At 58.7% G+C, this 57,413-nt stretch carries 54 protein-coding genes (2 of these 54 cut by a window edge); 33 read left to right on the top strand and 21 right to left on the bottom strand.

Annotation, left to right across the window (positions count from 1 at the left end):
* Together ACX3YF_RS23590 and ACX3YF_RS23585 are read right to left on the bottom strand one after the other, a co-directional pair.
* A protein-coding gene (locus ACX3YF_RS23590) for a hypothetical protein (RefSeq protein ID WP_458974403.1) crosses the window boundary here: on the bottom strand, positions 1–22 show its 5' end (the start). It extends 2,381 nt beyond the left edge of the window; the window shows 22 of its 2,403 coding nt (coding positions 1–22); the start codon lies at positions 20–22; the stop codon falls past the left edge of the window.
* Positions 23–56: 34 nt separating this feature from the next.
* The gene (locus ACX3YF_RS23585; protein WP_458974402.1) at positions 57–1,829 is read right to left on the bottom strand and encodes a hypothetical protein; all 1,773 of its coding nucleotides are present in this window, start codon (positions 1,827–1,829) and stop codon (positions 57–59) included.
* 208 nt (positions 1,830–2,037) lie between these two features.
* Here ACX3YF_RS23585 and ACX3YF_RS23580 point away from each other — a divergent pair, with 208 nt between their 5' ends.
* The 6 genes from ACX3YF_RS23580 to ACX3YF_RS23555 all read left to right on the top strand — a co-directional run bounded on the left by ACX3YF_RS23580 (position 2,038) and on the right by ACX3YF_RS23555 (position 12,960).
* Positions 2,038–2,598, top strand: coding sequence for a hypothetical protein (locus ACX3YF_RS23580; protein WP_458974401.1), 561 nt, complete (start codon positions 2,038–2,040; stop codon positions 2,596–2,598).
* 58 nt (positions 2,599–2,656) lie between these two features.
* Positions 2,657–7,636, top strand: coding sequence for an RHS repeat-associated core domain-containing protein (locus tag ACX3YF_RS23575; RefSeq protein WP_458974400.1), 4,980 nt, complete (start codon positions 2,657–2,659; stop codon positions 7,634–7,636).
* Positions 7,637–7,878: 242 nt separating this feature from the next.
* Complete coding sequence (locus ACX3YF_RS23570; RefSeq protein ID WP_458974399.1) at positions 7,879–8,430, top strand: fimbrial protein; 552 nt, start codon at positions 7,879–7,881, stop codon at positions 8,428–8,430.
* 75 nt (positions 8,431–8,505) lie between these two features.
* Positions 8,506–9,261 carry a fimbrial biogenesis chaperone gene (locus ACX3YF_RS23565; RefSeq protein ID WP_458974398.1) on the top strand — a complete coding sequence of 252 codons (756 nt, stop codon included), beginning with the start codon at positions 8,506–8,508 and terminating at the stop codon, positions 9,259–9,261.
* A gap of 18 nt (positions 9,262–9,279) precedes the next feature.
* Entirely contained in the window at positions 9,280–11,796 is a 2,517-nt protein-coding gene (locus ACX3YF_RS23560) for a fimbria/pilus outer membrane usher protein (RefSeq protein ID WP_458974397.1), read from the top strand.
* 69 nt (positions 11,797–11,865) lie between these two features.
* Positions 11,866–12,960 carry a fimbrial protein gene (locus tag ACX3YF_RS23555; protein ID WP_458974396.1) on the top strand — a complete coding sequence of 365 codons (1,095 nt, stop codon included), beginning with the start codon at positions 11,866–11,868 and terminating at the stop codon, positions 12,958–12,960.
* A gap of 46 nt (positions 12,961–13,006) precedes the next feature.
* On the opposite strand, the gene ACX3YF_RS23550 is transcribed toward ACX3YF_RS23555, so the two are convergent.
* From ACX3YF_RS23550 to ACX3YF_RS23540, 3 genes are all read right to left on the bottom strand, one after another.
* On the bottom strand, positions 13,007–14,386 hold the full coding sequence (locus tag ACX3YF_RS23550; protein ID WP_458974395.1) for a hypothetical protein: 1,380 nt from the start codon (positions 14,384–14,386) through the stop codon (positions 13,007–13,009).
* A 276-nt stretch (positions 14,387–14,662) separates the two neighbouring features.
* Positions 14,663–16,813, bottom strand: a complete 2,151-nt coding sequence (locus tag ACX3YF_RS23545; protein WP_458974864.1) for an autotransporter outer membrane beta-barrel domain-containing protein — start codon at positions 16,811–16,813, stop codon at positions 14,663–14,665.
* A gap of 236 nt (positions 16,814–17,049) precedes the next feature.
* Entirely contained in the window at positions 17,050–19,050 is a 2,001-nt protein-coding gene (locus ACX3YF_RS23540) for a hypothetical protein (protein ID WP_458974394.1), read from the bottom strand.
* Positions 19,051–19,284: 234 nt separating this feature from the next.
* Between ACX3YF_RS23540 and ACX3YF_RS23535 the strand changes: the two genes are divergently transcribed.
* A complete protein-coding gene (locus tag ACX3YF_RS23535) occupies positions 19,285–19,431 on the top strand; it encodes a hypothetical protein (RefSeq protein ID WP_189340462.1) in 147 nt (48 codons plus the stop codon).
* A 29-nt stretch (positions 19,432–19,460) separates the two neighbouring features.
* On the opposite strand, the gene ACX3YF_RS23530 is transcribed toward ACX3YF_RS23535, so the two are convergent.
* Positions 19,461–20,615 carry a glycerate kinase gene (locus ACX3YF_RS23530; RefSeq protein ID WP_448646632.1) on the bottom strand — a complete coding sequence of 385 codons (1,155 nt, stop codon included), beginning with the start codon at positions 20,613–20,615 and terminating at the stop codon, positions 19,461–19,463.
* Between the two features lie 214 nt (positions 20,616–20,829).
* Here ACX3YF_RS23530 and ACX3YF_RS23525 point away from each other — a divergent pair, with 214 nt between their 5' ends.
* Positions 20,830–21,843 carry an aldo/keto reductase gene (locus tag ACX3YF_RS23525; RefSeq protein WP_130210276.1) on the top strand — a complete coding sequence of 338 codons (1,014 nt, stop codon included), beginning with the start codon at positions 20,830–20,832 and terminating at the stop codon, positions 21,841–21,843.
* 185 nt (positions 21,844–22,028) lie between these two features.
* A complete protein-coding gene (gene rarD / locus ACX3YF_RS23520; protein WP_130210274.1) occupies positions 22,029–22,910 on the top strand; it encodes an EamA family transporter RarD in 882 nt (293 codons plus the stop codon).
* Positions 22,911–22,970: 60 nt separating this feature from the next.
* Here the strand turns inward: rarD and hppD are convergent, their stop codons facing one another.
* Positions 22,971–24,047, bottom strand: coding sequence for a 4-hydroxyphenylpyruvate dioxygenase (gene hppD / locus ACX3YF_RS23515; RefSeq protein ID WP_198131782.1), 1,077 nt, complete (start codon positions 24,045–24,047; stop codon positions 22,971–22,973).
* Positions 24,048–24,296: 249 nt separating this feature from the next.
* Positions 24,297–25,241 (bottom strand): DMT family transporter, encoded by a 945-nt coding sequence (locus ACX3YF_RS23510; protein ID WP_130210270.1) that lies wholly within the window; start codon positions 25,239–25,241, stop codon positions 24,297–24,299.
* A 78-nt stretch (positions 25,242–25,319) separates the two neighbouring features.
* Here ACX3YF_RS23510 and ACX3YF_RS23505 point away from each other — a divergent pair, with 78 nt between their 5' ends.
* The 3 genes from ACX3YF_RS23505 (at position 25,320) to ACX3YF_RS23495 (ending at position 28,434) form a co-directional block, all read left to right on the top strand.
* Positions 25,320–26,192 (top strand): LysR family transcriptional regulator, encoded by an 873-nt coding sequence (locus ACX3YF_RS23505; RefSeq protein WP_130210268.1) that lies wholly within the window; start codon positions 25,320–25,322, stop codon positions 26,190–26,192.
* Positions 26,193–26,302: 110 nt separating this feature from the next.
* A complete protein-coding gene (locus ACX3YF_RS23500) occupies positions 26,303–27,835 on the top strand; it encodes an EAL domain-containing protein (protein WP_458945116.1) in 1,533 nt (510 codons plus the stop codon).
* A gap of 233 nt (positions 27,836–28,068) precedes the next feature.
* Positions 28,069–28,434, top strand: coding sequence for a histone-like nucleoid-structuring protein, MvaT/MvaU family (locus tag ACX3YF_RS23495; RefSeq protein ID WP_047529417.1), 366 nt, complete (start codon positions 28,069–28,071; stop codon positions 28,432–28,434).
* A gap of 175 nt (positions 28,435–28,609) precedes the next feature.
* Here ACX3YF_RS23495 and ACX3YF_RS23490 read toward each other — a convergent pair whose 3' ends face one another.
* Complete coding sequence (locus tag ACX3YF_RS23490) at positions 28,610–29,134, bottom strand: DUF4946 domain-containing protein (RefSeq protein WP_458974863.1); 525 nt, start codon at positions 29,132–29,134, stop codon at positions 28,610–28,612.
* A gap of 145 nt (positions 29,135–29,279) precedes the next feature.
* On the opposite strand from ACX3YF_RS23490, the gene gloA reads away from it, so the two are divergent.
* Positions 29,280–29,801, top strand: a complete 522-nt coding sequence (gloA, locus tag ACX3YF_RS23485) for a lactoylglutathione lyase (RefSeq protein WP_448646637.1) — start codon at positions 29,280–29,282, stop codon at positions 29,799–29,801.
* A 175-nt stretch (positions 29,802–29,976) separates the two neighbouring features.
* Here the strand turns inward: gloA and ahpF are convergent, their stop codons facing one another.
* The 3 genes from ahpF to ACX3YF_RS23470 form a co-directional block, all read right to left on the bottom strand.
* Positions 29,977–31,539, bottom strand: coding sequence for an alkyl hydroperoxide reductase subunit F (gene ahpF, locus ACX3YF_RS23480; RefSeq protein WP_458974393.1), 1,563 nt, complete (start codon positions 31,537–31,539; stop codon positions 29,977–29,979).
* Positions 31,540–31,668: 129 nt separating this feature from the next.
* A complete protein-coding gene (ahpC, locus tag ACX3YF_RS23475) occupies positions 31,669–32,232 on the bottom strand; it encodes an alkyl hydroperoxide reductase subunit C (protein WP_130210260.1) in 564 nt (187 codons plus the stop codon).
* Positions 32,233–32,369: 137 nt separating this feature from the next.
* A complete protein-coding gene (locus tag ACX3YF_RS23470) occupies positions 32,370–33,308 on the bottom strand; it encodes a site-specific integrase (RefSeq protein ID WP_448646639.1) in 939 nt (312 codons plus the stop codon).
* A 178-nt stretch (positions 33,309–33,486) separates the two neighbouring features.
* Here ACX3YF_RS23470 and ACX3YF_RS23465 point away from each other — a divergent pair, with 178 nt between their 5' ends.
* Positions 33,487–34,500: a DNA-binding protein gene (locus ACX3YF_RS23465; RefSeq protein WP_130210256.1), complete on the top strand. Its 1,014-nt coding sequence runs from the start codon at positions 33,487–33,489 to the stop codon at positions 34,498–34,500.
* Here the strand turns inward: ACX3YF_RS23465 and gorA are convergent.
* Together gorA and galU are read right to left on the bottom strand one after the other, a co-directional pair.
* Positions 34,497–35,855, bottom strand: coding sequence for a glutathione-disulfide reductase (gene gorA, locus ACX3YF_RS23460; RefSeq protein WP_198131776.1), 1,359 nt, complete (start codon positions 35,853–35,855; stop codon positions 34,497–34,499). The genes ACX3YF_RS23465 and gorA overlap by 4 nt on opposite strands.
* A 131-nt stretch (positions 35,856–35,986) precedes the next feature.
* Positions 35,987–36,826 carry a UTP--glucose-1-phosphate uridylyltransferase GalU gene (galU, locus tag ACX3YF_RS23455; protein WP_047529432.1) on the bottom strand — a complete coding sequence of 280 codons (840 nt, stop codon included), beginning with the start codon at positions 36,824–36,826 and terminating at the stop codon, positions 35,987–35,989.
* A gap of 293 nt (positions 36,827–37,119) precedes the next feature.
* Here galU and ACX3YF_RS23450 point away from each other — a divergent pair, with 293 nt between their 5' ends.
* Both ACX3YF_RS23450 and ACX3YF_RS23445 read left to right on the top strand, forming a co-directional pair.
* A complete protein-coding gene (locus ACX3YF_RS23450; RefSeq protein ID WP_130210252.1) occupies positions 37,120–37,308 on the top strand; it encodes a hypothetical protein in 189 nt (62 codons plus the stop codon).
* 128 nt (positions 37,309–37,436) lie between these two features.
* Positions 37,437–37,718: a hypothetical protein gene (locus ACX3YF_RS23445; RefSeq protein ID WP_047529436.1), complete on the top strand. Its 282-nt coding sequence runs from the start codon at positions 37,437–37,439 to the stop codon at positions 37,716–37,718.
* Between the two features lie 12 nt (positions 37,719–37,730).
* On the opposite strand, the gene ACX3YF_RS23440 is transcribed toward ACX3YF_RS23445, so the two are convergent.
* The gene (locus tag ACX3YF_RS23440) at positions 37,731–37,961 is read right to left on the bottom strand and encodes a hypothetical protein (protein WP_047529438.1); all 231 of its coding nucleotides are present in this window, start codon (positions 37,959–37,961) and stop codon (positions 37,731–37,733) included.
* 72 nt (positions 37,962–38,033) lie between these two features.
* Entirely contained in the window at positions 38,034–38,390 is a 357-nt protein-coding gene (locus tag ACX3YF_RS23435) for a hypothetical protein (protein ID WP_130210250.1), read from the bottom strand.
* A gap of 212 nt (positions 38,391–38,602) precedes the next feature.
* On the opposite strand from ACX3YF_RS23435, the gene ACX3YF_RS23430 reads away from it, so the two are divergent.
* The 5 genes from ACX3YF_RS23430 (at position 38,603) to ada (ending at position 41,748) form a co-directional block, all read left to right on the top strand.
* Positions 38,603–38,905 (top strand): DUF1883 domain-containing protein, encoded by a 303-nt coding sequence (locus ACX3YF_RS23430; protein WP_057400164.1) that lies wholly within the window; start codon positions 38,603–38,605, stop codon positions 38,903–38,905.
* A gap of 35 nt (positions 38,906–38,940) precedes the next feature.
* Positions 38,941–39,111: a hypothetical protein gene (locus ACX3YF_RS23425; protein WP_189340466.1), complete on the top strand. Its 171-nt coding sequence runs from the start codon at positions 38,941–38,943 to the stop codon at positions 39,109–39,111.
* Positions 39,112–39,238: 127 nt separating this feature from the next.
* Entirely contained in the window at positions 39,239–39,925 is a 687-nt protein-coding gene (locus ACX3YF_RS23420) for a 2OG-Fe(II) oxygenase (protein ID WP_198131775.1), read from the top strand.
* A gap of 5 nt (positions 39,926–39,930) precedes the next feature.
* Positions 39,931–40,596 (top strand): DNA oxidative demethylase AlkB, encoded by a 666-nt coding sequence (alkB, locus tag ACX3YF_RS23415; RefSeq protein WP_458974862.1) that lies wholly within the window; start codon positions 39,931–39,933, stop codon positions 40,594–40,596.
* 87 nt (positions 40,597–40,683) lie between these two features.
* Entirely contained in the window at positions 40,684–41,748 is a 1,065-nt protein-coding gene (ada, locus tag ACX3YF_RS23410) for a bifunctional DNA-binding transcriptional regulator/O6-methylguanine-DNA methyltransferase Ada (RefSeq protein WP_288099550.1), read from the top strand.
* A gap of 60 nt (positions 41,749–41,808) precedes the next feature.
* Here the strand turns inward: ada and acuI are convergent, their stop codons facing one another.
* Positions 41,809–42,792 carry an acrylyl-CoA reductase (NADPH) gene (gene acuI, locus ACX3YF_RS23405; RefSeq protein WP_458974392.1) on the bottom strand — a complete coding sequence of 328 codons (984 nt, stop codon included), beginning with the start codon at positions 42,790–42,792 and terminating at the stop codon, positions 41,809–41,811.
* Positions 42,793–43,106: 314 nt separating this feature from the next.
* On the opposite strand from acuI, the gene ACX3YF_RS23400 reads away from it, so the two are divergent.
* From ACX3YF_RS23400 to ACX3YF_RS23360, 9 genes are all read left to right on the top strand, one after another.
* Positions 43,107–44,171, top strand: a complete 1,065-nt coding sequence (locus ACX3YF_RS23400) for an NAD(P)H-dependent flavin oxidoreductase (protein ID WP_198131773.1) — start codon at positions 43,107–43,109, stop codon at positions 44,169–44,171.
* Positions 44,172–44,346: 175 nt separating this feature from the next.
* Positions 44,347–45,114, top strand: coding sequence for a molybdate ABC transporter substrate-binding protein (modA, locus tag ACX3YF_RS23395; RefSeq protein ID WP_458974391.1), 768 nt, complete (start codon positions 44,347–44,349; stop codon positions 45,112–45,114).
* Positions 45,115–45,795 carry a molybdate ABC transporter permease subunit gene (gene modB / locus ACX3YF_RS23390; protein ID WP_458974390.1) on the top strand — a complete coding sequence of 227 codons (681 nt, stop codon included), beginning with the start codon at positions 45,115–45,117 and terminating at the stop codon, positions 45,793–45,795. It begins immediately after the preceding gene.
* 3 nt (positions 45,796–45,798) lie between these two features.
* Positions 45,799–46,878 carry a molybdenum ABC transporter ATP-binding protein gene (gene modC / locus ACX3YF_RS23385; RefSeq protein ID WP_130208084.1) on the top strand — a complete coding sequence of 360 codons (1,080 nt, stop codon included), beginning with the start codon at positions 45,799–45,801 and terminating at the stop codon, positions 46,876–46,878.
* A gap of 76 nt (positions 46,879–46,954) precedes the next feature.
* Positions 46,955–47,974, top strand: coding sequence for a DNA topoisomerase IB (locus ACX3YF_RS23380; protein WP_458974389.1), 1,020 nt, complete (start codon positions 46,955–46,957; stop codon positions 47,972–47,974).
* Between the two features lie 72 nt (positions 47,975–48,046).
* Entirely contained in the window at positions 48,047–48,268 is a 222-nt protein-coding gene (locus ACX3YF_RS23375; protein ID WP_130208088.1) for a hypothetical protein, read from the top strand.
* A gap of 131 nt (positions 48,269–48,399) precedes the next feature.
* The gene (locus ACX3YF_RS23370; protein ID WP_008055683.1) at positions 48,400–48,630 is read left to right on the top strand and encodes a hypothetical protein; all 231 of its coding nucleotides are present in this window, start codon (positions 48,400–48,402) and stop codon (positions 48,628–48,630) included.
* A gap of 207 nt (positions 48,631–48,837) precedes the next feature.
* Positions 48,838–49,122: a hypothetical protein gene (locus ACX3YF_RS23365; RefSeq protein ID WP_458974388.1), complete on the top strand. Its 285-nt coding sequence runs from the start codon at positions 48,838–48,840 to the stop codon at positions 49,120–49,122.
* 180 nt (positions 49,123–49,302) lie between these two features.
* Positions 49,303–49,509, top strand: a complete 207-nt coding sequence (locus tag ACX3YF_RS23360; protein WP_130208092.1) for a hypothetical protein — start codon at positions 49,303–49,305, stop codon at positions 49,507–49,509.
* On the opposite strand, the gene ACX3YF_RS23355 is transcribed toward ACX3YF_RS23360, so the two are convergent.
* The 4 genes from ACX3YF_RS23355 to ACX3YF_RS23340 form a co-directional block, all read right to left on the bottom strand.
* Positions 49,506–49,682, bottom strand: coding sequence for a hypothetical protein (locus tag ACX3YF_RS23355; protein WP_458974387.1), 177 nt, complete (start codon positions 49,680–49,682; stop codon positions 49,506–49,508). The genes ACX3YF_RS23360 and ACX3YF_RS23355 overlap by 4 nt on opposite strands.
* 126 nt (positions 49,683–49,808) lie before the next feature.
* Entirely contained in the window at positions 49,809–52,049 is a 2,241-nt protein-coding gene (locus ACX3YF_RS23350; protein WP_458974386.1) for a TonB-dependent receptor, read from the bottom strand.
* A gap of 110 nt (positions 52,050–52,159) precedes the next feature.
* Positions 52,160–52,561, bottom strand: coding sequence for a ParB N-terminal domain-containing protein (locus ACX3YF_RS23345; protein WP_130208098.1), 402 nt, complete (start codon positions 52,559–52,561; stop codon positions 52,160–52,162).
* Between the two features lie 25 nt (positions 52,562–52,586).
* Positions 52,587–53,477: an HpcH/HpaI aldolase/citrate lyase family protein gene (locus tag ACX3YF_RS23340; RefSeq protein WP_458974385.1), complete on the bottom strand. Its 891-nt coding sequence runs from the start codon at positions 53,475–53,477 to the stop codon at positions 52,587–52,589.
* 603 nt (positions 53,478–54,080) lie between these two features.
* Here ACX3YF_RS23340 and ACX3YF_RS23335 point away from each other — a divergent pair.
* The 3 genes in view from ACX3YF_RS23335 to ACX3YF_RS23325 are tightly spaced (at most 28 nt apart) and all read left to right on the top strand, a layout consistent with a single transcriptional unit that may run on beyond the window.
* On the top strand, positions 54,081–55,475 hold the full coding sequence (locus ACX3YF_RS23335; protein WP_458974384.1) for a Y4yA family PLP-dependent enzyme: 1,395 nt from the start codon (positions 54,081–54,083) through the stop codon (positions 55,473–55,475).
* Positions 55,476–55,489: 14 nt separating this feature from the next.
* On the top strand, positions 55,490–56,533 hold the full coding sequence (locus ACX3YF_RS23330; protein WP_458974383.1) for a PLP-dependent cysteine synthase family protein: 1,044 nt from the start codon (positions 55,490–55,492) through the stop codon (positions 56,531–56,533).
* A gap of 28 nt (positions 56,534–56,561) precedes the next feature.
* A protein-coding gene (locus tag ACX3YF_RS23325; RefSeq protein WP_458974382.1) for an NAD/NADP octopine/nopaline dehydrogenase family protein crosses the window boundary here: on the top strand, positions 56,562–57,413 show its 5' portion. It continues 309 nt past the right edge of the window; only the first 852 of its 1,161 coding nucleotides appear in the window; its start codon is at positions 56,562–56,564; its stop codon lies beyond the right edge, outside the window.

Here is a 57,413-nt window from a genome sequence, read left to right as displayed (position 1 = left end):
GTTTCAATGTCAACTTACTCATGTCTCAGTACCTCCAATAAATGATGCTTGCGCCGTCAAGCCAGAAGTTTCATTGCCAGCGGCCGATTAAAAACGATAGTCGTGTGCCCACCATCAAAACTCGCACTGGCTCTCAAGGTTAATGTGCTGTTGATGGCAATACCGGCCAGGTCCGCTCTAAGCAGTCTGGCCTTGATGCCGTCGGTAGTTTCTTCAGGCTTCACCTCACGGACGGCAATAATGTCTCGCTCCGCAATGTCGGAAGCGGCCAACCATAAACGCACTGTTTGCTCAGTCGACATGAACGACCAGGTTTCCACACTCAACAAGGCACCTTCCGGTGGAATATCAGACAGGCTGAGAGTTGCCGGCGACCCGATCTGGGCTTTGTCACACTCAATGCCGGGGTGGCTGGTGATATGTCGCATAAACAATTGCAAGGGAGGTTCGGCTTCCTGGCCTGCCACCTTGTAAGTCACTTCTACGGTTTTAAGGAAGTTTGGCGGAAGCACTTCGGGTGGCACCCGGAACTTAATGGGGTTGAGTTGGCTGTATACCTTTGTTTCATAACTACCCGCCGGGCCAAAACCCTTCCAGTGGGCAGTGACTTCATCGCCATCACCAATGGTGGCACCGGCCGGTATCGTGATGTAGGCACCGCCGATCGCCAGGCCTGGATTGAGTTCATCACGTCCTCCGATGACCACGCTGTGATCCACCGTCGGCGTCGGCAGGACGAGAGGTTCGCGAATACTCAATTCCAATGCAGCACCGGAACCGGCCGCGTCGGGCCTAGCGTATTGATAACGCAGGCTGACAGTGCCGCCGCGGTTATCCAGTAACCATTGCGCGGCGATGGGTACTTCAATCCTGCCGGTTTCGATGTTGGAGATGTCGATCTTCAGGTACTGGATGGTGTTTTTATTAGGCCCACTGCCAGAACCGGTGCGCGTTCCGTACACCAGCACTTCATCACCAACGCGAATACCCGGATACACCGGAACCACCACACGGATGCCATCGGGAAACTGACCGGGATTGATCTCGCTACCGGTCAGGTCCTTGACGCTGGCCACGGGCAGTTCCGGCACCGCAGGCGGTGTCACCAGGAAGGTGCGTTCGGCCGATACGGTGTTAGCGAGCCCCGACGAGGCATAGGTAATCTCGTAATGCAGGGTGATCTTGCCGCCTCGCAGTGCTGCTGCGCTGGTTCTGGACACTGTCCAGCTCAACACCTGGCCCGGGTTATTGCTCGGGTCGGTATCGGTATCGCTCAACGTCTTGGCGGGAATATTGACGGCGGGGCCATTGCTGCCATCGGCACGCTCACCTTTCCAGAAAACCCTGACCACGTCACCGTTGGACATAACGGTGTAAGGGACCACCGCAATGGTCATATTGCCGTCAATCGCATCCGGGTCCAGTTGCAGGTCATGGGACTCTTTGATCTGCGGCGCGGATAACAACCCATGCCTGCCAATTCCGAAATGGATGCGCTTGGACTCTTCCCTCGGCGCTCCGCTGACACGTTCCAGAAAAAACGAATAGAACACCTGGCCCTTGTCCCCCGCCCGCACAGTGTGATTCGGGACCGGCATCAGGAACTCGGTCTGACCCGGTTGCGGGTCCACGTCGATCCTGAAATTGCCGTGATCTATCGGAGTACCGTCCTCGGCCAACCCGAGCCAACTCTGATAAAGGGCATCGCCCAGTTGGGGATCGGTATACCTGGCAAAAGTTGAAAGTGGTCCGCCATTCAACGCATCCGGATCAACAGTACCGTTGATCAAAAGTGGAATGATCGGCGCGTCTAGATCACCCGCGGGCATAGTATTACTCCTTCACAATTCAACAGCATGAATAACAAAATCGACATATGGCGCCGTAATAAACTTGAATAACGACCCACGTTTTACGCCTGATAAACAAACCTGGGTACTAGCAGAACTACTAGGTTGTCAAACTCACAGCCGCTGCTAAAGTCGGAAAGAAGTAGACCCTTCGCGTCTTCCACGAACTTGCTGGAGGTAATTGATAATGAAGCTTTACATGTCACTGTTCAGGCTGACCGCCTGTGCATGCCTTGCGCTTTACGGGGCAAACTCTGCTATCGCCGCATCGGTTGAAAGCAACTCGCAACCCAAGACAACGGCCAACTATGGCGATATTGTTTTTTTCAACGGAAAAGGGGAAAAAACATGCACCCTGTCTGTTCCGGAGACCAAAGCATACTTCGACTTCACTGAACCTGACCAAAGTTGCGCTAATGACTTGGTTGCGAGCTTCTCACTCGAAAACATCCCTTCGGCAACACTCATCCAGTTTTACGAAAACGAAAATTGTAGTGATACACAAACCAAGAATAACTTCTTTGTAAAACTCAAAACAGTCAAACAACCAACAGACTGGAATTCCCCTCCAAACCCGCCGACACCGACAATGAACTTCAATGACTTCAAAAAACGAAAGGCAGGTGATTTGATTCCCAACAGGTATATTCGAGTGGAAGCACAGCATGAAGGGGATGACTTTGCCAACGAAGATTGGGATGAGCGAATCAGCTGCGTTTATATCGAACGTTCCCAACCCGTTAATTAATCATCCTCTCAAATAATTTTATCTTTTTGTCTTTTCGTCAAATAACGAGGCGCCTTTAATGAGCACGTCCACCTCGATTCATTCCAACGCCTTCAACTTCATGGACTTCATTCAAAGCCAGGTCGATCCGCGCACGGGGCAATACACCTGTGTCATTTCCCTTCCCGAACTGAAAGCCAATAACCTGTGCGGCCCGGTCGTTCCGCTGCAACTGAGCTTCAACCCGCTCAATGCTGCCGACAGCGGCTTTGGCAAGGGCTGGAACTTGCAAATGTCGCAGTTCAACCCCACCAACGGCGTGCTGTCGTTGTATACCGGTGAAACGTTCAAGGTCATCCTCGGCGGGCCCAATGGCCCGGTGATTCCGGAACAGAAAATCGACTCCTTTCACTTCCATGACTTGGGCAACAAACGTTATCGCGTCGAACACAAGGCCGGGTTGGTGGAGATCCTCGAGGTCCGTCAGGGTGAGGTGGCACTGCCCGTGAAAATGCTCTCGCCCCAGGGGCACGGCGTCACACTCGATTATGTGGCCTTCGGCACCGAACCGCTGTTACGCAGCATCACCAACGATACCGACAACACCCACTTGCTCAGTCTGGAGCGCACCATCAACCTGCTGAAGATCACGCTGCACCCGGGCAGTGCTTTCGAAGCGCTGTTCCAGATGAGCATTCTCGGCGGTGAAAGCAACTCCCTGGTCCTGCCGACCGACGACAATGCCTCGTGGCGTTTTGGCTACGTTTCCCAGAGCGGCCTGACCTGCCTCAAAGAGGTCTATACCCCCATCGACGGTCATGAAACCGTCACCTATTCAAGCCGCGCTCATTATTTTCCAGGCCAGGCCGAGCGCACGCTGCCGCGTGTGGCGAGCCACAGGCGCGACCCCGGTTTTGGACAGCCCGCCATCGAAACCCGCTATGAGTACGATACTCGGGACTATAATTTCCTGGGCTACGGCAGCGGCCTGACGTGGACCGACGATGGCCTGGACAATCTTTACAAAGTGCGCTCGGCGTATGAGTACGAAACCCGGGAAATCCTCTGGGACGCCCTGGCGGGCAAGGCGGCCCGGGAAACCCGGCGGGTGTATAACCGCTTTCATCTGATGACGGAGGAACATACTACCCAGCACGCCAGCGATCCGGCGAAAAGCACCCTGCAGAGCACCGTAACCGAGTATCACATCAATCCGGACCTGGACTTCAAGGATCAGCCCCCCTACTGCCAACTGCCGAAGCAAGTCACCCAGACCTGGCGCCTCGCCAACATCACGCTGCCCCGCCACGAGGAAGTCGTCACCACCACCTTCGACGACTTCGGCAACCTGCTGACCCAGGTCAACGCCGACGGCGTGACCGAAACCAACGAGTGGTACAAGGCCGAGGGCGAACCAGGATGCCCGGCGGATCCGCAGGGGTTTGTGCGCACCCTCAAGAGCAAGACGGTGACCCCCGCCCGGTCCGCGTACGGTGAGGCGCCGACCCTGCAAACCCGCTACACCTATACGGCCGAACTCGGTCTCGCCGGTTCCGGGCCATGGCTGGTACTGCGCGATGAAACGCTGCAGCACCTGGTGGATGGACGCGTGGCGACGCAGCTACGGAACATTCGCCATGACTACCTCAACACACCTCAAAATCCGCTGACCCACGGCCTCATCAACAGGATAACGCAAACATTGCACGGTCTTGCCGAGACCCTGACCACAACGGTGTACCGCTACAGCATTAGCCGCAATGCCCGCACAGGGGCAATGGTCATGCGTACCGACAGTGAGCTGATCGGTTGCGATGACACACCGAGCGCGCCGATACGCAAAACCATCACCGAGGAGCATTCGTTGCTCAACGGTTTCAGACTGCTCACCCAGGATGACAGCGACGTAAAAGTCGCGTTCGAGTACGACCGCCTCGGTCGAGTGATCGAAGAGATCGTCGCGCCAGACTCCGATCACTACAAGGCCAGTTGTACCTATACCTATACACTGACCAATGGCAGGGTTGGTCAACAAGCGACGCAATGCGTCAAGGACGTCAAGGGCGTTGAAACCATCACCTACCTCGACGGCCACAATCGCGCGATCAAAGTCACGCGTCGGGACGCCGACGCCCTCGGCGGCGACGCACAGGCGTTTCGCGAAACTTACAGGGCGTCCTACAACAACCTTGGGCAATTGATCAGCGAGACCATCACCGACTGGGAAGGCGCCGTGGACAAGCCCTTGACCAGCCACCATCAATACGACGCTTGGGGCCAGGCGTACAAAATGATCGGCGCCGATGGCGTGGCGCAGGTCACCGAAGTCGATCCGACCACCCAAACCCTGCGCAGCTGGATTGAAAGTGCCGTGGCCCCGATCAAGGTCAGTGGTAAACGTCGCGCGTCGCTCAACCGATTTGGCAAGGAAGACAAAGTCGAGGCACTGGACGCACAGGACAAGGTCGTCAGCACGCAACAGTATCTGTATGACGGTTTGGGCAATTGCGTTGAGCAAATCGACGAAATGGGCGAGTCCACCCGCTTCGAGTTCGATCTGTTTGCCCGACTGCACACCACGACCCTGCCCGACTACACCAAAGTGCGCCGCCTTTACGCCGAGCACAGTGACAGTGAGCTGCCTATCGACCTGCAGGTACTCGTCAATGAAGATGCGGTCAGCGTAGGCACCCAGACCTTCGATGGCCTGGAACGCCGGACCACCTTGAAAGTCGGGCCGCGTCTGCAGTCATTCGAATACAAAGATGGCGAATCTCAGGTCAGCACGGCGATCACCGCCAGCGGCAAAAAGATCACCTACGAATACACGCCGGGCCTCGTGGGCACGCCGGTTGGCAGTATTGCCCCGGACGAGCAGTCGAGCTTCAACTACGACCCCCAGAGTGCGCAACTGACCTTGTCGCAAAACACTCAGGGCGAGTTGAGCTTCAATTACAACAACAGTGGCCAGTTGCTCAAGGAGTTGTGGAAGGACGAACGTACTGGCAAACATTGGGAAAGCCGTTACACCTACACCCTGACCGGGCGTCCACTGACCCGACTGGATGTCGACGGATTGACCTGCACCTATGCCTACGACGAAAAGGCTCGGCTCAAAAGCGTCACTCAAGGCGAGTTGGTCGCCACATTCGATTACGACGATCTGGGGCGAGTGTGCAAAACCACAACCAGTAACACCTACAGCAAACAAGCCATGACCACCACGCTGGCCTTTGACGACCAGGGCCGGGAAGTCTGCCGCACGATGGCGCTCGACGGTCACCCGGAGCAAACCATCACCCTGGCCTACCGCGATGACAGCAAACTGGAGGTGCGCCATTTGCAAGTGGATGGCGTGACCGAGCTGCACGAAACGTTCGGCTATGATCAGCGCGGGCGCATGGTCGCCTATAACTGTGAAGGCCCTGCCCGGCCTCGGGATCGCTATAACAACGCCATCCAGGAACAGTTATTCGACTTCGATGCGCTGGACAATGTGATTGGGGTCTACACACTGTTTGCCGACGGCACACGGGACGATGCCATCAGTTATTTCGCTGCGGACGACCCATGTCAATTGGTCGAAGTGACCCACAGCCACGCGCACTACCCGACCAGTTGCAAGCTCGACTACGACGACGACGGCAACCTGTTGCACGACGAAATCGGCCAGACCCTGCACTACGACGCCCAGGGCCGCTTGCTACGCGTCACCGATAGCAGTGGCAAAGACGTCAGCCAGTACCGCTACGACGCCCATAACCATTTGCTGGGCGTGACCCGGGGCGCACAAGCTGAAACGTTGCGGTTCTATCAGGACGATCGCCTGAGCCGCACCGAACAGGGCAACAGAAAGATTGATTACCTGTACCTCGACGACCAGCCTCTGGGCCAGCAAGAGCAAAGCGCCCCGGAGCAAGCCTTGTTGCTGATGACGGACGTCAAAAACAGTGTGCTGGCCGAAGGTGGTCGCGATGGGCTGCAAAAAGCGGTCTATGGCGCCTATGGCGAACGCAACCCGAACGATGACCTGAAATGCCTGCTGGGTTTCAACGGTGAAGTGCGTGACGAACTCAGCGGCTGGTACCTGCTGGGGCGGGGATATCGGGCTTACAATCCAACGCTGATGCGCTTTCATAGCCCGGATTCGTTGAGCCCGTTTGGTGCCGGCGGGATTAATCCCTATGTGTACTGCGCGGGGGACCCGATCAACTTTGTCGATCCGACTGGGCATGCCAAACGGGGGCGCGACGTGCAGGGTATTATCGGTGGGGTTCTGGCGGGCCTGGGTGTTGTTTTTTCCATCGCGATGGTATTTGTTGCGCCACCCGTTGGCGTGGCGGCCATTACGAAAACCGTCATTTTTACAGGCATCAGTTTTGGCGGCGGTGCCTATGCCATGTACGAAAGCGTCCTGTCCCAGAAAGCAACCAAACTGGTTGATCGTGAGAGGCACGGGACGAGCGCCTTGATCTCGGGGGGGATCGACGCGGCGCTTGGCGGCCTCTTCCTGGGTGCTGCAGCTAAAAAAGGCATCGCGAGGTGGTTCGGTCGAGCACGTGGGCGTCTACAGCAGCAGCGGGGTTCTGTAACCCGTTTGCCGGATGAACCTGGCAGTCCAAGCGGTGGAGTACAAGGGCCTGAAGGGCCAGTGGGGCCTCAAGGACCGGCAGGACCGGCAGGACCGCAGGGACCTCGCGGGGAACCTGGGCCTCAGGGACCTCGCGGGGAACCTGGGCCACGGGGAGCTGATGGAAGTCCAAGGCCACAGAGCGCTCCTCGTGCAGAACCGTCACGGCCAGCAACGGCTGTACCTACACCTGCACGCCCCGGTCCTTCACGTGCACCGAGGGAACTTCAGGCACCCTCACCGCCCAGCGCTGGTGGGCGTGGTTCTAGGTGGGACCTTGAGAGACTTTCCGATAGGCAGGCGAATCAAATAATTGAGTTCAATGGAGGAATTCGGCCTGCCAATGTGACCGATCCAGTAACCGCAAGAAACCAAAGATCAGTCGCAGCCATTAGAAAGAGAATCGGCAATCGGATACCAGTAAGATAAAACGTTTAACAAAAGGCTCCACCTCTTAAAGTGGGGCCTTTTTCATTTACAACATGATCACGACACATCTGCAAACACCGCCTGATGAATACTGAGAGTTCTCTCATATCCTTGCCCTGCCCTCTTACCTAAACTCCCGCCGCCGAGACAACTTTACCCTCCTCAACTCACGTCATCGTGAGCACTTCCGGCACTGTCTCGCGTAACAAGTGCCGAACTAACAACGCAAGGATTTTTCTTACATGAAAACCTCTTTTTTCGCACTTCCACTGGCACTTTCCCTGAGCCTGGCCGCCACTTCGGCGTTCGCCAACACCGGCACCATCAACTTCACCGGCAAAATCAGCAGCGCTTCCTGCCCGATTGAAATCGTCAACCCGGAAAGTGGCGCGGTGGGCAACCTGGTCAATCTGGGTTCGGTGGATACCGGTGCTTTCACCGGTGTCGGTTCGGAAGGCGGCGGTCGCGGCTTTCAAATGCGCATCACTCCGGGCAGCGGCTGCGTTCTCGATCCGGCCAAACTCAATGCAACCGTGACTTACACCTCGGTTCAAGGCGGCGGTGGTGATCATTACGGCATCAAGCCTGTCGCCGGTGCGGCGAAAGGCGTTGCGGTGGGCATCAAGGACAACACCAACACCCTGGTGAAAAACGGCACCAAGTCGGCCATTTACCCGCTCAGTGAAACTGATCCAACCCTGATGTATTTCACCGCTGTATACGTCGCCACTGCGGCGACCGTGACGGCCGGCCCTGCCGATGCCGATGTCAACTTCCGCGTTGATATCAACTGATACTTCTTTCCTTTGCATGAGCAACGGGCCACAGCGCCCGTTGCTTCCTGCCGTTTTCCGATTTAGGGTTTTTTCATGTCTGGCTTGACTAACCACTCTGCTCGTAACAGAACAGGGTTACTTGCTGCTTTTTTGCTGGGCGCTACGAGTCTTTGGTTACCCGAAAGTGATGCCGCCCTGACCGTCAGCAATACGCGTGTAGTGTTCGACAGTGACAAGCGCAATGTTTCACTGAGTGTCAACAACCCCAGTAACAAACCCTTCGCCGTGCAAACCTGGGTCAATACCGAGGCCGACGATCAGACCACTGCCGTTCCCTTTATCGCCTCTCCGCCGCTGTTTCGCTTGAATGCCGGCAAAGAGCAACAAGTTCAAATCAATGCGCTGCCCAATACGCTGCCGAAAGATCGCGAATCCCTTTTTTATTTCAATGTCCAGGAAATACCGCAGCGGGAAAGTGCGGACATCAATCAGCTGAATATCTCATTGCGCACGCGCATCAAGTTGTTCTATCGCCCTGTGGAAATTAAACGCAATGCCCTGGACGCTTTAAAGGACCTGAGTTGGTCGGTCAAAAAAGTCGACGGTCAAAGCCGCCTGGTGCTGAACAACCCCACCCCGTTTCATGTGTCTTTCGTGCGCATAGAACTGAATGCGAACGGCGAAACCGTTTCCCTTAAAGACACGCCCATGTCGTTGCCACTCCAATCCCGCAGTTATGAACTGGACGGTTTCCAGCCGCGCCCGGGAATGCAGGTGAGCTTCTCGGTGATCACCGATTACGGCGGATACACCGACCCGATGACGTTGCCGGTTCAATTTGATCTTTAACAGGTGCGGACTTTTGCCATGATTTTTTTTCCGTACCGACGCATAACGCCTGCCCGTCATCTGTTCCCCGCCTTCATTTTTGCCGGCGGCAGCCTTGCGATGCTGGAGACCCGGCCTGCCGTGGCCGAGGGCGATGTGGAGTTTCAGTCCAGCTTCATGCGTCAAACCGACAACCGTGCCAGCGATGCCGGCGCATTGGCCTTGAAAACACTTTCCAAGGGGCAGGAGCTGGCGCCGGGACGTTATCTGGTGAGCATCGATGTCAACCGCAACTTCTTTGACCGTCGCGAGATCGAGTTCGTCGCCAATGCCGAAGGCACTGGACTGACACCGTGCCTGTCGGCGCAGCTGATCGCGGAAATCGGCGTGAAGCTCGACGCCCTGGCCGACCCTGAAATGGCGCAGGGAACGTGCATCGATCTGCCACGCCTGGTGCCCGGCGCGTTGGCGCAGCTCGACGGAGGTCAACTGGCCCTGTCGATTTCCGTTCCGCAGATTGCCATGCGTCGCGATGTGTCCGGCCACGTCGACCCGGATCTATGGGATTACGGAATCAATTCGGCGTTCATCAACTACCAGGTGTCCGCGCAACAGGGCCGCAGCGCTCGCGCCGGCCAAAACAGCAGCCAGGACCTGTATTTCAACAGCGGCTTGAACCTGGGGGCATGGCGCCTGCGCAGCAATAACGTATTTCGCAGCGATGCCCAGGGCGAACGCGCATGGTCGCGCGCCTATACCTACCTGCAACGGGACATTCCCGGCACGCACTCGCAACTGACCGTCGGCGAAACCTACACCCCCGGGGATATATTCAGAAGCATTCCGATCAGCGGGGTCCAGGTGGCGTCCGACCTGGGCATGCTGCCCGATTCGCAGCAAAATTATGCTCCGGTGGTGCGGGGTGTGGCGCAGACCCGGGCCAGGCTCGAAATCCGTCAGAACGGTTATCCGATCTACTCCACCTACGTCAGTGCCGGGCCCTATGAAATCAACGACCTGACGACCGCCGGCGGTAGCGGCGAACTGGAAATCATCCTGACCGAAGCCGACGGCCAGGTGCGACGCTTCACCCAACCCTATTCGACACTCAATAACCTGCTGCGTGAAGGTATCTGGCGTTATAGCGCCAGCCTGGGCCGCTACAACGCACCGACCTATTCCGTGGACGATGCCCTGGTCTGGCAAGGAACGCTGGCCACTGGCGTTGGCTGGAATTCGACGCTCTACGGCGGCTTGATGAGCAATGACTTTTATCAGGCCGGCACCCTGGGCATCGGCAAAAACCTGGGTTCGTTCGGCGCGCTGTCATTGGATGCAACACGTTCCTCGGCCGACATAGACGCTCATGACAGCGGCCGTAACGTTCAGGGCATGAGTTATGCGGTCAAGTACGGCAAGACATTCGACACCAGAACCAACCTGCGCTTTGCCGGGTATCGCTACTCGACCGAAGGCTATCGAGACTTTGCCGAAGCCATACGCGAGCGCAGTGCCGACCGGGGTTACCACGGCAGTCGACGCAGCCTGCTGGAAGCCTCGGTGTTCCAGGATATCGGTGCCTACAGCTCGTTGAGCCTGACCCTGTCCCAGGAGGACTTCTGGCGCTCCGATTATCGGCAGCGACAATTCCAGTTCAATTTCAGTACCCGCCATAACGCTGTCAGCTACAACCTGTATGCCTCGCAATCGCTCAATGACCAGCACTCCAGTGACCGTCAGTTCGGCTTGAGCATTTCGCTGCCACTGGATTTCGGCCGCTCGACCAGCGCCACCTTTGACGTACGGTCGAACCGCGGCGTGTATAGCCAGCGGGCCACCCTGTCGGGCCTGACCGAGGGCGATCGCCTCAACTATCGGGCGTCGTTGGCCAACACCGAATATGACGATCAAACCGCCGAGCTGGCGTTGGGCTACCAGACCTCTGTTGCCAGCATCGGCGCCGGGTTTACCCAAGGCTCCGCGTACAACAATCTGTCGCTCAATGCCAGCGGCGCCTTGTTGCTTCATCCAGAGGGGTTGGCGCTCGGTCCGTACCTGGGAGAAACCAGCGGTCTGGCCCATGTCCCGCAGATCCCGGGCGTCGGTCTGGTCAACGCTTCCAGCGTCAAGACCAACGACCAGGGATACGCCTTGATTCCCTATCTGCAGCCCTATCGGATGAACCGGGTCATCCTCGACACCGACCAACTCGATCCCAATGTGGAGATCGACAATGGCATCGCCCAGGTGGTGCCTCGTCGAGGTGCCGTGGTGAAGGTGGCATTTCCTGCCCGAGCCGTACAAAGGCTGGTGTTGACCGCCCGTGACAGCCTTGGCGCTCCCCTGCCCTTTGGTGCGCAGGTCAGCAATGGCGATGGCGAAGTCCTCGGCATTGTCGGCCAGGCTGGCCAGGTGCTGCTGAGCACCGTCGATGGTGTGCAAACCCTGAATGTGCAATGGGGCAACGCGGTCACCGAGCAATGCCTGCTGCAGGTCGATGTTCAGGCGATGCCCATGGAGCAGGGTTATCGGGTTCAGGACCTGACTTGCCGCTGATGTAACCCCTTGCCCTTCAACACCCGGCGCGCGAGTGAGCGTGCCGGGTGCTTTTACCAGGAACACAGCATGTCGAAAAAAATACTCTCCGGCGTTCTGCTCACGCTCGCCACCTGTGGACTCTTGCCTTTGAATTCTGCTTACGCCAACGGCTGCTACTGGGCTAACGGCAATGCCGGTCCGATCAACTACGTCGCCAACCTGGGTGTGCAATACATTCCTCGAGACGCCCGGATCGGCGACCCGATCGGTCCGACCGAGCAGCCGTTTCTTGTCAGTGGCGGCGGTTTATCCGTCCATTGCGCGACGGACGGTGCGCGACTGACATTCAATGCCATGGCGACGGCCCCGCCGGCACCCGGCCCTGCGCCAAGATTGAATGGCCTTCCGGCGAGCGGCACGGTGCTTGCCACCAATATCGATGGCGTTGGCGCACTGATCAAGCTGGGCAGTCCGTACGACGGAATCACCAATGGATTCTGGAAGCTCAACGCGGCTGACAGTACGGTGCCCTTCGACGGTTACATCGACTTCAGTACGCCGTTCGTGCTTCAGCACTCAGTGTTGCGCGGCACCGTCACACTCATCAAAACCGGACCGATCGGGCGAGGCATGCACCCGCTGGACTCCGGCAATGAAATGTTCAAGGCCTCCTTTACCGACGTGCCCAATGCGTTCAGCCTGGCCTTGAGCGGCTCGGTCACCCAGGCCGAATGCACATTGTCCACCAACCCGGTAAGCGCCGACCCGGTCAAGCTCGGCGAGTGGCCAGACACCGAGTTCACGGGCGAAGGTCATACCACCCTGGCGGTTCCTTTCAGCATTGCGTTGAACTCCTGTATTTCCGACCCGCTGCCCGGCGGTTTCGTGGCCAATGCTCATATTCGACTGGACCCGGTGGCAGGCTCCACCACGCTGGATGCCGGCAAAGGTTTGTTCAGTCTGGGCAGTGGTGCCAGCGCTCGGGGTGTCGGCATTCAGATACTGGGACGCGATGCCATTACCCCCGTGGCCCTGGAGAGCGATGTGGTTCAAGGCGTCATTCCGGCCAGCGGCGGCATGCTCCTGGAGTTCAACGCCCGTTATTATCAGACCGGCCCCACCGCGGACGTCTCGGCGGGTTCGGCGGATGCATCCCTGGCCTTTACCGTTACCTATAAGTAAGCCTCACCCCCCGACAGGTCGACCTGCCGGGGGGTGTGCCCCTTGATCACGCAATCACTTTGATCAGCATCGCCTTGAAGGAACGGTAGCTATGCCCCTGGTCAAAACTGACGCTGGCGTACAACGTAAATGTACTGTTGAGCGCCAGCGCTGCAACGTAGTCCTTGGGCAAGGCCGTGGTGAACTTGCCGCCCCCCGAAATCGGGGTTGGCTGAGCAGATAGAAAGTCGGTGCGAACCGATGCCGTCGTGGCCCACACATTAATCAACTGGGCATTGGTGTGGTACGCCCACTCTTCGATCTGGATATTCGCGCCCGATTGGGCAACGGTGGTCTTGGAGAGCGTCGCCGGGGAGCCGATCTGCGCCTTGTCGCATTCGACCGAACCGAAGGTCGTCGACGATATTTCATCGATGCTCAGGGTGAAGGTCGCCGAAACGCTGGTATCGGCCCGATAACGTATCTCGACCTTGCGCCCATCGCCCTCCACAGGAATGTTTGCCGCAACGACGGCAGCCGCAATGGCGAACTCCAGGCCTCCGGCGACAGTCGGCCTGACGCCGACCACGGAACCGGCCCCACTCTCGCCACCCAAGCCGATGAAATCCACGGCGACCTCTTCTCCCGGGTCGATTTCGTCCCTGGGCACCACCACGGTGACACCGTTTGTGCCTCTGAATGGGTTCAACACGCCGGTGCCAGCGGGCGTACTCGACGCTTCCTTGACGGTCGGAAATTTGCGAGGGGTGGGGGGACGGATATTGACGATCAGCTCGACCGGGCTGGATAAGACATCGTTGCCGTTGCCCGCCCTGTCGCGCACCCGATAGGTCGCAAAAAAATTGCCATTGGCACGGCGAAGCAGGTCACCGGCAAAGGCCACCTGCACAGGCTTGCCCAGGTCAGTCTGAGTCAGTGTTTTTGTATAAACGACTTGCTGCCCGCCCGGTGAAGTTTCCAAATAGATGCTGACCTCATCCCCTGCTTTCATTACGTTGTAGCCGGGCAGCGTTGCCAACACCTGATCGTTGTTGGCCGGGTCGGCTAGGTAACTGGCAGTGATGGCGTTGGGCGGCAGGATTGCAGACGGGAAAATCAACTTGCTGTCGGCAGCGAGTATCGGAGGGGTTTTGTCGATGGTGATCGTGACTGCTACCGACGGGTTTGGCGTTGAACCGTTCCACGGCAGCAGCCGGTAATACAAAGTATGAATCCCTTCCTCCAGTCGTGCAGCCGGTACTTCCAGCCACAGATCAGGAGGGGGATCGGGATAGTGACTGTTGTCGTAGCTTTTTTCCGCGACCGGATTGGCTTCATCGTTATCCCAGATCAACTGAACCACATCGAAACGCCCGGACACGGGCACCGGATCGCTCCACCAACCATATTCGATTCGCAAAGGACGCAGCCAGCCGTCCTTGGGCAACAGGTTTTCTTCACCCCCCGGAACGGCGGGCAGGACCCCGATTACATGGGGGGGAGGAAGAGCGGTTTCAGGCTGGCTGGAAGGTTCGCGATGCTTGGGCATGGTGGTTCCCTCATTCAGTAACGCGCCGAAATGAAGACCGTGATGGGTGATTCCGGCGGGCTTTCTACAATTGCAGTGTCATGTCTTTACCTGATACACACGCCACAAAAGGCAAGCGTTTATGTCAAAAAATCGGGGGAGAGACTCACTCCCCCGTATCAGCTGTTGGTGGGATCACCACTTATAACGAGCGCCGAAGTTGAAGCCCCATGGCTGTTCGATTTTCTCGCCGTTGCTGTAATCGACATCCGCGTGCAGTGACACCTTGTCGGTCAGGGTCATCGCGACCCCGGCCCCCAACTCGCCACGGGAGCCGGACAAGTCGTTGTTGAATACGTTGTCATTGACGGCGACTTCATTGTTCTTGGCGAACTCATGCACGTAGGCAGCACGCACATAAGGCTGTACGACCTTGCCCTCACCCAGGTTGAAATCGCGCCCGGCCGTGGCGCCGAGTTTGCCCAGCAACGAGCGGGCTCGATCACCGTCTGCCGCCAGGCCGTTGTCCAGGTCATAACTTTGCCCCTGGATCACCACGCCCGACCATTGCGTGTACGGTTCGACAAAGTAGTCATTGGGCAGTTTGATGTGCCGGCCAAACTCCACAGACGCACCGACACCGTTGTTGTTGTAACTGCCCTTGGTTTTGCTGCCATCGCTCAGATGGACGTCGGCCTCGTTCTCGAAGCGGTTGAATTTCAACACACCATCAAAGTAGTAACCGCTCGGCTTATCCAGCCAGGTGCTGTAGGCGCCGACGTAATAACTGTCGACCGTACCGCTGGAGCCTCGGCTCAGGTTCAGGTCAGACTTGCTGTAACCGCCCAGCAAACCCACCAGCCACTGGCCGTCTCCCACCGGCAGTGGCGCATCGGCACCGAACGACAGGCCCTGTTGGGTTTGCTGGTAGTCCACGCCGGCACCGGTGCTGATATCAAACTTGTTGCCGTAGGCGCGAATCCAGCCACCGGCCTTGCCGTCGTCCATGCGCAACTCACCCATGCGGCTGCGCAGGGTGGTGAGTTCGCCGTACCAGACGGTCGGCGCCGAGTTGAACAACGCCAGTACCGACTGAGTGCCAGGGCTGATCACCCGTGACGCGGTGTTCAAAAACCAATCGTTGTTGCCCTGCTGAATCAGGTCATAGGAGTACGCGCCCAGGTCTACCTGGCCGCCGAGCAACGAGAACTTCGCGTCGCCGTCAGCGATATGGATGACCGGCAGCGACGCTGCCGCCACCGGTTCGAAACCGCTGGCATCGATCCGGACGTCGTGATTACCCGTGGCGGTACCGGTGACGGTCAGGGTGTCGACCTGACCGAAGTTGGTGTGCATGAAGAACGTACCGCCCTCGCCCGACAGATTGCCCACCGTCAACTTGAAGAATTCGCCGGGGTTGCCGAACTGCACGCCACCGCCATTGAGGGCCAGGTTGGCGACGTTGCCGTCACCGACCATCACCCACCGGGCATCGCTGTTGACGGTCAGTTGGCTGACATTGTCGAGGCGGCCGGTCAGGGTCGACTGATTTTGCAACGTGATATTGGCCGTGGCGCCGGAGCCCGCAACCACGTCACCCACCAGGTGGCTGTTATCGACGATCATGTTCGCCGTCGATGAGCCGTCAACTTCCAGGATTTTGCCGTTGCCACCCACCAGGGTGGAGCCGTTGTTCACCTCGATCGTGGCCAGGATGGGGGCCAGGCCAAAGTCGTTGATGAGTATCGCCGAGCCGGATTGCCCCTGCACCAGGGAATTGTCCAACACCAGCTTGCTGAGTTCGCCGGCGTTACTGCCGGGCACAAACCGCACGCCTTGAGCGCCGCCGCGGATCGTGCTGGCCGTTGCCGAGACGGTGCCACTGGACAGTTGAAGCCCCGATCCCACTGCACTGCTGCCCGTGACCACAGCGCGAGTCAGGGTCAGATTACCAAGACTGCCCACCTCAATGCCGGTCGTGCCCCCCGTGATCACACTGTCTGTCACCGTGGCCGTGGAGCCCACGGGCGTGGAAGCCAGGGAGCCCAGTGACAGGCCTACCCTGGCTCCGGTGACGGTACTGCGGTTGATCGTTGCCTGGCTGTTGACCAGTTCGACACCAATGGTGCTGACGGCCGAAGTCACCGTCGAACCGTTGAGGGTCAAGGAGGAATTCGATTCAGCCCGGATGTCGTTGGTCGAAGCACCGGTGGCGGTCAGGCTCGCCTGGTTTCGCAGCAGGTATTGATCGGCGGCAACACTGCCGTCTATATCCCGCGGCTGCCCATCAACAACGGTTCTTGCAAACGCATGCGTGCTGGTCAGTAACAAGGGCACAAGCGTCATCCACTTCAGCGTGGCCGACAGAGGCTGTAAGGCAAAGTTTCGTTGATCGTTCATCTGGCACCGCAGGAAGTCGTTGAACTTGAGTTCATCAGGGCAGATGGTTTTGCCCTACGAACGGGGCGGAAAATCTACTCAGACCGACGGGATGAGTCTGTAGGACTTATCCTGCATTTAAGTCAATTCAACGACGGGCAACGGAAAGACGCCTTCCTCCTGTTGCCCGTCGCTGAATGATTTCAAGGTCTAGGGATCTGGCAGTGGTCGTTACCCGGGCCGCCGTCAGCTTCAAATACGGCAATGTAGACGCTGGCCGGATCTGACGACACGGGCGTGCCGCGAACCTCGATGCTGTACTTCACAATGCCTGTACCACCCTGAATGGGGGGCCTATAGGTGGGCTTCAAACATTTCAAATAGGGGACAAACCAATTGATGCCGTTCGCTTCCTGCTCGTCAGACACGGTCACCGTTTCCTCGTAGTCGGTGCCGGTAATGAGTGTAATGCCGTCAAATTCGTAGGACTGCCACTCCAGTTCGACTTCTACGCCTGCTTTCAGATAGGTTGATTTGGGGATATGCACAAAGATCCCATATTCCGTACTTCCCGCAGCCTTGAACCGCAGGCTGTTGCAGTTGACTAAACCACCCGGAAAATCAGCCGCAGGAAACTCCGGCTCAGGCAGATCGACGATCTCGACCATCACGTCGATGGTGGTAGGAAGGGACTCTTGCGGGTTCGCGAAGTCGGCATGGGTCACGGTGTAATGCAGCGGCAAGTCTTTCATGACCGGAGTGAGTTTGATCTCGTCCCACAGAATGACAAATGGGATGACCTCGCCTGGCGCCTCGGTTCCGTCTACGACGTAAGGGGGTGAAGAAACGGGCACGCGATTGTAATAAAGCGTCAAGGTGTCGCCGACAAGCGCGCCGTCTAACAGCTTGATAAACGCTTCTGCATTCTCGTTGATATCACCCTCAACCAATTCGGAATCGCTGTCGCTGGAACTCTTGAACACGATCAGATTCAGATCCGGGTTAATCGGACCAGGGTCCACGCCCGGGTCGCCCGGCCCGGGGCGAGCAAAGTCCGTATCGACGTCAATGGCGCCAGGCGAATCGAAGGGGTAGTCGCCTCTCAATATCTTGTAATCCACCTTGACGGGTTGCACATGGGTGGCTGAATTGAAGTCGTACTCGCCGGCCATATGAGCCCAGGGCACAGAGATCATCAGATCAAACGGCAGGTGCGCACCGACAGAAGTCCGGGCGAGTTCCGTGTTCCCCCAACTCACCACAACGCCGTCGTCGGGGTTCCACCCTGTATACATCGGGATATGAACCTTGGTTGGAAAAGCCGCATCGGCCCGATCAATCACGCCATCAGCGGCCAGAGGCACCGCGCAGGGCTGCAAGCCACTGGGCAGCGTGCCCAGCGCAACGTTCACCGTCGCCGGTAACGACATTTCGCCACGGTTGCCGGCCTTGTCTTGCAAGAAGGCCACGGCGTATTGGGTTTTCGAGCCATATCGCCGCACAAAATCAGCCGGCACCAACACTTTGCGGTCGGGAGGCAGGGGGGTAAAAAGCACGACGAACTGGGTAATATCCTCGGTGGGCAAAGGCACTCTATCCAGCCAGGCGACGATAACCTGAACATCGGTCCTTTTAGCCTCGATAAAATCGGGAATCACGCAAAAGACCCCGTTATCGCGTGCCAGAACGGCATCGGTGATCACGGTTTTTTCGACGATATCGATCACCGCATGCTCGGGATCTGCCCACAGCGGCCCGGTCCTGTCGATGGTCAGCGGAGCCGCTGGAGATGCCCTTACAGAATTGTCATGCCAGTTCTTTACGAGGTAGCGAAACGAAATCTCACCCTCATAGTCTCTGAAAATATGGAGAGGGATCTCCTCTTCCAGCGGAAATTCGTCGTCAGGCAGATCGCCTGGCCAGGGAATATCTTTCGGAGCGCCGATACGTACCCATTCGGGTGAACTAGAAAGCAGACACTCCAGGGTCAACACATTGAAAACTCCTGAAAAAGGAGGCCGGTCATCCCACACCGGAATTTCAACTTTCAACGCTGCGCCAAGCTTGTCCTTGTGAATCAAACCGTCGGGATCCCCGGGCATGGCATCCACGATTTTAGGGACCTCCAAATCGGCGACAAAAAATTGCTTCCGATAATTGGCCCGCACCTGTTCGGCCGTCAGTCTTTTAAATGAACTTGCCATGTTTAACTCTCCACATCCGTTTCAGTTCAGCCATGAACAGGTTCATGGCTGGCAAAACTTTCTGGCAGGTCCAACATATGGCTCAACGACTGCGACGCCCCCTGTCTTTCTGCCCGGTCCCAAGACCTGGGCAAATTAAGCGCCGTTTTTTTTTAACGCGATACTGTCAAAGTTGACAGGTACCCGCGTTTTTTGCCGTCGTGTGCGCCGACATACAAGCCGCGCCGCGCACTGTTGAGTGTCCACCCCGAGGCCACGACCGAAACCCTGATGGGGTATCTGGACGAGGCCCTGGCGTTGGTCGACGTGATGGTTCAGCCGTTGGTGGATCATGGGGAGGGAGGTCGCGCCATGCGCTGCCGGGCATTCCCGACAGCGTGACGCTGGCGCAAAGTACAGCGAGCCGGGTGCTATCCGCCCGAGTGTTTGCGCCGGGCCATCTGCCAGACCCGGGCAATGTCCGTGGCCCGTTCACGCAACAGACGCGGGGCTTCGATACAGGCCTGCTCCAGCGTCATCGGCCCGCTCGCCAGGGTGAACGCGGCGCCGATGCCGTGTTCGTACAGCGCCTGATAATCCTCGCCCAACGTACCGGCGATGACGATGACCGGCACGTCGCTCTGTCGGGCAATGCGCGCCACACCCAACGGTGTCTTGCCCCGCAGGGTTTGCGCGTCGAAACGCCCTTCGCCGGTAATCACCAGATCGGCGCCGGCCACGGCTTCAGCCAGCCCGATCAATTCGGCGACCAACTCGACCCCCGCCTTGAATTGCGCCCCCAGAAATGCCTTCGCCGCAAACCCCAGGCCGCCCGCTGCACCACTGCCCGGCTCGTCACGCAGGTCTTTTCCCAACACGTTGGCGCAGTGATCGGCAAAATGCCCAAGCGCACGATCCAATTGCTCAACCTGCTCGGGCGAGGCACCTTTTTGCGGACCGAATATTGCCGAGGCGCCGTCAGGCCCGCACAGTGGATTGTCCACATCCGCCGCAATCTCGAAACGCACGTTGGCCAGACGCGGGTCGAGGTCCTCCAGACTGATGCGTGCCAATTGCCCGAGCGCCAGGCCACCCGGTGCAAGAGACTGGCCCTGTGCGTCGAGCAGCTTCACGCCCAGCGCTTGCATGGCCCCGGCGCCACCGTCATTGGTCGCACTGCCACCGATGGCCAGGATCACCCGCTGCGCCCCTGCGTCGAGGGCCGCGCGAATCAACTCCCCGGTGCCGAACGTGCTGCTGATGCACGCATCGCGCTGATCCTCCGGGACCAACTGCAAGCCGCTGGCTTCGGCCATTTCGATGATCGCGGTATGGCTGTCGGGGAACCAGCCCCAAGCGGGATTCACAAGCGCGCCCAACGGCCCGCGAACCGAGAAAGTACGGCGCGGTTCGCCATCGGTCGCCGCCAGCACTGACTTCACCGTCCCCTCCCCGCCGTCAGCCATCGGGGATTTGATCAACTGCGCATCGGGCCAGACTTGCGCCCAACCGAGGGCGATGGCATCGGCCGCGCATTGGGCGCTGAGGCTGTCTTTGAACGAATCAGGGGCGATCACGACTTTCATGGGCATTCTCCAGTTCCGATGCATCCAGGCGGCCAACCGCCACAAACAATAACGCCGGTCCCCCTGCACTGGCGGTCACACGATTATTGCTCATTTCCACAAAACCCGGCGGGTGCCGCGTGACTGGATTGGAAGTTGATCGATTTTTCATTTTGCTCCCTGCACGTGTTCTGGTATTTGATTGAGCCTTTCCACCGGTAAAAAGGACTTCGTCATGAGCTACCGCACGCTGGGTCATTCGGGACTGCAGGTTTCCACCCTGACCCTGGGCACCATGATGTTCGGCGAACAGACCAGCACCGAAGATTCCCTGCGGATCATCGACAAGGCCTGGGATCAGGGCATCAATTTCATCGACACCGCCGACGTCTACACCCATGGCCGCTCAGAAGAAATCGTCGGCGAAGCAATCGCCAGTCGCCGTCAGGAATGGGTGCTGGCCACCAAGGTCGGTTTCGGCCCGGTGGACGGCGTGCCGAACCGTAGCGGTCTGAACCGCAAGCACCTCTTCAACGGTATCGAAGCCAGTCTGACGCGCCTGGGCACCGACTACCTCGACATCTATTACCTGCACCGCGAAGACCACAACACGCCCCTGGAGGTCACGGTGTCGGCCATCGGCGACCTGATCCGCCAGGGCAAGGTCCGCTATTGGGGCCTGTCGAACTATCGTGGTTGGCGCATCGCCGAGGTGATTCGCATTGCCGACCAACTGGGCGTCGACCGGCCGGTGATCAGCCAGCCGCTGTACAACATCGTCAACCGCCAGGCCGAAACCGAGCAGATCACCGCCGCACAAAACTACGGCCTGGGCGTGGTGCCTTACAGTCCGTTGGCGCGCGGCGTGCTCAGCGGCAAGTACGCACCGGATGTCACCCCGGACGCCAACAGCCGTGCCGGACGCCAGGACAAACGCATCCTGGAAACCGAATGGCGCGTCGAGTCGCTGCGCATCGCCCAGCAGATCCAGCAGTACACCCAAAGCCGTGGCGTCGGCATCGTCGAGTTCGCCATTGCCTGGGTGCTGAACAACAGCGCCGTGACGTCGGCCATCGTCGGCCCGCGTACCGAAGCGCAATGGGACGCCTACACTAAGGCCCAGGCAGTGAAGATTACGGCTGAAGATGAAGCGTTCATCGATTCACTGGTGACGCCGGGGCATGCGTCGACGCCGGGGTTCAATGACGTGAGTCATTTCGTGTCGGGCCGTAAACCGCGTAGCCACTGACGGTACATTTCGCTTGTGGGAGCTGGCTTGTCGGGTCGCTGCGATGCGGCGACCCGACAAGCCAGCTCCCACAGGGTTTCGGGTCTTGCCCAGAGTGTTGTGAATATTGATCATACGGCCAATATTCTGCACAAAAACCGCGTATCCTCCGCACCCCGTTTCACCTTCAACCTCGCGAGGACAGTTTGTCTAAAGGTATCGCTCTATCGGTTTCAGCCTCGGTGCTGTTTGCCGTCATGTACTACTACACGTCGCTGCTCAGCCCCTTGAGTGGCGTGGAAATTTTTGGCTGGCGCATGTTGCTCACGGTGCCGTGCATGACCGTGTTCATGGTGGTGTCCGGGGAGTGGAAACGCGTCGTCGACATTGTGCGGCGAGTCGCAGGCCGGCCTGTTCTGGTGCTCGCCCTGATCCTCTCTTCGGCCTTGGTCAGCGTGCAGCTCTGGCTGTTCATGTGGGCGCCACTCAATGGCTATAGCCTGGATGTGTCGCTGGGGTACTTCCTGTTGCCGCTGACCATGGTCCTGACCGGCCGACTGGTCTATGGCGAACGCCTCTCCTACCTGCAAAAAATCGCCGTGTTTTTCGCCTGCCTCGGGGTGATCAACGAGGTGTATCAGGTCGGTGGATTTTCCTGGGCAACCTTGCTGGTGTGCATCGGCTACCCCACGTATTTCGTCCTGCGCAAGCGACTGGCAACGGACAACCTCGGCGGCTTGTGGCTGGACATGAGCCTGACCCTGCCGGTGGCATTCTGGTTCGTGCAGAGCGGTGAACAGGGCTTCAACGTGTTTGACCAGCATCCATGGCTGTCGCTGCTGATCCCGTTGCTCGGCGTGATCAGTGCGTCGGCGCTGGTGGTCTACATCATCGCCAGTCGCTTGCTGCCGTTCAGCCTGTTTGGACTGTTGAGTTACGTCGAGCCCGTGCTGTTGCTGGGCGTCGCGTTGCTGCTGGGGGAAAGCATCAAGGCCGGCGAATGGCTGACCTATATCCCGATCTGGATGGCGGTGCTGGTGCTGGTGTTCGAAGGGTTCAAGCATTTGATGCGACAACGCCGACCTTGACCTCACCCAGAACCCAATGTGGGAGCGAGCTCGCTCCCACAGGTTTATAGGCGTTATGGCTTAGTCGGTGGCCAACACACCACGACGGACCTGGTCGCGTTCGATGGATTCGAACAGCGCCTTGAAGTTGCCCTCGCCAAAACCATCATCGCCTTTACGCTGGATGAACTCGAAGAACACCGGCCCCATCAGGGTTTCCGAGAAGATCTGCAACAGCAGTCGCTTGTCGCCCGACACCGACGAACCATCCAACAGAATGCCCCGCGCTTGCAGTTCGCCCACCGGCTCGCCATGGTTCGGCAAACGGCCTTCGAGCATTTCGTAGTAGGTGTCCGGCGGCGCGGTCATGAAGCGCATGCCGATGCTTTTCAGGTGATCCCAGGTCTTGACCAGGTCATCACTGAGGAAGGCCACGTGCTGGATGCCTTCGCCATTGAACTGCATCAGGAACTCTTCGATCTGCCCGGCGCCCTTGGACGACTCTTCGTTCAACGGAATGCGGATCATGCCGTCCGGCGCGGTCATGGCCTTGGAGGTCAGGCCGGTGTATTCGCCCTTGATGTCGAAGTAACGGATTTCGCGGAAGTTGAACAGCTTCTCGTAGAAGTTCGCCCAGTAGGCCATGCGCCCGCGATACACGTTGTGGGTCAGGTGGTCGATGATCTTCAGGCCCGCTCCGACCGGGTTGCGATCGACGCCTTCGAGGAACACGAAGTCGATGTCGTAGATCGAGCTGCCTTCGCCGAAGCGGTCGATCAGGTACAGCGGCGCGCCGCCGATGCCTTTGATCGCCGGAAGGTTCAGCTCCATCGGACCGGTTTCGATGTGAATCGGCTGTGCGCCGAGTTCCAGCGCACGCTTGTAGGCTTTTTGCGAATCCTTGACCCGGAACGCCATGCCGCACACGGATGGACCATGCTCGGCCGCGAAGTACGAGGCCACGCTGTGCGGCTCGTTGTTGAGGATCAGGTTGATCGCGCCCTGGCGATACAGGTGCACGTCCTTGGAACGGTGGGTCGCGACTTTGGTGAAGCCCATGATCTCGAAGATCGGCTCCAGGGTGTTCGGGGTTGGCGATGCGAATTCGATGAATTCAAAACCCATCAGGCCCATTGGGTTTTCGTATAAATCTGCCATTTTGGCGCCTCATCATGCTTTTGGAATTAACAAACGTTAGTTGCCAGCGATGCTGAGGCCGGAGGGTGGCGCGCAGGAGATACCCCGCACACTGCGGGCGAGGAAATCACCAAAGATCAATTGAAACCCGAATATCTTCATTGTCGACCCAAGGCTTTTGCGGGCGAGGCTTCTGCTGCCAGAAGTCGTTTATTCTTGTATGCGTAACCTGATTCTACACAGCGTAAATCAGTTTGTCCGCCTTCTGTATCAAATCCCCTTTTTCCCTGCACGCGCAAGGGGTTTATTGCACAGGAAAATCCCGGTCAGGATCAGCCCTCCTCCCAGGCACATGGCCAGTGTCAGTTGCTCACCCAACAGCAGCGCCCCGAGGATCACGGCCGTCAACGGGTTCAAAGCGATGAACACCCCGGAACGGGTCGCACCGATTTTGCGAATGCCGTCGTAATAGCCGATATAGGCCAGAGCCGAGCCAAAGACGCCCAGGTACATCAGACTCAACCACTGTTGAGGGCCAAGCTGGACAAGCGCGGCCACACTCAACTCGCCTCGGATGGCGCTGGCAATCCACAGCATCAATGTGCCCAGCAGAATTGACCAGGTCACCGTTTGCAATGGGCCCAGGCTTTGATTCAGCGCCTTGGAAAACAGCGAATACACGCCCCAACCGAGCACGCAGCCGAAAATCAGCAGATCGCCGATCCAGGCATCGGCCTTGCCGGCCAAGAGTTGCGGATGGCGGCTGACGATGACCAGGCACGCGCCGACGATACAGATCGCAATGCCGGCAATCTTCGCCCGGCCCAGACGCTCCTTGAATAGCAGCCAAGAGGCCAATCCGATAACGGCAGGGTTCAAGGCCACGATCAACGATGCTCGCGAAGCATTGATGTAGTGCAGGCCATAAAAGAAGCACAGGTTGTAGAAAAAGATCCCGCAAAAGCCCAGCAGTGCCAGCTGCAGCCATTGCCCTGGACTGGGTCGGGCCAATGGGATGCGGGACATCAACAAGAACAGTAATAGTGATGTGCTCGCCAGCAGGAAGCGCAAGCTGGCGGCAAACAAAGGGCTCAGGCTATCAGCCAGAAACCGCCCGGCCACGAAGGTACCGCCCCAGATCATGGTGACCGCCGCCAGTTTCAAATAAACCGGCGTATCCGTCGGGCTTGGCAGGTATTTCTCATGAGTAGTCATACGTCTCCGGAACGGGTGATGGGCGGTATGGCGTATGATTCGACTAATGCCAAGTCATCGTAAAATGAGTAAATACTCATGACCCTTACCCAACTGGAGATTTTCTCCCTCGTCGCCGAACTGCGCGGCTTCACGGCGGCAGCCCATCGCTTGGGGATCTCCCAATCCGCGGTTTCCCATGCCCTCAAGTCGCTGGAACAGGAATTGGGGGTCGAGTTGTTGCACCGCCATCAGTCAACGGTGGAGGTGAGTGACATCGGCCAGCAACTGCTGCTGCGCGCCCGTGCCATGCTGGGCCTGGCCAATACGTTGCGCCAGGAAGCGGCGGATGCCCGTGGGATGAAGCGCGGCACGTTGCGTATCGGCTCGTTCGGGCCCACGTCTTCGATCAAACTGTTGCCCGATATCCTGCGCCACTACCGCGCCGAGCACCCTGGCATTGAGATCCATATCGACGAAGGTCCGGACCGTCAGGTGATCCAGTGGCTGGAAGAACGGCGAATCGATGTCGGTTTCGTGGTGCTGCCGCAAGAGCGTTTCGACACCGTTGCGCTGGTCGAAGATCAAATGGTTGCGCTGCTCTCGGCTGGCCATCCTTTGGCAACCCGCAACAGCGTCAGCCTGAGCGAGCTGTGCGATGACCCTTTTGTACTGACCGAGGCTGGCTCTTCGGAGCTGGTTTCTCGCCTGTTCAATGCCGCGCGCCTGACCCCCAATATCCGCTATCGTTGCTCGCAATTGCTGAGCACGCTGGATACGGTTGGACGCGGCGACGGTTTGACCGTGGTCGCCGAGGGTTCGCTGCCCGAGCACGGTGACAATCGCCATGTTAAAAAACCGCTGTCGCCACCGGTGGCGCGGCAGGTCGGCCTGGCGGTACTCGACCGCCGCCAGGCGTCACCGGCGACGCTGGCTTTCATCAAACTCGCCGAGCGGCTGAGTAACCGGTGAGCGGCACAAGTGACAAGGGCCAACTATCATGGCTCGTACCCGAACTCTTCATGGGAGGCGTTTCGCCCTGCCAGCATTTGAGAGCCCTTTCATCGCTACAGGTTTCTTGAATGCCACTGAGAGCCAAAACCCGCACACGCCGCATCAGGATGGCCGTCACTCTGCTGAGCGGATTGCTTCCGGTCTTGTTGGGCACCGCCATCCTCTATATCCAGGCTGGACGGGCGCTCGAACAAAGTGCTCAACAAACCGCCGAAGAGGCCATTCGCCAGTTCGACCTCATGCTCGACAACACCGCCCAGGCTGCCCGGGAATTATTGCCACTGGCCGGGCAAAGTTGTATCGACGTCAATCTGGCCCTGCGCGAACAAGTCACGCGACGCCCCTTCGTACGCTCGACCATCCTGATATGGGACGATGCCATTTATTGCAGTTCTTTGTTCGGCGACTATCACGAGAAGCTCGCTGCCGGGGACTTCAGCCAAGGCCGGTTACTGTTGATGAAGGGCAACCCTGTCACCCCTGATACCGCGCTGTTGGTGTATCGCCTCGGCAAAGGCAAACAGGGCGCGATGAGCACACTGGACGGTTATCACCTGAGTAACGTGTTGCGCCTGATTGGTCGCCAGACATTGCTGGTACTGCAGGTCGGGCCCAATTGGTTGACGGCCGATGGTCAGTTTCATGAAGACGCGCCACCCGCCATGCCAACTGCACAAAGCAATCTCGGCTCGTCACGGTATGGTTTCAGTGTGACGGCCGGATTTCCCAAAGGTGAAACCTGGCGTTACATGCGCAGCCAGTATCCCCCGCTGTTCAGTTTGTTGATCTTTTTCGGCGTGATTTCCGGATCGCTCGGGCATTTTCTACAGAAGCGTACGTCATCACCGACTCATGAAATGCAACGTGCGCTGGATGCGGCGGAGTTCGTCCCGTATTTCCAGGCGGTCGTGCATGGCGACAGTAAAAAGTTGTCCGGTATTGAAGTGCTGATGCGCTGGAACCACCCAAAAGAAGGCCTGGTGCGGCCCGACCTGTTTATTCCGTTTGCCGAACACTCCGGGCTGATCGTGCCAATGACCCGATCTTTGATGCAACAGACCGCCACGTTGCTCGCGCCGCTGTCGGCATCGTTCAAGGAACCGTTTCATATCGGCATCAACATCACCGCCAGCCATTGCCAGGGCCTTGACCTGGTCAAGGATTGCCGTGAGTTTCTCGAGGCTTTCGCCCCCGGCTCCGTGCACCTGGTACTGGAATTGACCGAACGCGAATTGATCGAACCGACAGCCATCACTCATCAACTGTTCGACCAACTTCGTGATCTGGGCGTAAAGATCGCCATCGACGACTTCGGCACCGGTCACTCCAGTCTCGGCTATCTGCGTCAATTCAACGTGGACTACCTGAAGATCGACCAGAGTTTCGTCGCCATGATCGGCATCGATACCCTTTCCAGCCATATTCTGGACAGCATCATCGAACTGGCGATCAAACTCGGCCTGGCAATGGTTGCCGAAGGTGTGGAGACCCAGCAGCAAAGTGATTACCTGACCGCTCATAACGTTAACTTTCTACAAGGCTATCTGTACGGCAGGCCGATGCCTGGCGTCGAGTTCATTAGTGCATTAAGCGACCATTAACTAGCGGCTTTAAGCGATGTGGTAACGTTGCCGTGCACCCATTTGAATCAAAAAACAACTCTTGTTACATGACAGAAAAGACATGATTTACTCTTGAGCAATTAACTACTACAATTTTTCATGCCTGCCGTAATTTGGCGGGTGAGCCGTTATCACCGGGTCGCTTCAAGGCTTTTGGCTTATAGCTTTGTTTGCGGTTGGTATCAGCCAAACACACTATTGGAGTAAAGATATTGTCCAGACTCGCTGAATTTCGTGCCGCTGAAAAGGCCCTTCAAGAACAGCTCAAGCAGCTTGAATCCCTGAAGAACGATGCCGGGCTCAAGAAAGAAATCGAATTCGAAGAAAAGCTTCAAGGACTGATGAAAACCTACGGCAAGAGCCTGCGCGACATCATCGCCATTCTCGATCCGAACCCGGCAAAATCCGGTCTGCAACAGGCCGTAGCACCTAAAACCCGTCGCGCTCGCGTGGTCAAGGTCTATCAGAACCCGCACACCGGTGAACTGATTGAAACCAAGGGTGGCAACCACCGCGGCTTGAAAGCCTGGAAGGAACAATACGGTGCCTCGACCGTTGATTCCTGGTTGCGCGGCTAAGCACTCGCGCCGAGACAAAAAGCCCTGCGAATGCAGGGCTTTTTCATGAACACCCTCTAAATTCAGCAACGAGGGTCGCTCAACTCTCTACTTGCCGATCAACTTTATGCTTAATCCCTTTGGGTATCTAAACATTTGTGCACGTACTGAAAACCGCGTTTATTGAAGTCTTCAACTAAAGCTTCAAGCCGTTACGTGCCGCCTCTATTTCATCCTGGCTCGCTTTATAAGCGTCAGCCTGCCCCGCATAGGAAAGAACGTAGGCTTTATCGGCGTCCACCGCAGCGACCAATGTTTGCGAGAGCACATGACGACCGTTTTGCGTGATGGTGCAAGTCGTTTCCAAAGCCGGTAATCGACTCAAGGTTGTCGCATGAATCCGGCTGCACGCACTTTGATAGCCACTCTGATAAAAGCCTTTCTGCACGGACTTGCGCATCTCCAGCAGCACAGCTTCCAGATTGACCTGATGACCGGTTTCCACCTGGGTCATGGTCAGTTCCATCACCATGACCGGCTCGCCAGCCTGATTGTTTTTCACTGCGCGCTGGCGACTGACATCCGCTTTGCCGTCACCTTGCGGCACGTCTTCGATTTGCCAGCCGGCTGGCCAGGGCATGACCGGCGCATCGGCCTGAGCCATGGCGACCGTTGACAGCACACCCATCAAGAGGAACAACATTTTACCGAATCGAATCATTGCAATGAACACTCGCCAATTGTGGCCGGAAGTCTGAGCTTCGACCGGCCGCCAGGCAATAGCCGACGGTTTTGGTTTGGTGATGTCAGAGCCCTTGCGTATCATTGTCGCCATTCTTCAGCCCCACTTGTTTTCCGGAGGGCCCATGAGCCTGCAAGAACTGAACAGCTTCCCCGGCGTGACCGCGCAGCCTGATACCGCGACCCAGAAATTCGTGTTCAACCACACCATGCTGCGGGTCAAGGACATCACCAAATCCCTGGACTTCTACACGCGCATCCTCGGTTTCTCACTGGTGGAAAAACGCGACTTCCCGGAAGCGGAATTCAGCCTGTATTTCCTCGCACTGGTCGACAAGAGCCAGATCCCGGCCGACGCCGCCGCACGCACCGAGTGGATGAAATCGATCCCCGGCATTCTCGAACTGACCCACAACCACGGCACCGAGAACGACCCGGACTTCGCCTATCACAATGGCAACACCGACCCACGTGGCTTTGGCCACATCTGCATTTCGGTGCCGGACATCGTGGCCGCGTGCGAGCGCTTCGAAGCGCTGGGCTGCGATTTCCAGAAGCGCCTGAATGACGGTCGCATGAAAAGCCTGGCGTTCATCAAGGACCCGGATGCCTATTGGGTCGAGATCATTCAGCCTGCGCCGCTGTAACTGACTGCATAGAAAACCTGTAGGAGCGAGCCTGCTCGCGAAGGCGTCCGATCAGTCAACATCTTCGTTGAATGGCACATCGCTTTCGCGAGCAGGCTCGCTCCCACATTGGTTATGCGTCAGGCATAAAAAACCCATGATTGCTCATGGGTTTTTTCGTTTCGGCGACTACCGTTTACGCCGGAGCCGACGTGCGAATCAAGTGATCAAACGCACTCAGGGAAGCCTTGGCGCCCTCGCCCACGGCAATCACGATCTGCTTGTACGGCACGGTGGTCACGTCGCCAGCGGCGAATATGCCCGGTACCGAGGTCTCGCCACGGGCATCGACGATGATCTCGCCACGCGGCGACAACTCGATGGTGCCCTTGAGCCAATCGGTGTTGGGCAGCAGACCGATCTGCACGAAGATCCCCTCCAGCTCCACGGTCCGCAGCTCATCGCTCTTGCGATCCTTGTAGTGCAGGCCATTGACTTTCTGACCGTCGCCGGTGACTTCAGTGGTTTGCGCATGAGTGATCACGGTCACGTTGGGCAGGCTGTGCAGCTTGCGTTGCAAGACCGCATCGGCGCGCAGCTGCACGTCGAACTCCAGCAGCGTCACGTGGGAGACGATACCCGCCAGGTCGATAGCCGCTTCGACACCCGAGTTACCGCCACCAATCACCGCCACACGCTTGCCCTTGAACAGCGGGCCGTCGCAGTGCGGGCAGTACGCCACGCCTTTGTTGCGATATTGCTGCTCACCCGGCACGTTCATTTCGCGCCAGCGCGCACCGGTCGCCAGGATCACGGTTTTGGCTTTGAGCTTCGCACCGCTGGCGAAGTGCACTTCGTGCAGCTCACCGTCCTTGCCGGGTAGCAACTTGTCGGCGCGCTGCAGGTTCATGATGTCCACGTCGTACTGCTTGACGTGTTCTTCCAGCGCTACCGCCAGTTTCGGTCCTTCGGTTTCCTGCACGGAGATGAAGTTTTCGATGGCCATGGTGTCCAGCACCTGCCCACCAAAACGCTCCGCCGCCACACCGGTACGAATGCCTTTGCGGGCTGCGTAGATCGCCGCCGAAGCACCGGCCGGGCCACCGCCGACCACCAGCACATCAAAGGCTTCCTTGGCGCTGATCTTCTCGGCTTGCCGCTCAATGCCGCTGGTGTCGATCTTGGCGAGGATTTCTTCCAGGCCCATGCGCCCCTGGCCGAAGTTCACACCGTTGAGGTAGATGCTGGGCACCGCCATGATCTGGCGCTCATCGACTTCAGCCTGGAACAGCGCGCCGTCGATGGCGACGTGACGGATGTTCGGGTTCAGCACCGCCATCAGGTTCAGCGCCTGGACCACGTCCGGGCAGTTTTGGCAGGACAGCGAGAAGTAAGTCTCGAAGTTGAACTCGCCCTTGAGCGAGCGGATCTGTTCGATCACTTCGACACTGGCCTTCGGGGGGTGGCCACCGACTTGCAGCAAGGCCAGCACCAGCGAAGTGAATTCATGGCCCATCGGGATGCCGGCGAAACGCAGGCTGATATCGGCGCCCGGGCGATTGATCGAGAACGATGGCTTGCGTGCATCGTCACCGTTGTCGAGCAAGGTAATCTGGGTGGAAAGACTGGCAACGTCTTTCAACAGTTCGAGCATTTCCCGGGATTTCGCACCGTCGTCGAGGGAGGCAACGATCTCGATCGGCTGGGTGACCCGTTCCAGGTACGATTTCAACTGGGTTTTAAGATTGGCGTCCAACATACGGGCGATTTCCTTTGTGTTTACTGGCATAAAAAAACGCCCGAGCGAATCTCGCCCGGGCGTTTTTATTGGGCGGTGCAGCTTGCTTAGAAGGTGCGGAAGTCCGCCCTGATGAAGCGCGTCACAGACTTAGATCTTGCCGACCAGGTCCAGGGACGGCGCCAGAGTGGCCTCGCCTTCTTTCCACTTGGCAGGGCAAACCTGGCCAGGGTGAGCAGCGACGTACTGGGCAGCCTTGATTTTGCGCAGCAGTTCGGAAGCGTCGCGGCCTACACCACCGTCGTTCAGCTCGACGATCTTGATCTGGCCTTCAGGGTTGATCACGAAGGTGCCACGGTCAGCCAGACCCGCTTCTTCGATCAGCACGTCGAAGTTGCGGGAGATGGCGTGGGTCGGGTCGCCGATCATGGTGTACTGGATTTTGCCGATCGCTGGCGACGTGTTGTGCCAGGCAGCGTGGGCGAAATGAGTGTCAGTGGAAACGCTGTAGATCTCGACGCCCAGCTTCTGGAAGGCATCGTAGTTGTCAGCCAGGTCTTCCAGCTCGGTTGGGCAAACGAAAGTGAAGTCAGCCGGGTAGAAGAAAACGACAGACCACTTGCCTTTCAGGTCAGCGTCCGAGACTTGTACGAAGTCGCCGTTTTTGTAGGCGGTCGCTTGGAACGGTTTAACTTGGCTGTTGATGATAGGCATCGTTGACTCTCCATCGGGGTTAAGAAGTTGATGGGGAGAACTTTACTCACTCGACGGACGGTTGGCTCATTGGCAAACCTCATGCCGCTGATTGGCTTTCGCTATTAGCCAACCTTATTAATAGAAGAAAACCGAATTTACGGCTCCAGTGGTTTCTCCGAGAGGCGGGCCATGCCCAGGAACGGACTGGCTTCGATGTAACGCATGGCGGACTTCATGTCCTTCCAGCCCACATAGCTCATCAACGACTTCAAGTCCCAGCCACTCTGATGTGCCCACGAGGCAAAGCCGCGGCGCAACGAGTGACTGGTGTAGTGCTCGGCCGCAAGGCCCGCACGCCCCAATGCCTGGCGCAGCAGGGGAATGACGCTGTTGGCGTGCAAGCCCTCCTCGCTCAGATGCCCCCAGCGGTCGATGCCGCGAAACACCGGACCACGGACCAATGCCGCTTCACCGATCCAGTCGATGTAGGCCTGCACCGGGCATAACCGCTGCAATGCCGGCGTCTGGTAGGTCCGGCCGAGGTTTTCACGGTCACTCTTGCTGCGCGGCAAGTACAAGCTGATACCCGAACCGGCGCTGGCCTGCACGTGCTCGACCTGCAGGCGACACAACTCATCACTACGGAAGCCACGCCAGAAGCCGAGCAAAATCAACGCGGTGTCTCGCCGGGCGCGGAGCAACCCCGGACGATCACCCTCGGCCCTGGCCGTTTGCGCCTCTTGCTCCAGCCAGCCGATGACTTGCTCAAGGTGCTGCAGTTGCAGCGGCTCGGCCTGTTTCTCCTGAGCCGGATGCAGCGCACGAATCCCCTTGAACACTTTGCGCACCACAGGCGCCTTGGTCGGGTCGGCGAACCCCTGACTGTTGTGCCACTGGGCCAGCGCCGACAACCGCAACTTCAGGGTATTGATCGACAACACGCCAGCATGGGCCACCAGATACCGCGCCACGCTGTCGCCCGTTGCCGGCAGGAACCCGCCCCAACTGACTTCGAAGTGTTCGATGGCTGCGCGATAGCTACGGCGGGTGTTGTCGCGCGTCGCCGCTTGCAGGTAACGATCCAGCTCACTCATGGGTCCAACTCTCGAATGCGTACCGCTTTTACAGGTGAAACACCGGTTTTCCGATGATCACACGGGGTAATACCAGTATATCCCGTGTCATTCGTCGCCTGTATTTATCTTTTAATATTCGATGGTACAATGCGTAATATGGCATTACGTACCACACATCAAAATCGCAGGAGTAATCATGGCCCGTGGCGGCGTTAACAAAGCAGTGGTTCAAGCCGCGCGTCTGGCGATCCTCGCCCGTGGCGAAAACCCGAGCATCGATGCAGTACGGATCGAGATGGGTAATACAGGCTCGAAAACCACGATCCATCGCTACCTGAAAGAACTGGGGGAAGGCACTCAACCTGATGACACGGAAGCGCCGGAGCCTATCGACGATGAGTTGCTGGCCCTGGTGTCACGACTGGCGCAACGCCTGAAGGAACAGGCACAAGAACCCATCGACCAGGCCCGCGAGCAGTTCGAACAGCAACGCAAGGACCTGGAAACCCGGCTGCACGAGGCCGAGCTGGCCAATACGCAATTGCAGCAACACTACGAACTCCAGAGCCTGGCACTGGCTCAGGAATCCGAGGCCCTGCACAGCACCCGCTCCATGCTGCAGACCGAACAAACCCGCAATGCCGGATTGAATCAGGCACTGGCAGATTTCGAATTGCGCTTGCAAGACAAGGACGAGCAGATCCGCTCGCTCGAAGAGAAACACCTGCATGCCCGAGACGCGCTGGAGCACTACCGCAACGCCGTCAAGGAGCAGCGCGAACAGGAACACAGCCGCCATGAAAGCCAGGTGCAGCAGTTGCAGATGGAGTTGCGCCAGGCCCAGCAGAGCGCGTTGGTGCGCCAGGATGAAATCACCCAGTTGCACCGCGACAACGAACGCTTGCTGACCGAAAACCGGGGAACCCTGCGCGAGCTAAGTTCGCTGCAAGAGCAGCTCAAGCAGAGCAACAGTCGCCAGGATCAGTTACTGGAACAGGCCAATCGCGTTGACGGCGAACGCACCCTCCTCCAGGAACGCCTTCGCGTCGCCCTGCTGGAAAGTCAGTCACTGAAACAGAACGTCGATGAACAGCTGCAGATCAACAAGTCGCTGGAAATCGAATTGATCAAGGCACAGGCAGAATTGGAAGAAAGCGAGCGTCTGGCGGCTGCCGTTGCGACAGCGCCAGACACCGCCAAGGACGATTAGCCGGTAACCGGCGTGCGCATGGTGACAAACTCTTCGGCGGCCGTCGGGTGCACGCCGATGGTCTCGTCGAAGTGGCGCTTGGTGGCGCCAGCCTTCAAGGCAATCGCCAGGCACTGGACGATCTCACCCGCCTCTGGACCGACCATGTGGCAGCCCAGCACCTTGTCGGTCGCGGCATCCACCACCAGCTTCATCAACGTACGCTCCTGGCACTCAGTCAGGGTCAGCTTCATCGGCCGGAAACGGCTCTCGAAGATCACCACATCGTACCCCGCGTCGCGCGCTTCTTCCTCGGTCAAACCGACGGTGCCAATGTTCGGCAAGCTGAACACCGCCGTCGGGATCATTTTGTAATCCACCGGACGATACTGCTCAGGCTTGAACAGACGACGGGCCACTGCCATGCCCTCGGCCAGTGCCACGGGGGTCAGCTGTACGCGACCGATCACATCACCGAGCGCCAGAATCGACGGCTCAGCGGTCTGGTACTGCTCATCCACCTCCACGAAACCTTTCTTGTCGAGTTTCACCCCGGTGTTTTCCAGCCCCAGGTTATCCAGCATCGGACGCCGGCCGGTGGCGTAGAACACACAGTCAGCCTCCAGTTGACGGCCGTCCTTGAGCGTCACCTTCAGGCTGCCATCGGCCTGTTTATCGATGCGCTCGATGTCGGCATTGAATTGCAGGTCCATGCCGCGCTTGGTCAGCTCCTCCTGCAAATGCTTGCGCACCGAACCGTCGAAACCGCGCAGGAACAGTTCGCCGCGATACAGCAGCGTGGTTTTCGCGCCGAGGCCGTGGAAGATCCCGGCAAATTCGACGGCGATGTAACCACCACCCACTACCAGCACACGCTTGGGCAGCTCTTTGAGGAAAAACGCCTGGTTGGAGCTGATCGCGTGTTCGTGCCCCGGAATCTGCGGAATCTGCGGCCAGCCGCCGGTGGCGATCAGGATGTGCTTGGCACTGTGGCGCTCGCCATTGATCTCGACCGTGTGCGGGTCGACGATCGTGGCGTGACCTTCATGCAAGGTCACGCCACTGTTGACCAGCAGGTTGCGGTATATGCCGTTCAGGCGATTGATCTCGCGGTCCTTGTTGGCGATCAGCGTCGCCCAATCGAACTGCGCTTCATCCAGACTCCAGCCAAAACCCGAAGCCTGTTCGAAGTCTTCGGCGAAGTGCGCGCCGTAGACCAGCAATTTTTTCGGCACGCAGCCGACGTTGACACAAGTACCACCCAGGTAGCGACTCTCGGCCACGGCCACTTTCGCGCCGAAACCGGCTGCAAATCGCGCCGCCCGCACACCGCCAGAACCGGCACCAATCACATAAAGGTCAAAATCGTAGGCCATTTTCTATCTCCTCGGCAGGCCACCAGCATACCCGCCGCGATGGGTTGGGCAAGCGCTGCTATCGATATAGGGCCAGAAAATGAAAAAGCCACCCGAAGGTGGCTTTTTCAGTACAAGCAGCAAAGGCGCTATCAGTAAGCCTTGCCAGTCTTGTAGAAGTTCTCGAAGCAGAAGTTGGTCGCGTCGATGTAACCTTCGGCACCACCGCAGTCGAAACGCTTGCCCTTGAACTTGTAGGCAATCACGCAACCGTCCTGCGCCTGTTTCATCAGGGCGTCAGTGATCTGGATCTCGCCACCTTTGCCTGGATCGGTCTGTTCGATCAGGCTGAAGATGTCCGGCGTCATGATGTAACGACCGATGATCGCCAGGTTCGACGGGGCATCTTCCGGTTTTGGCTTCTCGACCATGTTGCGCACGCGGTACAGATCGTCACCAATCAGGTCACCTGCAATCACACCGTATTTGCTGGTTTCTTGCGGGTCGACTTCCATGATCGCGACGATGGTGCAGCGATACTGCTTGTACAGCTTGACCATCTGCTTGAGTACGCCGTCACCTTCCAGGTTGACGCACAAGTCATCCGCCAGCACCACGGCGAACGGTTCGTCGCCGATCAGCGGGCGACCGGTCAGGATGGCATGGCCCAGACCTTTCATTTCCGTCTGGCGCGTGTAGGAGAACGAGCACTCATCCAACAGGCGACGGATACCGACCAGGTATTTTTCCTTGTCGGTGCCCTTGATCTGGTTTTCCAGCTCGTAGCTGATGTCGAAGTGGTCTTCCAGGGCGCGCTTGCCACGACCGGTAACGATGGAAATCTCGGTCAAACCGGCATCCAGAGCTTCTTCGACGCCGTACTGGATCAGTGGCTTGTTTACCACCGGCAGCATTTCTTTGGGCATGGCTTTAGTCGCTGGCAGGAAGCGAGTACCGTAACCGGCTGCTGGGAACAAGCATTTCTTGATCATAAAAGTCCTTGAAAGGGCTGTGTGTACGAGTTTCGGCGCAGTCTAATCAGGCGGAGAGCACCTTACAATGCCCCGCACTGGCTAACCGATGCCATCATAGAGAAATATTTCGGCGGATAGTTCCACCGGGAGCTCCGAAGATTGCTCAGCAGCCTGTTATTGATAGCAGACACCGCCAGACTTGCACGGTTTGTCATCTGAACGGGCAATCGGCCCACCATACGCCCATCCGCACCCGCTGCGTGTATTTGGCGTTATCATGGCGCCATTGAACCAGCCAACGAGGCAGATAGATGTCGGCAGCAAAGAGCGTCAACGGTTTCCTGATCAACAAGGCAATGGACGGACAATGGTGGGTAGGCAGTGTCGCCGGTGAGAATATTGCCGGACCCTTTCCGACCGAAGCCATGGCGATCGAAGTGGCGTCGGTGCTGGAGCTGGAGCACCCGGAGCCCAAGCGACGCGGCAAGGACAAGAACTGATCGGCACCCAAGCCCTGCCATTGCGCAGGGCTTTTTCATGAATATCGGCAACAAGTGGCCTATCGCTATAACCTTTTGCTGCCGACGCTGTCACAGCTTTTGCCCACCTCTTTGACGACGACAACGACATGACTAAATTCTTGCCACTGATCGCGGTACTGGCCCTGAGTGGCTGTGCGACGTCCCAAACCACGTACTTGAATAACGGCGAACAGGGTCTGGCCATCGATTGTTCCGGGGAAGCCAACTCCTGGGCCACCTGCTACGAAAAGGCCGACGCCTCCTGCGCCGGCACCGGTTACCGGATTGTGGGCACCGATGGCACGCCCGCCACCAAGGAAAGCGACAAAACCCTGGGCGTCGACGTCGGCAACTACAAGAATCGCAGCGTGGTGGTGGTCTGCAAGTAAGGCGTGCGGGCTTTACATGTGGATTTCGGCGAACTTGATACCCAGGCCCCGCACCGTTTCGATCAGGTCGTCGAGGCGACTGAAGGATTCCACTTCATCGTTGTCGTCCACCAGAAAAAAACTGCGCCCTCCGCTTTTCTTGAAAAAAACAATCCATTCGCCCGGATCTGCGGGGTTCTGAATCACGTGGGTGCCAGAGACCTGCCCCTTTGAATGGCGCTCCCGTACTTGCTCTCGCTTCATGCTCGACTCCAGAAATGACAATGCCGCCAAAGTCTTGCTTTGACGGCATCGGTGCTGACCGTTGGCATTGTATCAGCCGGAAATGCACTCGGTGGCAGCATCGCGCACATCCCGAGGGCGCAGGGGAACATTGGAAATACGCTCATGCAGCTTGATGCTGCTGCCGCCGGAACGATGTTCGATATCGAATACGGCGGCCGGTCCGGACGAGAACTTCTGCGGCACGATGACTCGTACGTCCTCCTTATGCGTTTCTATCTGCAAGGCACCACGGCTGCTGGCGAGCTTTTCGCTCAGGCATTGCGCGTACTCATGGGGCTTCTTGCCTGAAATCACGTTAATGGTAGGCAGTGTCTCGCTGATCTCCGCGACACTTGCACACCCACTGATTGCCAGAAACAACGGCAGGACCCACGCACCCCACTTCATATAAAACCTCCAATAAAGACCCTCCGACAGCACAGACGCTGTTTTTCTCCAAGGCATACTGCATTTAACGCCCAAGGATTGCCCGATATCGGTTTTTTATTGCCAAATCGGACCTCAACGACCCGATAATAACGCCTGCGGGCTGATAAACTGCGCCAATCGCCCATTGCTATCGTTTTGATTTTGTAGAAAAAGCCCTTCTGGAGGCGCCCATGAAATTTATCCACCAGCGCGAGCACCTCAATGAAGACGACATCGTCGTCATCCAATGCTCCCAAATGTGCAACATCCGCTTGATGAACGACGCCAACTTCCGCAGCTTCAAGAATGGCGGCCGTCACACCTACCACGGTGGCGCGTTCGACACCTTTCCGGCCCGCATCACCGCGCCGAGCACCGGTTTCTGGAACATCACCATCGACACCGTCAACCGCCGGGCGATCAGCGTGACCCGCAAACCGACCCTGACTCACTCGATCAAGATCATCCGCCGCTCCAGCTCGAAATTGAGCTGAGTGACACCCCAGTCCGCACACAGACAGGTATGACCGTGGCCCAAACGACCAAATACGTCATCAAATACAAGCTCAACGGCGAGCGTCGCTTCGAATTTGCCCAGCTCGAACACGGGACCCCGGAAGAGGCCAAGGCCGCGCTGGACGCCATTCATGGCCAGAGCGACGACGTCATCAGCGATATCAGCGTCAGCAAGGCGCTGTAACGCACTGGGGAGTGGCAGTATGGATGTCTGCTCCCGGCGTTGAAAATTCGACCGCAAGTGTCGGAGTGTTCGCGCCATCACCGCCCCCTAGACTGGCCGTCTCACCTTTATTCAAGGAGTCGGAACCATGTCCATCGACTGGGCGCGAGTGGAACAGCAACTCGATCAGGACGGTTGCGTCGTCCTGCGCTCGCTGTTGAGCCAAGATGCCTGTGACTCGATCAGCGACCTCTACCCTCGATCCGAGCCCTTTCGCTCGCAAGTGATCATGGCTCGCCACGGATTTGGCCGTGGCGAGTACAAATACTTCCGGTACCCGTTACCGGATCTCGTCGCCCGATTGCGCCAGGCGCTCTATCCACGACTGGTGCCGATTGCCAATCGCTGGCACGAACGGATGGGTTTGCCGAACCGTTTTCCCCAGGTCCATGAAGATTTCCTCGCCCTTTGCCACGCTGCCGGCCAGCAACGCCCGACGCCATTACTGCTGCAATATGGGCCCCAGGACTACAACTGCTTGCATCAGGACCTCTACGGCGAACACGTGTTCCCGCTGCAAGTGGCGATTTTGCTGTCAGAACCGGGGGAAGATTTCACCGGCGGCGAGTTCGTGCTGACCGAACAGCGCCCACGCATGCAAACACGCCCACAGGTTATAGATCTTAAGAAGGGAGACGGCGTGATCTTTGCGGTCAGTCAACGGCCGGTCAAAGGTACTCGCGGCGACTACCGGGTGACGATGCGTCACGGCGTCAGTCGCCTGCACAGCGGAAAACGGCATACCCTAGGCATTATTTTCCACGATGCAGTATGAACACCATGAAGCCGACCACCCCTGATCTGTTCGCCGACGCGGACCCCGTGCAGCAACCCCGGCGCGAGCAGATCGACGAACAGTCATATGTATTGAGGGGCTTTGCCCTGCCCTGGCTGGAGCGTTTACTGCCGGCACTGGAGGCCGTGCTGGCAGCGGCACCGTTTCGGCAGATGATTACGCCGGGTGGTTTTACCATGTCGGTCGCCCTGAGCAGTTGTGGCACTTTGGGCTGGACCACCGACCGCAGCGGTTATCGCTACACGCGCCACGATCCGCAGACAGGCCAGCCGTGGCCGGACATGCCGGGGATTTTCTTGCAGTTGGCTCAGGCCGCCGCGCAAGAGGCTGGATTCAGCAACTTTCTCCCCGATTCCTGCCTGATCAACCGATACCTCCCGGGGGCGAAAATGTCTTTGCATCAGGACAAAAACGAAAGCACCTACGCCGCGCCGATCGTCTCGGTATCGCTCGGGTTACCGGCAATGTTCCTGTTCGGTGGTTTTGAACGCAGCGATAAAAGCCAGCGAGTACCGTTGCTGCACGGTGACGTCGTGGTCTGGGGCGGCGTTGATCGCTTGCGCTATCACGGTGTCCTGCCGATCAAGGAAGGCCAGCATTCCCTGCTGGGCGAACAGCGGATCAACTTCACCTTCCGCACGGCGGGATGAACCTGTCGAATTTGACCGCAAGCACCGGAGTGTGACGGCACGCCGACGTGGTTAATCTGCCGTAAACAGGTCAACGGACTTCCAGCCATGACAAGCCATACGACAAAAAACACCGCTGAACTCGACCCACGCTGGGCCGCCGTCGTCGCTCGCGACCCACAAGCCGATGGGCAATTTGTCTATGCCGTGAAAACCACCGGCATCTACTGCAATCCCAGTAGCCTGGCGCGCTTGCCGAAACCTCAGAATGTCGAGTTCTTCGACACGGCCGAACAGGCACAAGCAGCGGGTTACCGTCCGAGCAAACGCGCGGCGAAGGATCAAAGCGCCGTGGCCGCGCAGCATGCCGCCACCGTGGCCGCCGCTTGCCGGCAGATCGAAAGCGCGGAAACGCTCCCGGCCTTGGACGAACTGGCCGAGACAGCGGGCCTGAGCAGTTTTCACTTTCATCGAGTGTTCAAGGCTGTCACCGGCCTGACACCCAGGGGCTACGCCGCAGCCCATCGTTCCCGCAGGGTTCGCGAGCGTTTGACGGATGGCGGTTCGGTGACCGACGCGCTGTACGACGCCGGCTTCAACTCCAACAGCCGTTTTTATGAAACGGCGGATCAACTTCTGGGCATGAAACCCACGGATTACCGCGCCGCCGGCCAGAACAATGACATCCGTTTTGCCGTGGGCCAATGTTCCTTGGGCGCGATTCTGGTGGCGCAGAGTGAGCGCGGGGTTTGCGCCATTCTGCTGGGGGACGATCCGCAGCAACTGGTCTGCGATCTGCAGGACAAGTTCCGGCGGGCCAATCTGATCGGTGCCGATCACGACTTCGAGCAATTGATCGCCAGGGTTGTGGGTTTCATCGAGGCCCCGGCGCTGGGGCTCGACTTGCCTCTGGACGTACGTGGCACGGCGTTTCAGGAGCGGGTCTGGCAAGCCCTGCGGGATATTCCCGTCGGCAGCACGGCCAGCTACGCCGATATCGCCCGGCAAATCGGCGCCCCAAAAGCCGTTCGCGCGGTGGCTCAAGCCTGTGGCGCGAACAGCCTGGCGGTAGCGATTCCCTGCCACCGCGTGGTGCGCAGCGATGGCAATCTGTCGGGGTACCGCTGGGGCGTGGAACGCAAGCGGCAGTTGCTGGAACGGGAAGCGCAGTAGCGGTAAACACGGTGGCCGCGTGCCCGTATGGGATCTGCCGCAGGCGGGATCGCTGGTTTGTCAGCGATTCACGTCGACGACAACCCTGCCCCGCAGTTGGCCGGCGAGCAAGCGTGGCGCCGCTTCAATCGCTTCGCTCAAACCGATTTCGTGGCTGATCAGTGGCAACAGGTCAAAGTCCAGATCCCGGGCCAGACGATTCCACGCCTCGACCCGCTTCGCTTTGGGTTGCGTCACGCTGTTGATGCCCGCCAGGGTCACGCCACGCAAGATGAACGGCGCGACAGAGGCCGGGAAGTCCATGCCCTGGGCCAGACCACAGGCAGCGACCGTACCATTGGCCTTGGTGCTGGCGCAGGCATTGGCCAGGGTGTGACTGCCGACCGAATCGATGACCGCAGCCCAGCGCTCCTTCGCCAAAGGCTTGCCCGGCTCGGACAGCGTGGCGCGGTCGATGATTTCGCTGGCCCCCAGTTGCTTGAGGTAGTCGTGTTCCGAAATGCGGCCGGTGGACGCCACCACGCGGTAACCAAGTTTGCTCAACAGCGCGATAGCGAAACTGCCTACGCCGCCATTGGCGCCCGTCACCAGGACTTCGCCTTGCCCGGGCGTCACACCGTTATGCTCCAGCGCGAGGATGCACAGCATCGCCGTGTAGCCCGCCGTGCCGATGGCCATCGCCTGGGCGGCGGTAAACGCCTTGGGCAGCGGAATCAGCCAGTCGCCATTGAGGCGTGCCTTCTGCGCCAGACCGCCCCAATGCCCCTCACCCACCCCCCAGCCATTGAGCAGGACGTTGTCACCCACCTTGTGGTCCGGATGCCCGCTGACTTCGACAGTGCCCGCCAGATCGATCCCTGGCACCATCGGGAATTTTCGCACCACCGGGCTGCTACCAGTGATCGCCAGGCCGTCCTTGAAATTCAGCGTGCTGTAGGCGACACGTACAGTCACATCGCCCTCGGGCAATTGGTCGTCATGGATCTGCTGCAGCGTGGCCCGGTAACCGCTGTCGTCTTTCTCGATCAAAATACCTTGGAACATGACTGCCTCCTGGTGTGATTATTTGTTGTGGCCTGAATTAAATACCACATCGCAAAAAAATGCCGCATTCGACTTTAAGCCAACCGATAAAACCTGGGGGCCTTTCCATGACCCGCGGCGATGCTTTTTCCGGTGGTCAGGTCCGCTGGCCCCACCCGCCGCGAATTGCTGCCGGCCCCATCGCGCATTTGGCGCCGGTGGCGGGCTGTTCCGTCGCTGATTCCGCGTCAAACAAGACTGGCCTCGGGACAGTCAATGCTGCTACAAAACCGCTTGAACCGCCCTGCCCGGTTTCAACGTCGGAGACCTCAAAAATGAGCCCATGGCCAGACACCCGTATTCTTGATCTGTTCGGGATCGAACTGCCCGTTATTCAAGCTCCCATGGCCGGTGCCACCCAGTCGTCCATGGTGATTGCGGCAAGCAATGCCGGCGGCCTGGGCTCGATGCCCGCCGCCATGCTGAGCATCGAGCAATTGCGCGCCGAGCTGACGACCATTCGTCAACACAGCTCGCGCCCGTTCAACGTCAATTTCTTCTGCCACCAGCCGCCGGCTGCCGATGAGCAACGCGCACAAGACTGGAAAAACCTGCTGGAACCTTACTACCGGGAGTTGGGCGTCGACTTTGATGCGCCGACGCCGGTGTCCAACCGCGCGCCCTTCGATCACGCGGCCTGTGATGTGATCGAGGAGTTTCGCCCCGAAGTCGTGAGTTTCCACTTCGGCCTGCCGGAAAAATCCCTGCTGGATCGGGTCAAAGCCACCGGCGCAAAGGTGGTGTCGTCGGCCACCACCGTCGAAGAGGCCATCTGGCTCGAGCAACATGGCTGCGACGCGATCATCGCCATGGGTTACGAGGCGGGAGGACATCGCGGGATGTTTCTCAGTGATGACCTGAGCAGCCAGGTCGGGACCTTTGCCCTGGTGCCGCAAGTCGTCGATGCGGTGCAAGTACCCGTGATTGCCGCTGGCGGCATTGCCGACGCGCGAGGCGTCGCGGCAGCCTTCATGTTGGGCGCTTCGGCGGTGCAAGTGGGTACGGCCTACCTGTTTACGTCGCAAGCCAAGGTCAGTGCGTCTCATCACCAGGCGTTGCGTACGGCCCGGGAGAGCGAGACTGCCGTCACCAACATTTTCACCGGGCGCCCGGCGCGCGGCATCCTCAATCGGGTCATGCGTGAACTGGGGCCGATGAGCGACAAGGCACCGGCCTTTCCCCTCGCTGGCGGTGCATTGATGCCTTTGCGGGCGAAGGACGAAGCGGATTTCAGCAATCTCTGGGCCGGACAGGCGTTCCCTTTGGGCGTGGAAATGACCACGGCAGAGTTGACCCGGCGGCTTGCTGAAGAAGGCTTGGCGAAATTGCTTGGGCGCTGACGATCCCTCAAGTCAACTCAAGATCTGTGGGGCTTGCCACAGAAAAGCTCCCCAGCCACAGGCAAGCTCCTCCCCCCCAGCCGAGTACTCCTCATTCCGTTTGCAGGCATTTCGCTATATATTCTTATATATAGCGTTACCCCCCCCTATGTAATGCCTGCCACGGAGCCGTTTCATGTCCCTTAGCGCCTCACGTTTCGCCCCTGCTTGCCTGACCGGCCTTCTCGCTGTGTTCGCCCTTGGCGCCGCCCAGGCGGACGAAGTCCAGGTGGCGGTTGCGGCCAACTTCACCGCGCCGATCCAGGCCATCGCGGCGGACTTCGAAAAGGACACCGGGCACAAATTGGTGACCGCCTTCGGCGCGACGGGTCAGTTCTACACCCAGATCAAGAATGGCGCGCCGTTCGAAGTGTTCCTCTCGGCGGACGACACCACCCCGAAAAAACTCGAAGACGAAGGCGACACGGTCAAGGGCTCGCGCTTTACCTACGCCGTCGGCGCCCTCGCGTTGTGGTCGGCCAAGGAAGGCTATGTCGACGCCCTGGGCAAGGTCCTGAGCGACAATCAATACCAGCATCTGTCCATTGCCAATCCCAAAACCGCACCCTACGGCCTGGCGGCCACCCAGGTACTGGCCTGGGAAGGTCTGACCGACAAGGTCAAGGACAAGATCGTTGAAGGCCAGAACATCACCCAGGCCTATCAGTTTGTCTCCACGGGCAATGCCGAATTGGGTTTTGTCGCGCTGTCGCAGATTTACAAGGACGGTAAAATCACCAGCGGTTCGGCCTGGATCGTTCCGGCCAACCTGCATGACCCGATCAAACAAGACGCGGTGATCCTCAACAAAGGCAAGGACAATCCGGCTGCCAAGGCACTGGTTGACTACCTTAAAGGGCCGAAAGCCGCCGCCATCATCAAGTCCTATGGTTACCAACTCTAAATGACGCTATCGAGTGCCGACTTTGCCGCCATCTGGCTGACCCTGAAACTGGCGTCCCTGACGACCGTCATCCTGCTGGTGATCGGCACTCCGCTTGCGTTGTGGCTCTCGCGCACTCAATCCTGGCTGCGCGGCCCGGTCGGGGCGATCGTCGCCCTGCCCCTCGTGCTGCCGCCCACGGTGATCGGCTTTTATCTGTTGCTGGCGCTGGGCCCGAACGGCTTTGTCGGCCAACTCACCCAATCACTGGGGCTGGGCACCCTGACCTTCAGTTTTGCAGGGTTGGTCATCGGTTCGGTGCTGTACTCGATGCCGTTTGTGGTCCAGCCCCTGCAAAACGCTTTTTCCGCCATCGGCACCCGCCCGCTGGAAGTGGCCGCGACCCTGCGCGCCAATCCCTGGGACAGCTTCTTCAGCGTGACCCTGCCCCTGGCCCGCCCCGGCTTCATCACCGCCGCCATCCTCGGCTTCGCCCACACGGTCGGCGAATTCGGCGTGGTGCTGATGATCGGCGGCAACATTCCCGATAAAACCCGGGTGGTCTCGGTGCAGATCTACGACCACGTCGAAGCCATGGAATACGCCCAGGCCCATTGGCTGGCCGGCGCCATGCTGGTGTTCTCCTTTGCGGTGTTGCTGGCGCTGTACTCCAGCCGTAAAACCAAAGCGGGCTGGAGCTGATCGATGATTCAAACGCGCCTGGAATTGAGCTACCCGGGGTTCCACCTCGATGTCGACCTGCAACTGCCCGGCCGTGGTGTCACGGCACTGTATGGCCACTCCGGCTCCGGCAAGACCACCTGCCTGCGCTGCATCGCCGGTCTGGAAAAAGCCGATCAAGGCTTTATCCAGGTCAACGATGAAGTCTGGCAGGACAGCGAAAGGAAGATTTTCGTGGCGCCGCACAAGCGAGCCCTGGGTTACGTTTTTCAGGAGGCCAGCCTGTTTACGCATTTGTCGGTGCTGGCCAACCTGGAGTTCGGGCTCAAACGTATCCCGAAACCACAGCGTCGGGTCGACATGGCCCACGCAACCGAGCTCTTGGGCATCGGCCACCTGCTGGATCGCCATCCACAACACCTGTCGGGCGGGGAACGCCAGCGAGTCGGCATCGCCCGCGCCCTGCTCACCAGCCCGAAACTGTTATTGATGGATGAACCGCTGGCGGCGCTGGACGCCCAGCGCAAAGGCGAAATCCTCCCCTACCTGCAACGGCTGCACGACGAACTGGACATCCCGGTGTTGTATGTCAGCCACTCCCAGGATGAAGTGGCGCGCCTGGCCGACCACCTCGTCCTGCTCAGCAACGGCAAGGCGCTGGCCAGCGGCCCGATCGGCCAAACCCTGGCACGCCTGGACTTGCCACTCGCGCTGGGCGACGACGCCGGCGTGGTGATTGAGGGGCGCGTCTGTGCCTATGACAACCACTATCAATTGCTCACCCTGCAACTGCCCGACACGGCCTTGAACATTCGCGTGGCACACACGCCGATGGCCACGGGCCAGGCGTTGCGCTGCAAGGTTCAGGCACGGGATGTCAGCCTGAGCCTGCACAGCGCCGAGCACAGCAGCATTCTCAATCGCCTGCCGGTCACTGTGGTCAGCGAGATGGGCGCCGACAATGCCGCCCATGTACTGATCCGTCTCGACGCGGCCGGAACCCCTTTGTTGGCGCGTATCACCCGCTTCTCCCGCGACCAGTTGAACATCCGTCCCGGCCAGCAACTCTGGGCACAGATCAAAGCCGTGGCGGTGCTCGCGTAAAGGCATTGGCACGACTGAGGCGGCGCGGGGTCAATGCCTTTAACGGCCCCCTGACTCCTCGCCAAGGACAATCGCCATGCCCGATGCGCTGCCGTCCGACCTGCACTACGTGGATGACACCCAACCCGGAATCCGCCGCAAGAAACAGCGCGGCAAGTTCTGCTATTTCGATCCGGCGGGACAACGCATCACCGACCCGGACGAGATCCGGCGCATCAACGCGCTCGCGGTGCCGCCGGCCTACACCGACGTGTGGATCTGCGCCGACCCGCGCGGGCACCTGCAAGCCACCGGCCGTGATGCCCGGGGTCGCAAACAGTACCGTTATCACCCACGCTGGCGTGAAGTTCGCGATCTGGACAAGTATTCGCGCCTGCGGGATTTCGGCCTGGCCTTGCCTAAACTGCGCAAACGGCTGGAGGCCCTGTTGGCCGCACCGGGCTTCAGCCGCGACAAGGTCATGGCCACGGTCATCACCTTGCTCGATGCCACACTGATCCGCGTCGGCAACACTCAATATGCCCGGGACAACCGCTCCTACGGCCTGACCACGCTGCGCAACCGGCATGTCGAGATCAACGGCAGTGCGATCCTGTTCCAGTTTCGTGGCAAGAGTGGCGTCGAACATCAGATCACCGTGAAAGACCGGCGACTGGCACGCATCATCAAGCGCTGCCAGGAAATCCCCGGACAAAACCTGTTTCAGTACCTCGATGAAAACGGCGAGCGACACAGCATTACCTCGTCCGACGTCAACGCCTACCTGCAAACCCTGACCGGTGCCGACTTCACCGCCAAGGACTACCGCACCTGGGCCGGTAGCGCCCTCGCCCTTGCGGTGCTGCGAGAGTTGCAATGGCAACCGGAATCGGAGGCGAAGCGGCACGTGGTGGAGATGGTGAAAAACGTCGCCCGACAGCTAGGCAATACACCGGCGGTGTGCCGCAAGTGCTACATCCATCCGGCGGTGCTCGAAGGCTTCGTGCTGGGTACGTTGGCGCAGTTGCCCAGGCCGCGGATGCGTAAAGGCCTGCGCGCCGAGGAAGTCGGATTGGCCATGTTGCTGGACAAGCTGGTGTCTGAGCCGACGAATTGACTTGTCTATTTTTTGCACGATTACAAATGACTTCTATAGTTGATGTGTAAACGAATCAGCTGCGGTGACGCCATGGAAGACATTTTCGTCGTGAAGCGATGCAACAAGATCATCATTCATGGCCGCCGGGCCGGAGAAACCGCTCACCCGCCTCCTGACGCCGCCGTCTGGTATCGCATCGCCGATACCCGAACCCACGGTTTCATCGGTGACGGTTACGATCTCGAGGAAGACGCCCGGCACGTTTGCCGGCAGCTCAATGCCAGGTCACACATCATGGCCCGACAAGGCTGATGAGCTTTAGCGTGCCCTGTAGGGGTCTATACTGAAAGGAGCTGAAGGACCAGCAATCCATCGGTAGAAAGCTCGCGCCCGGCGGGCTTTTTACTGCCAACTGCCAGGTTTCTCAAGCGGAGGTGTTTTCCATGTCCGAAAAAGAGTCCATCACCACCCTGCTCACCCTGCTCGATTCGCGCCAGGTTCGCTTGGCTGCGGCGTGCAAGGAAATTGCCGACTGGGTCGATCATCAAGGCGGACATCCGACAGCCCTCAGAATTCGTGATCGTCTGAACGACATCGAAAAGGATACGCCGCTGATTCGCAACACCCTGTCTTCGCTCAAACCCGTCGATCCGCCGCTGCCACGGTTCAGATGATTCGATCCGCACATTCGATGCGAAGACACGGCCCGATGCTGCAGGCATGATCGGCGACGTTATCGTCACCGGTTGCGTGCCTGCCTGATTGCCTTCCATTACCCCCCCTGCCCAGCCCCGCGCCGGGATTTTTTGTGTCCGGGTCACGACCGAACGTCCCCGACCGTGAGTGGTCAAACACTTACACGTCACCAAGGAGGCGTTCTGATGGTCACTCACTTCAAAGTCAGCGGGCATTTGGCCTGCGGTCACAAAGGTACCCATCTCACCTCGACCCGCGAACTCAACCGGGTGAAATGCAGAAGCTGCCGCAACACCGAGGTTTTCAAAGAAGCACGCCGGAACGAACGTAACGCGGCACGTCGCGCCGCCCGCAAAGCCAAAGTCGTGCATATCGTCAATGACTGGCGCCAGGCCTGGACCGAACGGTTGTCGGCCATGGCTGGACGGCAAAGATTGCCACGGGGCTTTGGTAGTCAGGCTTTCGTCTAGACAAAAAATTCGGGCCGATCATATCGGCCCGAATTTCACGGGTCACAATCCGACGGACTCGCGCGCCTGAGGCAGATGTCCGACACGCTGCAGTGGCGATAGTCAGCTTCCTCGACTAGGGTCTCAAACGTATCGAACTGCGGTGCCTTTATTGGCAGGAGCCTGATCAAGGAGGAAGCGATGTCACCCACGCGTAGTGCCGAACAAACCTATCGTCAGTGGTCCAGCCCCATCCTGCTGGAACTGAAAGCGCGAGAGCACCAGTTGAACCCGTCGGACCGCGAAGCGCTGCACAATATTCTGCTGGAAAGAAGGCTGATAAACACTGGCAATCCAGCAGGCCCGGATCGGCGCAAGGCGGCGCCACCCGATGATGCGAACCGTTAAAGACTGTTGATCTTGCAGGGCCCGCCACCGACGTCGGGCTTGAGCATTTCCCACGCCTCAGTGGTAAAGCGGTACGTTCTATCCGGCTGAAAAACGATGACGCCTACCCCGGCAAGGCGCTTGAGTACTTCGCGCACACTGACAATCGTCAGCTCCGAGGAGGACGCTTGCATGCAGGCATGCACACCCCGCACGCCTGGCGAGCGTCCCTCCCGAGTCGCCTGGACCAGTGCATTGATCACCTTCAAACGAAAGAGGCTGGGCAGGCAGCAGCCCACGGCTGTGCCTGCCCTTGTGCGTCAAAAGTCGACCGTCGCGGACAGTTGCAAGGTCCGCGGATAACCCGGCGAAAACGCGCCATACGAAGCAACGCCCGACCAGTACTCACGATCGAACACGTTCTGCACCGTGGCGCGGAATGTCGTCGGCCGGCCTTCGATTTTCGTCGCATAACGGGCGCCGGCATCGAAACGGGTCCAGGCGTCGAGTTCCTGGGTATTGGCCTGGTTGACGTACTGGCTGTCGGTATAAATCGCACCGCCGGTGAGGGTGAACCCTTCAAGCCATGGCGTATCCCACTCAGCCCACAGGTTGGCCTGCACGTCAGGCACACCGACCGGTTTGTTGCCACGGTTGGCGGCTGTCGCCGAATCGGTCAATTCGCCGTCGAGCACCGTCACGCCGCCCATCAGGCGAGTGCCCGGTGCCACCTCGCCGAACATGCTCAACTCGATCCCACGGTTGCGTTGTTCGGCTTGTACCGAAAACACGTTACCGGCGCCGATTTCACCGCTCGGTTTCTCGATCTGGAACAACGCCAGGGTGGTCATGAAGGTGCCGTGTTCGTATTTCACACCGACTTCATGCTGCTTCGATTCGTAAGGTGCGAATGTCTCGCCGGCATTGGCCGCCGTCCCCGGTGCAATGTCACCTTTGCTCAAGCCTTCTACATAGTTGTAGTAGAGGGAAACGTCTTCCCAAGGCTTGACCACTACACCGACCAGAGGCGTCGTGGCGCTGTCGTTGTATTTCGAACTGACCGAGCCCGACGCATTGTAGTTGCGAGATTCGATGTCCTGCCGACGCACGCCAAGGGTCAACTGGAAACGATCATCGAGCATGGACAGTGTGTCGGTCAGCGCAACGCCTGACAGTTCCGATTCGGAGACGCGCAGCACCTTCGGCGCGTTGATGTATTGCTTGGGCACATCGATCGGGTGATAGATGTTCGAACGGATCTCGGTGCCATTGGTGATTCCCCGGGACAGCTCATCCTGATATTGGGTCGCCATCAGCGTGGTCGTGTGGGTGATCGGTCCGGTGGCGAACACACCACGGATACCGGCGTCCGCCGTTGAGCGATCAACGTTGAACTTGTAGTAACCCGGAATATTGCTGGTATCGCCGGCGTCGTTGAGGATTCTCGGCACCTGGTCGGACAGGCGCTTGACGTCGGATTTGCCGCCACCGGCGTGGGCAAACACCGTGACCGTGTCGGTCAGGTCATATTCGCCGCCAAGCAAGGCCGACTGCTCTTTGGTGTCCGACCAGCCCCATTTCTGCGGCAGGTTGGTGCGGCCATTCGGCGCGGACGGGACATCGACGCCCGAGGCGACGGTGAATGGCCGCGAGGGCGCCTCGAAACTCTCTTTCTGACTGATGTAATCGAGGTTCAGGCGCAAGCGCTCGCCACGGTAATCAAGCGCGATGGCACCGATACCGAGGTCGCGGTGCTGATCGTCAATGGCCGTGTCGCCACCCTGCAGGTTGCCGTTGAAGCGCACGCCAAATTGATTGTCCGTGCCAAAGCGACGGCTCAGATCCAGATGACCACCCACCTGGGAATCCGAAGCGTAAGTGGTGGTGACCCGCGTCAAGTCTTCATCCAGCGGACGCTTGGGCACGATGTTGATCACGCCGCCGACGCCGCTGTTGGGCGAGATGCCGTACATCAACGCCCCTGGCCCCTTGAGCACTTCGACCCGTTCGGCATAGTCGGTAAACACGCGATAGTTCGGCGCTACGCCATACACACCGTCGAATGCCAGCTCGCCAAGATTGCCTTCGCCGATCGGGAAGCCGCGAATGAAAAACGAATCGACGATACCGCCGGTTTGACCGGTGGAGCGCACCGAAGGATCACGCTCCAGCGCATCGGCAACGGTCACGGTTTGCAGGTCGGCGAGGGTCTTGGCGGTGTAACTGGTGACACTGAACGGCGTGTCCATCACATCCTTGTTTCCCATCATGCCCAGGCGGGCTCCCCGCGCAACCTGGCCACCGGCGAAGGTTTCCGGCAACGAAGTCGGGCCGCTGTAGGAGGCGTTGATGTTAGTGGTGTCGAGCGTCAGCGCGTCCGGGCTGTCATCGGCCGGCGTGGCTGGCGCGACGTTAGAACGCGGCTCGGCGGCAACGTCTTGTTGCTCGGGGCTGGCGGCCCAGGCGCTGGCGCTTCCTGCGACCAAAATAAAATTCAGCATGGCGGTACGCATGGCAAGCGTTAACACACGCTCACCGCAGGGACGACTGACAACAGGCATGACGTGGAGATCCTTTTCATCAAGTGGAAATGGTAATCACTCCTATTGCCAGTCAATTCACGAAAAAGTATCACCTCCGGAAAAGTTTTTTTGGATGGGCCCGGCGAGGGTCAGGCGTACAGCCGCTCCAGCGGTATCGCGACCCTTGGTAACGCGGGGTCGAATGCATGCCGGGTGGTCTTGTACGGAAAGAGTTCACCGCGGGCGATGGTGGTGAATATCTGCGCCACTTCGAACGCCTGCCCTGTCTGCCAATGCCGCACACAGACCCGCGGATCGGTGTAATCGAGCTGGATGCAGGGCACCCGCTTCAAGCCCAGTTGCAACGCGGCGTTGAAGCGGTGATTACCGTCCATCACGATGCCGCGCGAACGCTCGACGATGATCGGTTCCAGCCAATGTCCCGCACGAACGATCGACTCACGCAACATCGTCACATTGGCCGGATCGACCTGCTCCGACTGCAGCACCTGGCACAGTGGCCGCAACGCAATCTGATAACCCTGTTCCATGGTGATCTCCTGGTTCGCCGGCGGTTCAGCAGGCATCGGCGCGGGCAATGGGCGTGTGCTGGCGGGCGACATCGAGCAGGCGCTGGGCGTGCTCGATCAGCGGCAAATCGACCATCTCACCGTCCACTTGCACCGCGTGACTGCCCGTGGCCACCGCGCTCATCACCCGATCGGCCCAGGCCAGCTGACGCGAGTCCGGCAGGAAGGCGCGCTGCACCGTCTCCAGTTGCGCGGGGTGGATGCACAGCTTGGCGCCGAAACCCAGCGAACGCGCGTAATGCGAGTCCCCGGCGACCACCGCCAAATCGCTGATCGCCGGCGTGACACCATCGATCGGCGACGGCAAATCGGCGGTGCGCGAAGCCAGCACGATGCGGTTGCGGGCGAACAGAAACGCCTCGGGTATCTGGCTGCAGTTGATATCGAGGGAAAAATCCAGTGATCCGAACGCCAGGCGTGCCAGACCGGGGATCGCCGCAATCGATTCGACCTGCTGCAGCCCTTTGGCGGTCTCGATGATCGCCACGATCTTCAGCGTCGGCTGCCACTGCCGCAGACGTTCGACCACTCGGCTCAAGGCCTCGGGGCACTCGGCCTTGGGCAGGAAAATCCCGTTGCAGCGCTGCGGGTAGCGCATGTCGTTGAGCCAGGTCAGGTCCTGACGAAACAACGCGCTGCTGACGCTGTTGAGGCGAATGTAACGCTCGCAGGCGACGCTCGGCGTTGCCTCCTGCCAGGCCCAGATGGCAGCGCGGGCGGCCGGTTTGCTGCCCGGGTGCACGGCGTCCTCAAGATCGAGAATGATTGCATCGGGCCCCGCTTCAACCGCTTTGGAAAAGCGCTCGGGACGATTACCCGGCACGAACAGGTAGCTGATCGCGAGTGGGGCCTTGCTGCTGAGTCGATCGAATTGCATGGCGTTGCTCCTTGGCGTGAACCAGTCGTGGTTTCTGAACATTTTCCGGCCCCGTCAGCGTCAGATCCGGGTGCTCGTCCGGGGCCTCTTGCAACAACCCTTAACGCCTTGGGGATCAAGGCATTAAAGGACTTTTTTATTTCCGGGCGACCGCTTCCTTGAGCGTGTAAATACACGTTCATTGAGTGGCCTTGCGCCTTTCGTCATTCGAAAATATTTGAAAACCATACTTGATAATAGTTCTCGTTCGCAATATTGTTCGCTCCGCCAAGAGGAACTACCCTCGCTTCAAAGCACGTTATCAGCACCTCGGGAAGTACAGGCCAGTGATGTCATTTGAATCTCAGTTGCCGGCCATCTACAGGGCATTACCCATAAACGGGTGGCCAATCGGAACGTCCGTACAAAACTTATGGAATGAGGTTCCAATGCTATATTTTTGTGATCCGTTTATTACGATCAGCGTTAATCACCCAACTTCAGACATCGCCTGGCATCCGCCTCCGAATGTCTAAACCCTGCTTTTGATGAGAAAAAGAGTCCGATAGCAAACAGTTATCAACCTATCAGTGGCGACGTTGTTTTCGACGCCAGGGGTTAACGATGCCTACAGCAAACTCACTGCCTGCTGAACAACTAACCGAAGTTCACCATCCACACATGTTAAAACCGCTGATCGACCCGGTTATTTCCACGTTGATCAACAAGTTCCCGGGGACGCTGGTCGACTTGGTCAAACAACACGGCTCACCCTTGAATCTGGTTTGGCCCCATGCCTTTGAATTAAATACACAGGCTCTCCTGGACGTATTGAAACGCTACAACGTGCCTTACGCGATCTTCTATGGCGCCAAGGCCAACAAGTCCCAGAGCATGCTCGGCGCAGCGGCGAATTCGGGGATCGGCGTCGATGTGTCGAGCATCCACGAACTGCAAGCGGCGCTGCGAGCCGGTACACCCGCCGGCAAAATCTGCGCCACGGGACCGGCCAAAACCGCCGTATTTCATCAGGCACTGGTCAGCGCAGGTTCACTGATTTGCGTCGATTCGCTGGAGGAGTTCGATCATCTTCAACGCATTGTCGAAGCACGGCGCCCCCTCAGCAAAGCCAGGGTTTTACTGCGTTACAGGCCGAAAAGCAGCCCGAAGAGCCGCTTCGGCATGAGCTCGCAAGACGTGCTCGAAAGCCTTCAACGGCTGACCAGATGCACTGATGTTTTTCACTTCGAGGGTTTCCATTTTCACCTGGGCGGCTATGGATTCGAATCCCGCGCACAAGCGTTGCGCGAGGTCACCGGGTTCGTCGAGGCGGCTCGGGAAATGGGCTTGAATCCGCAGATGATCGATATCGGTGGCGGTTTGCCGATTCGTTATGTCGAGCCGCAGACCTATGCCCGGTTCTTACAGAACGACAATCATCCGAGCCATTATCACAACCAGAAAGTGCCCGACGCCTATTATCCCTACGGCGCAGAACTGACGGCGCCACAATGGTTGACGTTATTGCTCGAGGCCGAGCATTCACCCGGACTGTCCATCTCCAATTATTTAAAGCTGCAGAATATAACCCTGGCTCTGGAGCCCGGACGGAGTCTCGTCGATCAGGCGGCGATATCATTGTTTCGCGTCACCCGCACCAAACAACTCGCCGACAACAAAACCGTCATCTTCGTTGAAGGCAGTAGTTTCAGCGCGTGCGAAACCTGGTTTGCCTCTGAATACCTGGTTGATCCGATACTGATCAGTTCACAAGCCCCGCCCCATACCCCGACGCAAGCTTATATCGCCGGCCATAGTTGCCTGGACGATGACGTTATCAGTCACCGCCCGATCAACTTCTCGACTGCACCACAGCCAGGCGACTTATTGATTTACATCAATACCGCCGGTTATCAGATGGACTTGCTGGAAAACGAGTTTCATCGCCATCCCCTGCCCCGGCGGTTGACGGCGACCTGTTGTACGGAAGGTAACTATGCGTTTTCACCTGACTACTAAAGGGAACAGTTGAAATGATATTGAATAAAACTTCGGATCTTATTGGTAACACACCGATGTTGGGCATTGAAGTTCCGGATTCCAATGCACGTTTGTTGTTGAAGATTGAAAAGAACAACCCCGGCGGCAGCATCAAGGATCGCATGGCACGCAATATGGTGCTGGCGGCGCTCAAGTCCGGTCGCCTGAAACCCGGCGGCGTAGTCGTCGAATCATCCTCCGGCAACACCGGGATTGGTCTGGCCATGGCAGCGGTGGAGTTTGGTTTGCACTTCATCGCCGTGGTCGATCATCACGCCGCACAAGACAAGATCGCCGTGATGAAGGCGCTCGGTGCCGACATCCGTTTCGTCAAAGGCACCTATCGGGAAGATGAAGTCGCGGTGGTCGAGCGGCAACGACTCGCCGCCGAACTGGCCAGCGACATTCCCGGTGCCGTGTTCATGAATCAGTCCGACAACGCGGCCAATGCGGGTGGCTACAGCGATTTCGTTCGCGAAACCATCGCCCAGGTTGAAGGCGTGATCGGCGCCTATGTCGGCTGCGTCGGCACCGGCGGCTCGATGACCGGCATCGCTCGCGGCCTGAAACTGCATAACCCGGACACCATCACCGTGGCGGTGGAACCGGCCGGCTCGATCGTGTTCGGCCATCCCGGTTATCCCTACTACCAATCAGGCACCGGCACGCCGGCCGGCGACACCGTCGGCCTGGTGCTCGACTACAGCTGCATCGACCTGGGTGTGCAAGTCACCGATTCCCAGGCCTTCGAAACCGCCCGCTATATCGCGCGCAACCTCGCCCTGTTGGTGGGTGGCTCAACCGGCGGTGCGATCTTCAAGGCGCTGGAACTGATCCACAAAGGCGTGCTGACCGGCAACGTGGTGGTGCCAATCGCCGACGGCGGCGAGAAATACCTGCACACAGTGTTCGACGAGAAATGGCTGCAAGAACGCGATCTGATCGATCCAGCCATTGCGCCGCAACTGGATGCCTGGCTGGGCAAGACCCAATGGCTGGAATCCTTCTCCGCACCGCTGCAATTGAGCGTCGCATGACTCACCCACCACACAGGAGCACCGCTCGATGAATGTGTTGAAAGTCGCCATCTGTGGTGGCGGCAGGACCGGCCATCTCAACGCCATCCTGTTCAAACAGCTGCCCAATGTTCAGGTTTCGATGCTCACCGGCAATCTGGAGATCATCGAACGGCACGCCCGCCAGACGCCGATGCAGGCGCTGTTGCCCGACGGTTCGACACTGGAGGCCCGACTGGATCGCGTGACCACCGATGCCAGGACAGCCGTCGAGGATGCCGACATCGTCATCATCACCGTGCCTGCCCATGCCCGACCGCAAACCTTGAAAGCCATCGCGCCGCATCTGAGTGCAAGCAAACCGGTGTACATCGGTGCGATTCCCGGTTTCTGCGGTTTCGACTGGCTGGCCGAAGCCACCCTGCCCGACCGTCCGAACCTGGTGATCTGGGGCATGAAGGATGTCCCGCATACCGCGTTCGAACTGGCGCCGGGACGCTCGATCAAAATGGGTGGCGGCAAAAGCCAGCTGTATGTGGCGACCCATGCCAGGGAGTCGCAGGCATCACGCCGACAGTTGCAGGACATGCTGACCCGGCTGTACGGCCCCTGCGTGACGATGCTGGACAATTACCTGGAGATCACCCTGACCCCGGGCAACCCGATCATGCACAGCTCGGTGATCTACGGACTGATCGGCCCCTACGGCCAGTGGCACCGCAAGATTTTCCCGCAACCGATGTGCTGGTGGACCGAGTGCCCGGAACTGGGCGCCTACTTCCTCGAACGCATGGATCAGGAAAGCCAGGATTTGTGTGCGGTCATCAGTCAGCGTCTGGGCATTGACCTGTCCTCGGTCAAATCCCTGAAACAGGAAATCGTCGACGCCTATGGCGGGCAA

It is taken from the genome of Pseudomonas fluorescens group sp. PF-69 (genome assembly GCF_054481235.1).
The sequence above is the reverse complement of the archived record's forward strand: the minus strand, read 5'-3'. Positions and strand labels throughout refer to the sequence as shown.

Coding starts and splice junctions, on each gene's coding strand:
- ACX3YF_RS23435 (WP_130210250.1), bottom strand. CDS start 38,390: ATGAAGTGGGGTGCGTGGGTCCTGCCGTTGTTTCTGGCAATCAGTGGG.
- gorA (WP_198131776.1), bottom strand. CDS start 35,855: ATGGCCTACGATTTTGACCTTTATGTGATTGGTGCCGGTTCTGGCGGT.
- ACX3YF_RS23560 (WP_458974397.1), top strand. CDS start 9,280: ATGATTTTTTTTCCGTACCGACGCATAACGCCTGCCCGTCATCTGTTC.
- galU (WP_047529432.1), bottom strand. CDS start 36,826: ATGATCAAGAAATGCTTGTTCCCAGCAGCCGGTTACGGTACTCGCTTC.
- ACX3YF_RS23360 (WP_130208092.1), top strand. CDS start 49,303: ATGTCACCCACGCGTAGTGCCGAACAAACCTATCGTCAGTGGTCCAGC.
- ACX3YF_RS23580 (WP_458974401.1), top strand. CDS start 2,038: ATGAAGCTTTACATGTCACTGTTCAGGCTGACCGCCTGTGCATGCCTT.
- ahpF (WP_458974393.1), bottom strand. CDS start 31,539: ATGTTGGACGCCAATCTTAAAACCCAGTTGAAATCGTACCTGGAACGG.
- ACX3YF_RS23505 (WP_130210268.1), top strand. CDS start 25,320: ATGACCCTTACCCAACTGGAGATTTTCTCCCTCGTCGCCGAACTGCGC.
- modC (WP_130208084.1), top strand. CDS start 45,799: ATGATTCAAACGCGCCTGGAATTGAGCTACCCGGGGTTCCACCTCGAT.
- ACX3YF_RS23355 (WP_458974387.1), bottom strand. CDS start 49,682: ATGCAAGCGTCCTCCTCGGAGCTGACGATTGTCAGTGTGCGCGAAGTA.
- ACX3YF_RS23510 (WP_130210270.1), bottom strand. CDS start 25,241: ATGACTACTCATGAGAAATACCTGCCAAGCCCGACGGATACGCCGGTT.
- ACX3YF_RS23340 (WP_458974385.1), bottom strand. CDS start 53,477: ATGCAATTCGATCGACTCAGCAGCAAGGCCCCACTCGCGATCAGCTAC.
- ACX3YF_RS23370 (WP_008055683.1), top strand. CDS start 48,400: ATGTCCGAAAAAGAGTCCATCACCACCCTGCTCACCCTGCTCGATTCG.
- ACX3YF_RS23530 (WP_448646632.1), bottom strand. CDS start 20,615: ATGAAAGTCGTGATCGCCCCTGATTCGTTCAAAGACAGCCTCAGCGCC.
- ACX3YF_RS23375 (WP_130208088.1), top strand. CDS start 48,047: ATGGAAGACATTTTCGTCGTGAAGCGATGCAACAAGATCATCATTCAT.
- modB (WP_458974390.1), top strand. CDS start 45,115: ATGACGCTATCGAGTGCCGACTTTGCCGCCATCTGGCTGACCCTGAAA.
- ACX3YF_RS23350 (WP_458974386.1), bottom strand. CDS start 52,049: ATGCCTGTTGTCAGTCGTCCCTGCGGTGAGCGTGTGTTAACGCTTGCC.
- acuI (WP_458974392.1), bottom strand. CDS start 42,792: ATGTTCCAAGGTATTTTGATCGAGAAAGACGACAGCGGTTACCGGGCC.
- modA (WP_458974391.1), top strand. CDS start 44,347: ATGTCCCTTAGCGCCTCACGTTTCGCCCCTGCTTGCCTGACCGGCCTT.
- ACX3YF_RS23335 (WP_458974384.1), top strand. CDS start 54,081: ATGCCTACAGCAAACTCACTGCCTGCTGAACAACTAACCGAAGTTCAC.
- ahpC (WP_130210260.1), bottom strand. CDS start 32,232: ATGCCTATCATCAACAGCCAAGTTAAACCGTTCCAAGCGACCGCCTAC.
- ACX3YF_RS23465 (WP_130210256.1), top strand. CDS start 33,487: ATGGCCCGTGGCGGCGTTAACAAAGCAGTGGTTCAAGCCGCGCGTCTG.
- ACX3YF_RS23420 (WP_198131775.1), top strand. CDS start 39,239: ATGTCCATCGACTGGGCGCGAGTGGAACAGCAACTCGATCAGGACGGT.
- ada (WP_288099550.1), top strand. CDS start 40,684: ATGACAAGCCATACGACAAAAAACACCGCTGAACTCGACCCACGCTGG.
- ACX3YF_RS23555 (WP_458974396.1), top strand. CDS start 11,866: ATGTCGAAAAAAATACTCTCCGGCGTTCTGCTCACGCTCGCCACCTGT.
- ACX3YF_RS23400 (WP_198131773.1), top strand. CDS start 43,107: ATGAGCCCATGGCCAGACACCCGTATTCTTGATCTGTTCGGGATCGAA.
- ACX3YF_RS23430 (WP_057400164.1), top strand. CDS start 38,603: ATGAAATTTATCCACCAGCGCGAGCACCTCAATGAAGACGACATCGTC.
- ACX3YF_RS23490 (WP_458974863.1), bottom strand. CDS start 29,134: ATGATTCGATTCGGTAAAATGTTGTTCCTCTTGATGGGTGTGCTGTCA.
- ACX3YF_RS23585 (WP_458974402.1), bottom strand. CDS start 1,829: ATGCCCGCGGGTGATCTAGACGCGCCGATCATTCCACTTTTGATCAAC.
- ACX3YF_RS23470 (WP_448646639.1), bottom strand. CDS start 33,308: ATGAGTGAGCTGGATCGTTACCTGCAAGCGGCGACGCGCGACAACACC.
- ACX3YF_RS23380 (WP_458974389.1), top strand. CDS start 46,955: ATGCCCGATGCGCTGCCGTCCGACCTGCACTACGTGGATGACACCCAA.
- ACX3YF_RS23545 (WP_458974864.1), bottom strand. CDS start 16,813: ATGACGCTTGTGCCCTTGTTACTGACCAGCACGCATGCGTTTGCAAGA.
- ACX3YF_RS23345 (WP_130208098.1), bottom strand. CDS start 52,561: ATGGAACAGGGTTATCAGATTGCGTTGCGGCCACTGTGCCAGGTGCTG.
- ACX3YF_RS23440 (WP_047529438.1), bottom strand. CDS start 37,961: ATGAAGCGAGAGCAAGTACGGGAGCGCCATTCAAAGGGGCAGGTCTCT.
- ACX3YF_RS23450 (WP_130210252.1), top strand. CDS start 37,120: ATGTCGGCAGCAAAGAGCGTCAACGGTTTCCTGATCAACAAGGCAATG.
- ACX3YF_RS23575 (WP_458974400.1), top strand. CDS start 2,657: ATGAGCACGTCCACCTCGATTCATTCCAACGCCTTCAACTTCATGGAC.
- ACX3YF_RS23540 (WP_458974394.1), bottom strand. CDS start 19,050: ATGGCAAGTTCATTTAAAAGACTGACGGCCGAACAGGTGCGGGCCAAT.
- ACX3YF_RS23365 (WP_458974388.1), top strand. CDS start 48,838: ATGGTCACTCACTTCAAAGTCAGCGGGCATTTGGCCTGCGGTCACAAA.
- ACX3YF_RS23565 (WP_458974398.1), top strand. CDS start 8,506: ATGTCTGGCTTGACTAACCACTCTGCTCGTAACAGAACAGGGTTACTT.
- ACX3YF_RS23445 (WP_047529436.1), top strand. CDS start 37,437: ATGACTAAATTCTTGCCACTGATCGCGGTACTGGCCCTGAGTGGCTGT.
- ACX3YF_RS23570 (WP_458974399.1), top strand. CDS start 7,879: ATGAAAACCTCTTTTTTCGCACTTCCACTGGCACTTTCCCTGAGCCTG.
- alkB (WP_458974862.1), top strand. CDS start 39,931: ATGAAGCCGACCACCCCTGATCTGTTCGCCGACGCGGACCCCGTGCAG.
- gloA (WP_448646637.1), top strand. CDS start 29,280: ATGAGCCTGCAAGAACTGAACAGCTTCCCCGGCGTGACCGCGCAGCCT.
- hppD (WP_198131782.1), bottom strand. CDS start 24,047: ATGGCAGATTTATACGAAAACCCAATGGGCCTGATGGGTTTTGAATTC.
- ACX3YF_RS23500 (WP_458945116.1), top strand. CDS start 26,303: ATGCCACTGAGAGCCAAAACCCGCACACGCCGCATCAGGATGGCCGTC.
- ACX3YF_RS23330 (WP_458974383.1), top strand. CDS start 55,490: ATGATATTGAATAAAACTTCGGATCTTATTGGTAACACACCGATGTTG.
- ACX3YF_RS23525 (WP_130210276.1), top strand. CDS start 20,830: ATGAGCTACCGCACGCTGGGTCATTCGGGACTGCAGGTTTCCACCCTG.